General features: G+C 60.1%; 51 protein-coding genes and 3 tRNA genes (1 of these 54 only partly in view). 17 read left to right on the forward strand and 37 right to left on the reverse strand.

Features of this window, described 5'->3' with window-relative positions; genetic code table 11:
* Window positions 1–2: 2 nt before the first annotated feature.
* The 3 genes from AOA60_RS25590 to AOA60_RS25600 form a co-directional block, all read right to left on the reverse strand.
* Window positions 3–75 (reverse strand) — tRNA-Glu (locus AOA60_RS25590).
* Window positions 76–180: 105 nt separating this feature from the next.
* Window positions 181–256: transfer RNA gene (locus AOA60_RS25595), tRNA-Gly, on the reverse strand.
* A 3-nt stretch (window positions 257–259) separates the two neighbouring features.
* Window positions 260–335 (reverse strand) — tRNA-Glu (locus AOA60_RS25600).
* A 358-nt stretch (window positions 336–693) separates the two neighbouring features.
* Here AOA60_RS25600 and AOA60_RS25605 point away from each other — a divergent pair.
* Together AOA60_RS25605 and AOA60_RS25610 are read left to right on the forward strand one after the other, a co-directional pair.
* Entirely contained in the window at window positions 694–1,464 is a 771-nt protein-coding gene (locus tag AOA60_RS25605) for a hypothetical protein (protein WP_099586714.1), read from the forward strand.
* A gap of 99 nt (window positions 1,465–1,563) precedes the next feature.
* Window positions 1,564–2,376: an alpha/beta fold hydrolase gene (locus AOA60_RS25610; protein ID WP_099586715.1), complete on the forward strand. Its 813-nt coding sequence runs from the start codon at window positions 1,564–1,566 to the stop codon at window positions 2,374–2,376.
* A gap of 36 nt (window positions 2,377–2,412) precedes the next feature.
* Here AOA60_RS25610 and AOA60_RS25615 read toward each other — a convergent pair whose 3' ends face one another.
* From AOA60_RS25615 to AOA60_RS25625, 3 genes are all read right to left on the reverse strand, one after another.
* Window positions 2,413–4,380, reverse strand: coding sequence for a methyl-accepting chemotaxis protein (locus AOA60_RS25615; protein WP_099586716.1), 1,968 nt, complete (start codon window positions 4,378–4,380; stop codon window positions 2,413–2,415).
* Window positions 4,381–4,495: 115 nt separating this feature from the next.
* Window positions 4,496–5,908 carry a PLP-dependent aminotransferase family protein gene (locus tag AOA60_RS25620; protein WP_099586717.1) on the reverse strand — a complete coding sequence of 471 codons (1,413 nt, stop codon included), beginning with the start codon at window positions 5,906–5,908 and terminating at the stop codon, window positions 4,496–4,498.
* 201 nt (window positions 5,909–6,109) lie between these two features.
* Window positions 6,110–6,871 (reverse strand): SDR family oxidoreductase, encoded by a 762-nt coding sequence (locus AOA60_RS25625; protein WP_099586718.1) that lies wholly within the window; start codon window positions 6,869–6,871, stop codon window positions 6,110–6,112.
* A 228-nt stretch (window positions 6,872–7,099) separates the two neighbouring features.
* Between AOA60_RS25625 and AOA60_RS25630 the strand changes: the two genes are divergently transcribed.
* A complete protein-coding gene (locus AOA60_RS25630; RefSeq protein ID WP_099586719.1) occupies window positions 7,100–8,107 on the forward strand; it encodes an NADP-dependent oxidoreductase in 1,008 nt (335 codons plus the stop codon).
* Between the two features lie 97 nt (window positions 8,108–8,204).
* On the opposite strand, the gene pyrF is transcribed toward AOA60_RS25630, so the two are convergent.
* Window positions 8,205–8,903 carry an orotidine-5'-phosphate decarboxylase gene (gene pyrF, locus AOA60_RS25635; protein ID WP_099586720.1) on the reverse strand — a complete coding sequence of 233 codons (699 nt, stop codon included), beginning with the start codon at window positions 8,901–8,903 and terminating at the stop codon, window positions 8,205–8,207.
* A 259-nt stretch (window positions 8,904–9,162) separates the two neighbouring features.
* On the opposite strand from pyrF, the gene AOA60_RS25640 reads away from it, so the two are divergent.
* Window positions 9,163–9,927, forward strand: coding sequence for a response regulator (locus AOA60_RS25640; RefSeq protein WP_099586832.1), 765 nt, complete (start codon window positions 9,163–9,165; stop codon window positions 9,925–9,927).
* The gene (locus AOA60_RS25645; protein WP_099586721.1) at window positions 9,927–10,964 is read left to right on the forward strand and encodes a HAMP domain-containing sensor histidine kinase; all 1,038 of its coding nucleotides are present in this window, start codon (window positions 9,927–9,929) and stop codon (window positions 10,962–10,964) included. Before AOA60_RS25640 ends, AOA60_RS25645 begins: the two co-directional genes overlap by 1 nt.
* On the opposite strand, the gene AOA60_RS25650 is transcribed toward AOA60_RS25645, so the two are convergent.
* From AOA60_RS25650 to AOA60_RS25685, 8 genes are all read right to left on the reverse strand, one after another.
* Window positions 10,961–12,022 carry an AI-2E family transporter gene (locus tag AOA60_RS25650; protein WP_099586722.1) on the reverse strand — a complete coding sequence of 354 codons (1,062 nt, stop codon included), beginning with the start codon at window positions 12,020–12,022 and terminating at the stop codon, window positions 10,961–10,963. The two genes, AOA60_RS25645 and AOA60_RS25650, sit on opposite strands and share 4 nt — an antisense overlap.
* Window positions 12,023–12,095: 73 nt before the next feature.
* A complete protein-coding gene (locus tag AOA60_RS25655) occupies window positions 12,096–12,914 on the reverse strand; it encodes a DUF4892 domain-containing protein (protein ID WP_099586723.1) in 819 nt (272 codons plus the stop codon).
* Between the two features lie 102 nt (window positions 12,915–13,016).
* Entirely contained in the window at window positions 13,017–13,871 is an 855-nt protein-coding gene (locus AOA60_RS25660; protein WP_099586724.1) for an alpha/beta hydrolase, read from the reverse strand.
* Entirely contained in the window at window positions 13,868–14,671 is an 804-nt protein-coding gene (locus tag AOA60_RS25665; protein ID WP_099586725.1) for an alpha/beta fold hydrolase, read from the reverse strand. Before AOA60_RS25665 ends, AOA60_RS25660 begins: the two co-directional genes overlap by 4 nt.
* Window positions 14,672–14,767: 96 nt before the next feature.
* Complete coding sequence (locus AOA60_RS25670; RefSeq protein ID WP_099586726.1) at window positions 14,768–15,211, reverse strand: hotdog fold thioesterase; 444 nt, start codon at window positions 15,209–15,211, stop codon at window positions 14,768–14,770.
* 123 nt (window positions 15,212–15,334) lie between these two features.
* Entirely contained in the window at window positions 15,335–15,784 is a 450-nt protein-coding gene (gene sixA, locus AOA60_RS25675) for a phosphohistidine phosphatase SixA (protein ID WP_099586727.1), read from the reverse strand.
* Entirely contained in the window at window positions 15,781–16,128 is a 348-nt protein-coding gene (locus AOA60_RS25680) for a DUF4389 domain-containing protein (RefSeq protein ID WP_099586728.1), read from the reverse strand. The genes sixA and AOA60_RS25680 overlap by 4 nt, the downstream gene beginning before the upstream one ends.
* A 10-nt stretch (window positions 16,129–16,138) precedes the next feature.
* A complete protein-coding gene (locus tag AOA60_RS25685) occupies window positions 16,139–17,164 on the reverse strand; it encodes an NAD(P)H-dependent glycerol-3-phosphate dehydrogenase (RefSeq protein WP_032889192.1) in 1,026 nt (341 codons plus the stop codon).
* A gap of 195 nt (window positions 17,165–17,359) precedes the next feature.
* Between AOA60_RS25685 and AOA60_RS25690 the strand changes: the two genes are divergently transcribed.
* The 5 genes from AOA60_RS25690 (at window position 17,360) to fabB (ending at window position 24,306) form a co-directional block, all read left to right on the forward strand.
* A complete protein-coding gene (locus AOA60_RS25690; RefSeq protein WP_099586729.1) occupies window positions 17,360–19,480 on the forward strand; it encodes a TonB-dependent siderophore receptor in 2,121 nt (706 codons plus the stop codon).
* Between the two features lies 1 nt (window position 19,481).
* Window positions 19,482–20,411, forward strand: coding sequence for an ABC transporter substrate-binding protein (locus AOA60_RS25695; protein ID WP_099586730.1), 930 nt, complete (start codon window positions 19,482–19,484; stop codon window positions 20,409–20,411).
* Window positions 20,408–22,309 (forward strand): ATP-binding protein, encoded by a 1,902-nt coding sequence (locus AOA60_RS25700; protein WP_099586731.1) that lies wholly within the window; start codon window positions 20,408–20,410, stop codon window positions 22,307–22,309. Before AOA60_RS25695 ends, AOA60_RS25700 begins: the two co-directional genes overlap by 4 nt.
* A 249-nt stretch (window positions 22,310–22,558) precedes the next feature.
* The gene (gene fabA, locus AOA60_RS25705) at window positions 22,559–23,074 is read left to right on the forward strand and encodes a 3-hydroxyacyl-[acyl-carrier-protein] dehydratase FabA (RefSeq protein ID WP_010211704.1); all 516 of its coding nucleotides are present in this window, start codon (window positions 22,559–22,561) and stop codon (window positions 23,072–23,074) included.
* A gap of 11 nt (window positions 23,075–23,085) precedes the next feature.
* Window positions 23,086–24,306 (forward strand): beta-ketoacyl-ACP synthase I, encoded by a 1,221-nt coding sequence (gene fabB / locus AOA60_RS25710; RefSeq protein WP_012723103.1) that lies wholly within the window; start codon window positions 23,086–23,088, stop codon window positions 24,304–24,306.
* A 174-nt stretch (window positions 24,307–24,480) separates the two neighbouring features.
* On the opposite strand, the gene AOA60_RS25715 is transcribed toward fabB, so the two are convergent.
* The gene (locus tag AOA60_RS25715) at window positions 24,481–26,106 is read right to left on the reverse strand and encodes a methyl-accepting chemotaxis protein (RefSeq protein WP_099586732.1); all 1,626 of its coding nucleotides are present in this window, start codon (window positions 26,104–26,106) and stop codon (window positions 24,481–24,483) included.
* Window positions 26,107–26,203: 97 nt separating this feature from the next.
* A complete protein-coding gene (locus AOA60_RS25720) occupies window positions 26,204–27,226 on the reverse strand; it encodes an amidohydrolase family protein (RefSeq protein ID WP_099586733.1) in 1,023 nt (340 codons plus the stop codon).
* Window positions 27,227–27,365: 139 nt separating this feature from the next.
* Here AOA60_RS25720 and AOA60_RS25725 point away from each other — a divergent pair, with 139 nt between their 5' ends.
* Both AOA60_RS25725 and AOA60_RS25730 read left to right on the forward strand, forming a co-directional pair.
* Entirely contained in the window at window positions 27,366–27,782 is a 417-nt protein-coding gene (locus AOA60_RS25725) for an OsmC family protein (RefSeq protein ID WP_099586734.1), read from the forward strand.
* A 64-nt stretch (window positions 27,783–27,846) separates the two neighbouring features.
* Complete coding sequence (locus tag AOA60_RS25730) at window positions 27,847–28,713, forward strand: pirin family protein (protein WP_099586735.1); 867 nt, start codon at window positions 27,847–27,849, stop codon at window positions 28,711–28,713.
* A 96-nt stretch (window positions 28,714–28,809) separates the two neighbouring features.
* On the opposite strand, the gene AOA60_RS25735 is transcribed toward AOA60_RS25730, so the two are convergent.
* The 4 genes from AOA60_RS25735 to AOA60_RS25750 form a co-directional block, all read right to left on the reverse strand.
* Window positions 28,810–29,538 carry a dienelactone hydrolase family protein gene (locus AOA60_RS25735; RefSeq protein WP_099586736.1) on the reverse strand — a complete coding sequence of 243 codons (729 nt, stop codon included), beginning with the start codon at window positions 29,536–29,538 and terminating at the stop codon, window positions 28,810–28,812.
* 66 nt (window positions 29,539–29,604) lie between these two features.
* Window positions 29,605–31,509 (reverse strand): molecular chaperone HtpG, encoded by a 1,905-nt coding sequence (gene htpG, locus AOA60_RS25740; protein WP_099586833.1) that lies wholly within the window; start codon window positions 31,507–31,509, stop codon window positions 29,605–29,607.
* Between the two features lie 89 nt (window positions 31,510–31,598).
* The gene (locus tag AOA60_RS25745; RefSeq protein ID WP_099586737.1) at window positions 31,599–32,051 is read right to left on the reverse strand and encodes a PaaI family thioesterase; all 453 of its coding nucleotides are present in this window, start codon (window positions 32,049–32,051) and stop codon (window positions 31,599–31,601) included.
* Window positions 32,048–32,524, reverse strand: coding sequence for a PaaI family thioesterase (locus AOA60_RS25750; RefSeq protein ID WP_099586738.1), 477 nt, complete (start codon window positions 32,522–32,524; stop codon window positions 32,048–32,050). The genes AOA60_RS25745 and AOA60_RS25750 overlap by 4 nt, the downstream gene beginning before the upstream one ends.
* A 158-nt stretch (window positions 32,525–32,682) precedes the next feature.
* On the opposite strand from AOA60_RS25750, the gene AOA60_RS25755 reads away from it, so the two are divergent.
* Window positions 32,683–32,934 carry a hypothetical protein gene (locus AOA60_RS25755; protein ID WP_010211724.1) on the forward strand — a complete coding sequence of 84 codons (252 nt, stop codon included), beginning with the start codon at window positions 32,683–32,685 and terminating at the stop codon, window positions 32,932–32,934.
* A gap of 103 nt (window positions 32,935–33,037) precedes the next feature.
* Here AOA60_RS25755 and AOA60_RS25760 read toward each other — a convergent pair whose 3' ends face one another.
* The 11 genes from AOA60_RS25760 to sdhC form a co-directional block, all read right to left on the reverse strand.
* Window positions 33,038–33,775: a DUF599 domain-containing protein gene (locus AOA60_RS25760; RefSeq protein ID WP_099586739.1), complete on the reverse strand. Its 738-nt coding sequence runs from the start codon at window positions 33,773–33,775 to the stop codon at window positions 33,038–33,040.
* Window positions 33,776–33,946: 171 nt separating this feature from the next.
* Complete coding sequence (gene brnQ / locus AOA60_RS25765) at window positions 33,947–35,260, reverse strand: branched-chain amino acid transport system II carrier protein (RefSeq protein ID WP_099586740.1); 1,314 nt, start codon at window positions 35,258–35,260, stop codon at window positions 33,947–33,949.
* Window positions 35,261–35,677: 417 nt separating this feature from the next.
* A complete protein-coding gene (gene sucD, locus AOA60_RS25770; protein WP_010166265.1) occupies window positions 35,678–36,559 on the reverse strand; it encodes a succinate--CoA ligase subunit alpha in 882 nt (293 codons plus the stop codon).
* A complete protein-coding gene (gene sucC, locus AOA60_RS25775) occupies window positions 36,559–37,725 on the reverse strand; it encodes an ADP-forming succinate--CoA ligase subunit beta (RefSeq protein ID WP_003210567.1) in 1,167 nt (388 codons plus the stop codon). Before sucC ends, sucD begins: the two co-directional genes overlap by 1 nt.
* Before the next feature lie 204 nt (window positions 37,726–37,929).
* Window positions 37,930–39,366 carry a dihydrolipoyl dehydrogenase gene (lpdA, locus tag AOA60_RS25780; protein WP_099586741.1) on the reverse strand — a complete coding sequence of 479 codons (1,437 nt, stop codon included), beginning with the start codon at window positions 39,364–39,366 and terminating at the stop codon, window positions 37,930–37,932.
* A 99-nt stretch (window positions 39,367–39,465) separates the two neighbouring features.
* On the reverse strand, window positions 39,466–40,683 hold the full coding sequence (gene odhB / locus AOA60_RS25785; RefSeq protein ID WP_099586742.1) for a 2-oxoglutarate dehydrogenase complex dihydrolipoyllysine-residue succinyltransferase: 1,218 nt from the start codon (window positions 40,681–40,683) through the stop codon (window positions 39,466–39,468).
* Between the two features lie 44 nt (window positions 40,684–40,727).
* Window positions 40,728–43,559 carry a 2-oxoglutarate dehydrogenase E1 component gene (locus tag AOA60_RS25790; protein WP_099586743.1) on the reverse strand — a complete coding sequence of 944 codons (2,832 nt, stop codon included), beginning with the start codon at window positions 43,557–43,559 and terminating at the stop codon, window positions 40,728–40,730.
* A gap of 261 nt (window positions 43,560–43,820) precedes the next feature.
* Window positions 43,821–44,525, reverse strand: coding sequence for a succinate dehydrogenase iron-sulfur subunit (locus AOA60_RS25795; protein ID WP_003172807.1), 705 nt, complete (start codon window positions 44,523–44,525; stop codon window positions 43,821–43,823).
* 11 nt (window positions 44,526–44,536) lie between these two features.
* The gene (gene sdhA, locus AOA60_RS25800) at window positions 44,537–46,309 is read right to left on the reverse strand and encodes a succinate dehydrogenase flavoprotein subunit (RefSeq protein ID WP_099586744.1); all 1,773 of its coding nucleotides are present in this window, start codon (window positions 46,307–46,309) and stop codon (window positions 44,537–44,539) included.
* 3 nt (window positions 46,310–46,312) lie between these two features.
* Window positions 46,313–46,681 (reverse strand): succinate dehydrogenase, hydrophobic membrane anchor protein, encoded by a 369-nt coding sequence (gene sdhD / locus AOA60_RS25805; protein WP_003233245.1) that lies wholly within the window; start codon window positions 46,679–46,681, stop codon window positions 46,313–46,315.
* Window positions 46,675–47,049 carry a succinate dehydrogenase, cytochrome b556 subunit gene (gene sdhC, locus AOA60_RS25810; protein ID WP_016979564.1) on the reverse strand — a complete coding sequence of 125 codons (375 nt, stop codon included), beginning with the start codon at window positions 47,047–47,049 and terminating at the stop codon, window positions 46,675–46,677. Before sdhC ends, sdhD begins: the two co-directional genes overlap by 7 nt.
* Before the next feature lie 364 nt (window positions 47,050–47,413).
* Between sdhC and gltA the strand changes: the two genes are divergently transcribed.
* Entirely contained in the window at window positions 47,414–48,703 is a 1,290-nt protein-coding gene (gltA, locus tag AOA60_RS25815) for a citrate synthase (protein ID WP_099586745.1), read from the forward strand.
* 240 nt (window positions 48,704–48,943) lie between these two features.
* Here the strand turns inward: gltA and AOA60_RS25820 are convergent, their stop codons facing one another.
* From AOA60_RS25820 to AOA60_RS25830, 3 genes are all read right to left on the reverse strand, one after another.
* Entirely contained in the window at window positions 48,944–50,602 is a 1,659-nt protein-coding gene (locus tag AOA60_RS25820; protein ID WP_099586746.1) for a cation acetate symporter, read from the reverse strand.
* Complete coding sequence (locus AOA60_RS25825; RefSeq protein ID WP_016972153.1) at window positions 50,599–50,910, reverse strand: DUF485 domain-containing protein; 312 nt, start codon at window positions 50,908–50,910, stop codon at window positions 50,599–50,601. The genes AOA60_RS25820 and AOA60_RS25825 overlap by 4 nt, the downstream gene beginning before the upstream one ends.
* A 194-nt stretch (window positions 50,911–51,104) precedes the next feature.
* Window positions 51,105–51,956, reverse strand: coding sequence for a glycine betaine ABC transporter substrate-binding protein (locus AOA60_RS25830; RefSeq protein ID WP_099586747.1), 852 nt, complete (start codon window positions 51,954–51,956; stop codon window positions 51,105–51,107).
* 332 nt (window positions 51,957–52,288) lie between these two features.
* On the opposite strand from AOA60_RS25830, the gene AOA60_RS25840 reads away from it, so the two are divergent.
* Window positions 52,289–53,842 carry a glycosyl hydrolase family 17 protein gene (locus AOA60_RS25840; RefSeq protein ID WP_099586748.1) on the forward strand — a complete coding sequence of 518 codons (1,554 nt, stop codon included), beginning with the start codon at window positions 52,289–52,291 and terminating at the stop codon, window positions 53,840–53,842.
* An 82-nt stretch (window positions 53,843–53,924) separates the two neighbouring features.
* Here AOA60_RS25840 and AOA60_RS25845 read toward each other — a convergent pair whose 3' ends face one another.
* Entirely contained in the window at window positions 53,925–54,293 is a 369-nt protein-coding gene (locus AOA60_RS25845; RefSeq protein WP_099586749.1) for a hypothetical protein, read from the reverse strand.
* A gap of 236 nt (window positions 54,294–54,529) precedes the next feature.
* Here AOA60_RS25845 and AOA60_RS25850 point away from each other — a divergent pair, with 236 nt between their 5' ends.
* Both AOA60_RS25850 and AOA60_RS25855 read left to right on the forward strand, forming a co-directional pair.
* The gene (locus AOA60_RS25850) at window positions 54,530–55,828 is read left to right on the forward strand and encodes a serine/threonine protein kinase (RefSeq protein WP_099586750.1); all 1,299 of its coding nucleotides are present in this window, start codon (window positions 54,530–54,532) and stop codon (window positions 55,826–55,828) included.
* Window positions 55,821–56,609, forward strand: coding sequence for a VacJ family lipoprotein (locus AOA60_RS25855; protein ID WP_099586751.1), 789 nt, complete (start codon window positions 55,821–55,823; stop codon window positions 56,607–56,609). The genes AOA60_RS25850 and AOA60_RS25855 overlap by 8 nt, the downstream gene beginning before the upstream one ends.
* Before the next feature lie 54 nt (window positions 56,610–56,663).
* Here AOA60_RS25855 and AOA60_RS25860 read toward each other — a convergent pair whose 3' ends face one another.
* On the reverse strand, window positions 56,664–57,477 hold the 3' portion of the coding sequence (locus AOA60_RS25860) for a DUF808 domain-containing protein (protein ID WP_099586752.1). 101 nt of this gene lie beyond the right edge of the window; 814 of the gene's 915 nt are visible here — the last part of the coding sequence; the start codon falls outside the window, past its right edge; the stop codon is at window positions 56,664–56,666.

The following is a 57,477-nucleotide window of genomic DNA, read 5'->3' on the forward strand; positions in this document are numbered from 1 at the left end:
GGCGTCCCCTAGGGGACTCGAACCCCTGTTACCGCCGTGAAAGGGCGGTGTCCTAGGCCACTAGACGAAGGGGACACGCTACTGAAACACATGGTGTGTGCTTCAGTGCCCAGATGCCGCATCCGAGGATGTGGTCCTGGTTTCACTCAGTGCCGCCCTAAAGCCACACTGTTTGTAAATTGGAGCGGGAAACGAGACTCGAACTCGCGACCCCGACCTTGGCAAGGTCGTGCTCTACCAACTGAGCTATTCCCGCATATGGCGTCCCCTAGGGGACTCGAACCCCTGTTACCGCCGTGAAAGGGCGGTGTCCTAGGCCACTAGACGAAGGGGACACACGTACAACATTCACTACTCATCGCGTTTCGCTGTGTGCTTTACGCTTTAAGTGGCGCGCATTCTATGGATGGATTGGGAGGTCGTCAACCCCCAAGGATAAATTTATTAAAATCAATGACTTCGCCCGCGTTTACCGGCGCTTGCGGGCATTCTGCCTGTCCGCACCTTGACGCCTATATTCTGGCACCCGACAAGACGCTATAGTTCACCCTGGCAAATGATGGCAATGTGCATTCACGCAGGGAGCGCGTATCTATATAGAAGAAACTACCTGGGCAACTGGTCGATCAGACCTATCCGATAGCCGGCTCAGTCACTACACTCCACTGCAAACCCTATAAAGAGGTCACACCGGTGACACCACTCATGATCACCCTGCTGGTAATAGCCGGGATCGCAATACTGATCGCCATTGGCTACATGAACCACGTGGTGGAAAACAACAAGCTGGAAAAGCAGCGCACCCAGATCGAGCTTAACGATCGCCTGCGCCGTTGCGGTGAGATCACCGAAACATTCCCAGGCCAACTGATGACGCCGGCGCTCAAACTGTTGTTGACCCGCCTGGAGCTCAACGTCAACCAGCGATTGTTGAATCTCAACAAGACCAGTGCACCGATCAAGGCGCGCATCACCGAGCTGAACACCTTGGTGGCCCAGGGCGAATCCATCCCGGTAAACAACCCGCCGGCACCGATCCAGACCGAAGCCAAGGCCAAGGACGTGCGTTTCCTGCTCGAAGCCCTGCACGGCCAGGTAACGCGCGCGGCCCAGGATGGCTTCCTGCCCTCCAACGAAGCCAAGCACTGGATCAAGGAAATCCGCCATATCCTGGTGCTGCTGCACATCGAATTCTTCAACAATCTCGGCCAGCACGCGCTGCAGCAAGGCCAACCAGGCCAGGCACGACTGGCTTTCGAACGTGGCGTGCAGTACCTGCGCAAGCAGCCGGAGCCGGTGCTCTACAGCGCCCAGTTGCAACAACTGGAAGGCCAACTGGCCCGCGCCAACTCCACGGTGCTGGCTAACAGCCAACAGGCGGTAGAAGAAGTCAGCGAATTGACCGAAGGCATGAAAGAAGTCGAAGCCGACGCCGAGTGGAAGAAGAAAGTCATCTACGACTGATGCTCGCGAAACAATAGGTGCCATCACCCTGGCACCTATCCTCCACCCGCCGACTAGCGTAAAAAAGTGCCCCTCACTCCGTGAAGTCAGAGGCCTGCTATGCCTATCGCCGTCATTGATGGACATTCACTGCATTATCTCGACCAGGGCACCGGCCCGGCCGTCCTGCTCGGCTCCAGCTACCTGTGGGACCGCGGCATGTGGGCGCCGCAGATCGAAGCCCTGTCGCAACAGTACCGTGTGATCGTGCCCGAACTCTGGGGCCACGGTGAATCGGGCCAACTACCCACGCAGACTCGCTCCCTCGACGACCTCGCGCACCAGAACCTGGCCCTGCTGGATCACTTGGATATTACGCAGATCAACCTGGTGGGCCTCTCGGTCGGCGGTATGTGGGGTGCGCGCCTGGCGTTGAAGGCGCCCGAGCGCATCAATAGCCTGGTGCTGCTGGACACCTACCTCGGCGCAGAGCCCGAGGCTACGCGCCAGTATTACTTCTCGCTGTTCAAGATGATTGAAGACGCCGGCGCGATTCCCGAGCCGTTGCTGGATGTGATCGCGCCGATCTTCTTCCGCCCGGAGATCGACCGCAAATCAGCGCTCTACCAGGACTTTCGCGCGTCGCTGCAAGCCTTTTCCCGAGACCGCCTGCTGCAGAGCATCGTGCCCTTGGGTCGGTTGATCTTCAGCCGCGACGACGTGCTAAAACAGCTGTCGTGCCTGGACGCTGACACCACCCTGGTGATGTGCGGCGAGCAGGACAAACCCCGCCCACCCGCCGAATCCAAGGAAATGGCCGAACTGATTGGCTGCGCCCTGACGTTGATTCCAGGCGCCGGGCATATCTCCAGCCGCGAAAACCCGGACTTCGTCAACGAAGCGCTGCTGACCTTTCTCGCCAACCACGCCTGATCGCCCTCCCCTTTGATCGCAGCCTCTGCACTGCGGTCAAAGGCGGAAATGCCCCACCATCCCCTTGAGCTCCGCCCCCAACTGCGCCAGCTGGATGCTCGACGCCGCGTTGCCCTGCATGCTCAACGCCGACTGATCAGCACTTGCCCGGATACTGGTGACGCTGCGGTTGATCTCTTCGGCCACCGAGCTTTGCTCCTCGGCCGCAGCGGCGATCTGCTGGTTCATCTGCTGGATCAACGACACCGCGCCCGCGATACTGCCCAGGGCACTTTCGGTTTCCAGGGCATCGCTGACCGCCAGTTTGACCAGCTCGCCGCTTTGCTGGATCTGCTGCACCGAGGATTGCGCCGCGCTGCGCAAAGTGCTGACCAACCGCTCGATTTCTTCGGTTGATTGCTGGGTACGCTTGGCGAGCGCCCGCACCTCATCGGCCACTACCGCAAAGCCACGGCCCTGTTCACCTGCGCGCGCGGCTTCGATCGCCGCGTTCAGGGCCAGCAGGTTGGTCTGTTCCGCCACGCTTTTGATCACGCCCAGCACGGTGCCGATGTTCTGGATTTCGGCACTGAGGCTCTCGATGCTCGCACTGGCACTGGTGCTGGAAGTGGCCAGCAACTCGATGCGCTGCAGACTCTGGCGCACCACTTGCTGCCCACTGTCGACCTTGTCATCCGCCGTCTGCGCGGCTTGCGCGGCCTCTTCGGCGTTGCGCGCCACGTCGTGCACCGTGGCGGTCATCTGGTTCATCGCGGTGGCCACCTGCTCGGTTTCTTCCTTCTGGCTGCTGACCTCGACATTGGTTTGCTCGGTGACGCTGGAGAGCGTCTGCGCCGAGCTGGCCAATTGCTCGATTCCGGCCTGCAGGCCGCTGACCATCTGGCTCAGGCCGTTGCCCATCTGTTGCATGGCCTGCATCAACTGGCCGATCTCATCACGACGACTGACCTCCATGCGCCCGCTCAGATCCCCAGCGGCAATCTGCTGCGCCACCGCAATCACACTGCGCAGCGGCGCGACGATCAAACGGGTAATCACCCATGCGGCAATCAGCCCCACCAGCAAGGCCAGGGCCGACGAGCCGATGATCAACAGTGCGCTTTTTTTCAGTTGTGCCTGCATCGACAGGTCTTCGGCGTCATAGGCCTGATTGACCCGGCTGACCACCAGGGCCGCCCGGTCATGCAGTTGTTTGTAGACCACTTTTTCCTGCGCCAGCAGGCCGGTGTACTCACCCAGTTTCTCGCTGAACGCAGCAATATGGCCGGAGACTTCATTGAGCACTGTCTGATATCCGGAGTCCTTGACCGAGGTTTTCAGTTGTTCGACCTGAGCCAAGGCCTGGTCGGCCTGCTCGATCTTGCCTTGCTCGGCGTCCTCGGCGTCCACTTTGCGGCTCTGGTCCAGGCGCACATGGGCTTCGTTCATGGCTTGCAACATCAAGCGCGATACCTGACTGACCTGTCCGGCCTGCTCGATAAACTCGGCGCCCTCCTTGCCCTGGCTTTGCTTGAGGCCATAAGCCCCATCGTCCGCAAGGCCGGCCTGCAACACATCAAGGTTATTCGCCACGCTGGACACCGACCAGCTGGCCATTTCCAGCGCCAGATCCTTGGTCTGGGTCAGTTCGACAAACTCATCGAACGCTTTGCGGTAAGCGGCCAGTGCCTGCTCGACATCGGTCATCACCGGCACGTTCGCCGCAGACTGGGCCTTGAGGGCGGCGGCCTGGGCTGCCAAGGCGTCGACGCTTTCATGCAGCGCGTCGACCGCCTTGGGGTCGGCGTGCAGCGCGTAGTCCTGCTCGATCAGACGCACCTTGAGCAAGCCGCTATTGAGCGACGACATGGCCTTGAGCCCTTCGAAACGCTGGCCAACGGTCTGCAGGGACCACACGCCAATGGCTGCAACCAACGCGGTCAGCAGCAGCACCAGCATAAAGCCCAAGCCCAGTTTTTTCGCCATACCGAGGTTGGCGAAACGTCGTTGCACGCCTGAAATCATTGCACTTGAATCCTCTTGCAATGGCAGATGCCATCAAGCCCGATTGACATGCAGCGAGATTCGCAACCACAAGGCACTGAACACAAGACGCTGGCGCCACAATAATGGCAAAAAGCTACACGCTCGTCGTTTTCAGAATGGTCGAGGTCGATCTGGCGGGTCCCATGGCACTGAACAACGCCAAGGCCCGCGGATCAGTTGCATAGGCCACATTGATGCGCAGCCACTCGCTGGCCTGCGCCGTCGGGCTGAACAACGCCCCAGGAGACAACAACACCCCTAGCCGCCGGGCACACATCTGTAACAGCGAAGGCTGCACCTCTCCCGGTCGCGTCCACAGGAACATGCCCCCGGCGGGCACCGCGAACACCTCCCATTCTTCGTCTTCCAGCACTTGCAGGGTGGCCTTCATTTCGGTACCCAGTCGCTTGCGCAGGCGCTGTACCCATTTACGATAGGTGCCATTGACCAGCAGCGTGGCCACCACTGCCTCGGCGAACCGCGAGGTGCCGAACCCGGTCAAGGTCTTGAGGCTGGCCAGTTGCGCGATGATCGCCGAACTGGCACTCAGATACCCCACGCGCAACGCACTGCTCAAGGTCTTGGAGAAACTCGCGACGTAGATCACCCGATCATCATGGGGCAACGCCGCGAGCCGCACGCAACTGGCATGTTGCAGGTCACCGTAGACGTCTTCCTCAATGATCAGGAAGTTTTCGCGGTGAGCCAGCTCCAGCAGGCGCTCGGCCACCTCGCGGCACAAACTCGTGCCCGTAGGGTTGTGATGAACGCTGTGGATGAACAGGCACTTGGGCCGATGTTGCTGCAGCAAGGCTTCCAGGACCGAGAGATCGGGACCGCCCTGTATACGCGGCACCTCCAGCAGTTGCACGCCCTGGAACACCAGTTGCTGATAGAGGTTGCCGTACCCCGGTGTTTCCACCACCACGCAATCGCCTGCCTTGAGCAGCGTGCGTATCAGCAAGTCCTGGGCATGGCCCGCGCCTGCGGTCGTGAGGATGCGGTCCACGCTGGAAGCGATATGAATCTGCGTCAGGCGCTTGAGCAGTTGCTCACGCAACGCGGGCAGCCCCAACGGCGTGCTGTAGTTGAACAGGCCTGCAGTGTCGGTACGGGTGACTTCACGAATCGCATAACTGATGTCATCGCTCTCGCGCCAGGCATCGGGTAACCAGCCGCAGCCCAGTTTCAACTCGCCCAGCGGGTTGTCGGCAAAGCTGCCCCATTCGCGCTCCGCCCCCTCATACCAATTGCCTTCGTGGGAATCCCCCGGCTGGGCCACCACAAATCCCGAGCCCTGCCGGGGCGCCAGCACCCCCTGCGCGACCATCCGTTCGAGTGCTTCGATCACGCTGGATTGGCTGAGCAGGTTATCCAGGGCCAACTGGCGGATGGACGGCAAGCGCGTGCCGGGGCTGATCCCGTCCTTGCGAATCCATTGCGCCACTGCACTGACGATTTGCTGCACCACCGGTACAAGGGCTTGTCGATCGATCCCTAAATCCATGAGCCACTCACTTCAACTGTCTGTTATCAACCCAAAGAGTTAAGCACAGAAGCGGTTGATTGCCGGGCGCATAAATTTATTAAAGTATTGATTTTATTGGGTTATTTACCTAATGACACATATTCGGTCGCGGCGTTGTGCCAGCTCTGGAAACGCCCCACAGCGCCCCAGCCTATTTCGAATGGGGGCCGACGCAAGGTCCTAGATCGCCGTCGCGCCACCGTCCACGGCCAAGGCGTGGCCAGTGGTGAACGCCGCTCCGTCGCTGCACAGGTAAAGCACGGCGCTGGCGATTTCCTCGACCTTGCCGATACGTCCGACCGGGTGCATGGCGGCGGCGAATTCGGCCTTGCGGGGGTCGGCTTCATAGGCACGGCGGAACATGTCGGTGTCGATCACTGCGGGGCAGACGGCGTTGACGCGGATTTTCTTCTTGGCGTACTCGATGGCCGCCGATTTGGTCAGGCCGATCACCGCATGCTTGGAGGCCGCGTAGATGCTCATCTTCGGCGCCGCGCCAAGCCCCGCGACCGACGCGGTGTTGACGATAGCGCCGCCACCCTGTGCCAGCAGCAGCGGCAACTGGTACTTCATGCACAGCCATACGCCTTTGACGTTGACGCCCATGATGGCGTCGAACTCATCCAGGCTGCCGTCAGCCAGCTTGCCCTTCTCAATCTCGATGCCGGCATTATTAAAGGCATAGTCCAGGCGGCCATAAGCGCTGACGGTATGCGCCATCAACTGCTGAACATCCGTCTCCTGCGTGACGTTGCAGCGCACAAACAGTGCCTCGCCACCGGCCTGATGGATGAGCGCGACGGTGCCCTCGCCGCCCGCCACATCCAGGTCGGCAACCACAACCTTCAAGCCTTCGGCGGCGAACGCCAGCGCGGTAGCGCGACCAATACCGGCGGCGGCGCCGGTCACCAGGGCGACCTGGCCAGAAAACGTCATGCTCATGGGGGGATGTCCTATGGGAGAAATAGCCGTGGGACGAGTCTAGCCAACAGCACGCCGGACGCGTCAGCACTATCAAAAGCCCGGTTAGGGCAGCATGCGCACCAGTGATAACGACACCGGGCGCACTATCAACGCAGCCTATCGCGCAGCATTCGCACCCAAAGCCAGCCTTGCCCCCAAGCCGTTCAAGGTCTATCACTCATGCTCCACTTTTAAAGAGTCCCTGCCATGACCGCCCAGACCAACCGCCAATTCCTGCTCGCCAAACGCCCGGTCGGCGCGGCGACGCGGGACACCTTCACCTATCAGGAAGTGCCGGTGGGCACGCCCCAGGACGGGCACGTGCTGGTACGCAATGAATACTTGTCCCTCGACCCAGCCATGCGCGGCTGGATGAATGAGGGCAAGTCCTACATTCCGCCCGTCGGCATCGGCGAGGTGATGCGCGCACTCGGCGTGGGCAAGGTGATTGCTTCGAACAACCCGAAATTCGCGGTCGGAGACTACGTAAACGGTGCCTTGGGGGTGCAGGATTATTTCCTCGGCGAGCCCCGCGGCTTCTACACCGTCGACCCTAAGCTTGCCCCGCTGCCCCGCTACCTTTCTGCACTGGGCATGACCGGCATGACGGCCTACTTCGCGCTGCTGGACACCGGCGCGCCCAAGCCGGGTGACACCGTGGTGATCTCAGGCGCAGCCGGCGCCGTAGGCAGTATTGCCGGGCAGATCGCCAAGCTTAAAGGGTGCCGCGTGGTCGGCATCGCCGGTGGCGCCGACAAGTGCAAGTTCCTGGTGGACGAATTGGGTTTTGACGCGGCCATCGATTACAAGAACGAAGACGTACCCGCCGCTCTCAAGCGCGAATGCCCGAAGGGCGTGGATGTGTATTTCGATAACGTCGGCGGCGACATCCTCGACGCAGTACTCAGCCGCCTGGCGTTGAAGGCTCGCGTGGTGATCTGTGGCGCCATCAGCCAGTACAACAATAAGGAAGCGGTGAAAGGCCCGGCGAACTACCTGTCACTGCTGGTCAATCGCGCGCGAATGGAAGGCTTTGTGGTGATGGATCACGCGGCGAATTTTGCCGCCGCCGGGCAGGAAATGGCCGGCTGGATGGCTCAGGGCAAGCTCAAGAGCAAGGAAGATATTGTCGAGGGGCTGGAGACGTTCCCGGAGACGTTGATGAAGCTGTTCAACGGCGAGAACTTTGGGAAGTTGGTTCTGAAGGTCAGCTGATACAGCGCAAAACCAATGTGGGAGCTGGCTTGCCTGCGATGCGCAGGGCCATCGGGGGCAAGCTCCCTCCCACATGGGGTTCTCACAGCGTCAGGGATCAGGCGATCTCGGCAACAACCGCCGCCAACGCCTTGGCCGGATCCGCCGCCTGGCTGATCGGACGGCCGATTACCAGGTAATCGGAACCCGCATCCAGTGCCTGGCGTGGCGTCAGGATACGCCGCTGGTCATCCTGGGCACTGCCCGCCGGGCGGATCCCCGGGGTCACCAATTGCAGCGACGGGTGGGCGGTTTTCAGCGCCTGGGCTTCCAGGGCCGAACACACCAGGCCGTCGAGGCCGGCCTTCTGGGCCAACGCGGCCAGACGCAGCACCTGCTCCTGAGGCTCGATGTCCAGGCCGATACCGGCCAGGTCTTCGCGCTCCATGCTGGTCAGCACGGTCACGCCGATCAGCAGCGGTTTAGGGCCGCTGCGCTGTTCCAGCACTTCGCGGCAGGCCGTCATCATGCGCAGGCCGCCGGAACAGTGCACGTTGACCATCCACACGCCCATTTCGGCGGCGGCCTTGACCGCCATGGCGGTGGTATTCGGAATATCGTGGAATTTCAGGTCGAGGAACACTTCGAAGCCTTTGTCACGCAGGGTGCCGACGATTTCTGCGGCGCAACTGGTGAACAGTTCCTTGCCGACCTTGACCCGGCAAAGCGCGGGGTCCAACTGGTCAGCCAGCTTCAGTGCGGCGTCACGGGTGGGGTAATCCAGGGCGACGATGATAGGAGTCTGGCAGACGGACATTGGAATGGGCTCTCAGGCAAGTCGAAATCGGCGCGGATTGTAGCGCAAGCAGCGGCGTTGCGGGATCCGATGATCGGTAAATACTGACCAACCGCCATTTCACGGGCCTTTCGGGCAAATGTTTCAAAGCTGATACATTCACGACATGCCCCCAACACGCCCCGCCGCTAGCCTCGCCCGCACTACCCTCCGACCAGCACTTCCAGCCATGGGGCTGGGCGCCTATGCTGACCGCAACAACCAGGCAGATGATCGCATTATGCATACCCCTTTTGTCCCAGTGAATGACGAGCAAAAAGGCGCGGTGACCGCCGATGACAAGCGCTGGAACACCCGTGCGCTGATCGTCGACGACGATGTGCCGATTCGCGAACTGCTGATCGACTACCTGGCACGCTTCAATATTCTCGCCACTGGCGTCACCGACGGCGCCGCAATGCGCCAGGCGATGCAAGCCGAAACCTTTGACGTGGTGGTGCTCGACCTGATGCTGCCGGGCGAAGACGGCCTGTCGCTGTGCCGCTGGCTGCGCTCGGATTCGGATATACCGATCCTGATGCTCACCGCCCGCTGCGAGCCCACCGACCGCATCATCGGCCTGGAGCTGGGCGCCGACGACTACATGTCCAAGCCGTTCGAACCACGCGAACTGGTGGCACGTATCCAGACCATCCTGCGCCGCGTACGCGATGACCGCACCGAGCAGCGCGCCAATATCCGCTTCGACAACTGGCGCCTCAACAGCGTGCTGCGCCAACTGGTGGCGGACGATGGCCTCGTAGTGCCGCTGTCCAACGCCGAGTTCCGTCTGTTATGGGTGTTTATCGAGCGCCCGCGCCGGGTGTTGAGCCGCGAGCAGTTGCTGGATGCCGCCCGTGGTCGGTCCATTGAAGCGTTTGATCGCAGCATCGATTTGCTGGTCTCGCGCCTGCGTCAGAAACTGGGGGATGATCCCAAGGCGCCGCAGTTGATCAAGACCGTGCGCGGCGAAGGCTACCTGTTTGACGCGCGGGATATCGGCTGATGCGTACCCCCTTCAATACGCTGTTCGGTCGGCTGTTCGGCGTGTTGCTGGTGGCGATTGTGCTGGCACATGTACTGGCGATTTCTTGGTTCCGTTATTACGGCCCTCCCCCGCCGCCGCCTCAGGAAACGTTTGTCGAGGAACCGGACGGTGCTTTGATGCCGGTGCATAAGGAACATCGTCGCCCGTGGTTTGGCGGCCCGGTAGTCCCACTGACGTTCCAGTTCATCTGCCTGATCATCGCCGCCTGGTATGGCGCCAAGCTGCTGAGCCGACCGATCCAGCGCCTGAGCGAAGCCGCCGAACGCCTGAGCCTGGACCTCGACAGCCCACCGCTGGATGAGTCCGGGCCGCAGGAAGCGCGCAAAGCGGCATCGACGTTCAACCTGATGCAACGCCGTATCCGCGAACAAGTCAGCCAACGTGCACGCATGCTCGGCGCCGTCTCCCACGACCTGCGCACTCCGCTGTCACGCCTCAAGCTCCGCCTGGAGCAGATCGACGACACCAGGCTGCAGGGCCAGATGCGTCAGGACCTGGACGACATGATCGGCATGCTTGATGCCACCCTGAGCTACCTGCACGAGCAGCGCACCAGCGAAACCCGGCATTGGCTGGATGTGCAGGCGCTGGTGGAGTCACTGAGTGAAAACGCCCAGGACCAGGGCTGCGACGTGCAGTTCGCCGGCACTTGCGTGCCGTTACAGGTGCAACCGATGGCCCTGCGCTCGTGCTTGAACAACTTGATCGACAACGCCTTGCGCTATGCCGGCACGGCGCGGGTTGAACTGGAGGATAGCCGTGAAGCCCTGATCATCCGCGTGATCGACCACGGCCCGGGAATCGCGGCCGATCAGCGCGAAGCCGTATTCGAGCCCTTCTTCCGCCTGGAAGGCTCACGCAACCGCAATTCCGGTGGCGTCGGCCTGGGCATGACGATTTCCAAGGACGCCGCTGAGCGCCTCGGCGGTCGCCTGAGCCTGGAGGAAACCCCAGGCGGCGGTTTGACCGCCGTGATGTGGCTGCCCCGGGCTTAGAGAGGTTTGTCTTCGCGTCGCCCTTGAGCCTGGGTTGCGCTCCAATCCATCAACAGGCTGTACGCCACGGCCAACAGGGTCGGGCCGATAAACAGACCGATAAAACCAAACGCGATCAAGCCGCCGAACACCCCGAGCAACACAATCACCAGCGGCAGATTGCCGCCACGGCTGATCAGGTACGGCTTGAGCACGTTGTCCACGCCACTGATGATGAACGTCCCCCACACACCCAGAAACACCGCGTAGGTGTAATCGCCCTTCCAGGCCAGCCACGCCGTGGCCGGGATCCACACCAACGGCGGCCCCATGGGAATCAGGCTGAGCAGGAAGGTCACGATGCCGAGCACCAGCGCGCCAGGCACTCCGGCAATCCAGAAGCCGATCAGCGCCAGCACGGCCTGGGCAGCGGCGGTGCCGATCACGCCGTTGACGACCCGTTGCACGGTCCCCGCGACCAATTCGATGTAATAACCGGCACGCTCACCGATCAAGCGTTCGAGCAGCCGATGGACGAACATCGCCAACCGTGGCCCGTCGCGATAGAAAAAGAACACGAACACCAGGCTCAGGGTCAGCTCAAGGATACCGCCGCCGATCTGCGCGCTGCGCGCCAACAGCCAGTTGCCCACCTGGCCCAGGTACGGCTTGATGCTGACCATCAGTGCGGCGCCCTGCTCGTCGATGCTGTTCCACATCCCGACCAGGCGCTCCCCCAAAAAGGGGATTGAGCCCAACCAGGTTGGCGCCTCGGGCAGCCCGTCGACCTGGATATCCTTGATCAACGCCACCGCATCGCGCACATGGTCCGCCAGGTTGAACCCCAGCCACACCAGCGGCACCGCCACCAACAGCATCCAGCCCAGGGTCAGGATGCCAGCGGCCAGGGATTCACGGCCACCCAGCCAGCGCGTCAGCAGCACCATCAACGGCCAACTGGCAAACGCCAGCACCGCGCCCCAGAACAGCGCCGACCAGAACGGCGCCATCACCCAGAAACTGGCACCAAACAGCACCAGCAGCAGGATTTGCACCAGCAGGCGATCGTTATTGAGCATGGGGTATCTCGGAAAAAAGGCTGTAGGAAGTAAGCTTAGGCGAACGGCTCGGGTCCGTTCGCCTTATAGGCGGTCAGCGTATCAGATGCAGGTGCAAGCCTTTGGTTTCACCGGTACCGGTTTCCAGGCGCGCAGCGCGCACGCCTTTGTCGACCAGGGCCTGGCGCCAGGCTTCGGCAGTGGGCCCGGACAGGCTGACACGCAAGGTAGTGTCGAGGTTCAAGCCACGGGAGATCAGCGTCAGCCAGGTGTCACTGGGCTCGGCGCCCAGCGCTGGAAGGTCCAGTTCGCCGGTGCTCTTCAACTCGCGCAACAGGGTGGCCGAGGTGGGCAACAGGTCGCCCAGCGGCGCGCTGGCGTCCAGTTGTTCTACGTGCAGATAGCCACGGCGGTTGCCTCGGGTGATGCCGTACAGCGCCACCAGGGAATTGTCCTGCGGGGCCGCCAGACGCAGCAGCAGGTATTCCTGCTGGCCATCGGCGCCGACCAGCTTGGCGTTGCCGAAGATCTCGTTGGCCCACAGGCTGCTTTCACCACAGTCGCGGGCCTTGCACCAGAACAACAGTTGCGCGCCCTTGGCCTGCAAGGCTTCGCGGGTAGAGGTAAATGCAGCGTCGGAGCTGTGTTCGGCGGGCAGTTCGTAGGTAATCGCCGTGGCTTGGCCTCGGGCGATGGCCTGGCCTTCATAGCGCAGTTGGCCGCTGATCTTGCGGATCGCGCCCATGGGGTAGATGCGTTCTTTTTCTTCAGCGGGGCGGTAATCGACGATTTGTGCGTCGACCTGCCGGGCCACGGCGGGCAGGTCCTGGCTTCCCGGTACGTCGGCGGCGAACACCAGTGGGCTGAGCAGGCTCAGCCCGAGGATACGGATACAGCCGTTACGCACGCTCATAAGCTCAACGAGCCCTGGCCATTGGAGGTCACAGCGGTGTTGAAAACATTCATGGTTGACTCCCTTTCAATCCGCCCAGCCTCGGCAGTTGACCGCCCCAAGTCAAGGCGCGGAGAAGAACCGATTGAAACAGTCTGCAACAAGGACCGCACCCGGCTCATCATTCAAGTGCAAATGATGGCCGCCTGGCAGTGTGGTTACCGTAAAGGGTAGCTGGGAAAGCAATTCAGGATGTTTCGCCAACATGCCGTCAGCGGCGACCACCAACTGCGTAGGGCATCCCACACGCCGCACGAAGGCCATCGCCTGCTCATCGGTCAGACGAATCGGTGAAGCCAGTGTCAGGCGACTGTCCGAACGCCAGGTGTAACCACCCGGCACCGGCATCAAACCGCGCTGGGCCAGCAGCTCGGCGGCTTCACGGCTGACGGCCACCAAGCCTTTCATGCGCGCTTCGACCGCTCGGTCCAAGGTGCTGTAGACCGGCTTACGCTTGTCCTGCAGGTTCAATTGCGCCTGCAAGGCCATGCCCAGGCGCTCGGCAGCGTTCTCGCCACTGGCGGTGGGTGGGATCACGCCGTCGATCAATCCCAGGTGAGTCACCCGCTCCGGCATGGCGCCGGCCAGCACCAGAGAAACGATGGCACCGAGGGAGTGGCCAAGTAATGCAAAACGTTTCCAGCCCAGTTGCTCAGCGACTTGCAGTACATCGTGGACGTAATCCCACAACGCATAACCGGCACCCGTAGGACGGTGCGCCGAATGCCCATGGCCGGCCATGTCCAGCGCCACGATACGCAAGCCCGTGAGCTTGGGCGCCAGGCGCGCAAAACTGTTGGCGTTGTCCAGCCAGCCATGCAGGGCAATCACCGGCAAACCGTCTTCGGGACCAAACAGGTGGGCCGCCAATTCGATATGGGGCAGGCTCAGGCGCACTTCTTCGACCGGCGCGCTCATGCGCAACTGCGCTCACGGGCTTCCCAGCGGGCAAACAGGGTCTTGATCAAGGTCGCAGTGTCCTGGGGGCGTTCGAGGGGGAACATGTGGCCGCCGGGCATGGTGAGCATTTCGCCCATGGGCAGACGGTCGACCCCGCTGGCATGGTGACGCATCACCACCCGGCTCTGGCGACCGCGCACCACCGCCAGCGGCACCTTCAACTGGCGCACCTGACCGGGGCTGGTGTGGGGCACGCCACGGTAGATGCTGATTTCGGTGGCCGGGTCGAAGCGCAGGCGCAGTCGGTCGCCCGCTTGATACAGACCATGTTGCAGGTAAGCGTCGAAGCACTCCGGGTCGAAGCCACGGAACAGGGTCTTACCGGCAAAATAGCTGCGCGCTGCGTCGAGGTCAGTGAACTCTTCACGACGGCCCAGGGTGCGACCGGCCGGGGTCAGGCGGTCGATAAAACCGAAGCGCTTGGCGGCGCGGATCACCCAGCGGTCCGCACGCGTCAATACCGGAGAATCGAGCATCACCACACCGCGATACAGCTGCGGGCAGCGCATGGCCGCGTGCAAATGCAACACGCCGCCCAGGGAGTGGCCCACACCCCACACCGGTTCCGGCTGCTGTTCCAGGTGGTGGATCAACTCGTCGACCAGGTTCTGCCAATTATCATCCACCGGAAACCTGGGATCGTGACCGTGCTGTGGCAGGTGAGCCACTGTGTATTCCGGGGCCAGGGCGGCAAACAGCTTGCCGTAGGTGGCCGAAGGAAAGCCATTGGCGTGGGCAAAAAACACGTGCTGCGACATACCGGCCCCTCTATAAAAACAGAGATTGATTGTCACCATGCCCGGGCAGCACAGCAATGACTGTAACTGCCAGGAATGGTGACACTCACGCCACGCCTATCGCGGCGGCGGGTTCTCGCCCAGCGGCACCACGGCCATGGTCAAGCGGGAAACGCAGTTGGCCTTACCATCTTCGGTGGTCAGACGGATGTCCCACACCTGCGTGGTGCGCCCGATATGGATCGCCTTGGCCACCGCCGTCACTCGTCCGCTGCGCACACCGCGCAGGTGATTGGCGTTGATCTCCAGGCCTACGCAATAGAACTTGCTCCCGTCGATGCACAGGTAAGCCGCCATGGAGCCGACGCTTTCTGCCAGCACCACCGAAGCGCCGCCGTGCAGCAGCCCGTAAGGCTGATGGGTACGGTGATCAACCGCCATGCTGGCGGTCAGGGATTCGTCGTCGAAGCTTTCAAAGCGGATATCCAGCAGTTCACCGATGGTGTTTTTCTGGCTGGCGTTGAGTTGTTCTATATTCGGTGGGTTGCGCCACAGGCTCATGCGATTGTCCTTGTTGGTTTTATTACGACCCTAATCCTGCCACACAATCGCATCGGAACGCTCGTTTCAAAATCGACGCGGCACAGCCGTTTACACCCCGCAGGGATAAAGCAGCGATATAGCCTACGGGTTCTTCACACTCACCAGGCTCATCAGCCCCGCCAGCGGGAAGTCGCCCTCCAGTTCCGCCAGGCTGGCGGTGTGCATCGGTTCTGGCTGGCGTGGGTGGCCGTGCTGCAAGAAGCTGATCAAGCTGCCGACCAAGGGTTGATGACTGACCAGCAGCACGTTGTCATCCGTGTCGAGCTTTTCCAGCACCTGCAGTGGATTGCCCTCCGGCGTCAGCCACGGCACCGTGCGGATTTCTGGTTCAAACCCCAACGCCTCGCGTACCAGTTGCGCGGTTTGCTGCGCCCGCACGTAGGGGCTGGCGATAATGGCGCTGAGCGGCTGGCCAATCAGATGCGCAGCACTGCGCAACACTTCGCCACGGCCATGTTCAGTGAGGTTGCGTTCGGCATCCGTACGCGCATGCCCTTGGGCCTCGCCGTGGCGCAAAATCCACAGCTTCACAGTTTTGGCTCTTCATCGCGCGCTGGGTGCGGCGCCGGGGGCACGCTGTGGGCGGCTTCGCCCTCGGGCGCGCGCGGGGTTGGCCAGTCGGCGAAGGGCCAAGGCTTCTGCTCGCTATGGAAGCTGCCGAAGCGGCCGATCTGGGCGAGGAACTGGCTGAGACTGTCGCCAAAATTCATCAGGCCCAGGTTCGGTGCGCCGTAGATCAAGCGATAGATCAATTGCACCACGACCAGCGCGCCGAGAATGAACTGCGCGACTTGCCACACCAGGGCAAACACCAGCATCCACAGGATGCGCAGGACAATGGATTCGTACTTGGGAGCTGCTTTCGGATCGTTCATGACGCGTTCCTCAGTTGAAACCACTGGTGGAAATAAAGTCGACATCGGTTTTCGGCTCGGCGCGCATCAGCAACTCGATGACCTGGTTCAAGGTGCGCCCTTCGAACAGGATCGCGTGCAGCCCCGCGACCAGCGGCATGTATACGCCCACCTCCTGGGCCTTCGCCTTGAGCACCTTGAGGGTGTTGACGCCTTCGGCCACTTCGCCCAGGCGCGTCACCGCGTCTTCCAGGCTCAAGCCTTGGCCCAGGGCGAAACCTACTTGGTAGTTACGGCTTTTCGGCGACGAGCACGTGACGATCAGGTCGCCCACGCCTGCGAGGCCGAGGAAGGTCATCGGGTTGGCACCCTGATTCACCGCAAAGCGCGTCATCTCGGCCAAGGCGCGGGTGATCAGCATGCTCTTGGTGTTTTCGCCCATGCCCAGGGCCACCGCCATGCCGGCGATGATCGCGTAGACGTTCTTGAGCGCACCGCCCAACTCGACGCCGAAACGATCGCTACTGGCGTACACGCGAAAAGTACGACCATGCAGCACCGCCTGGACGCGCTCGCACAGGGCTTCGTCTTCGCTGGCGACCACGGTGGCGGTCAGCGCGTGCTCGGCGACTTCCCGCGCCAGGTTCGGCCCGGACAACACGCCGATGCGTGCCTGAGGGGCAATTTCTTCAAGGATTTCACTCATCAACTTGAAGGTCTGCGCCTCGATGCCCTTGGTCAGGCTGACCAGCATCTTGCCCGCCAGACGTTCGGCATGGGGCGCCAACACAGAGCGCAAGGCGCTGGAGGGCAGCGCGACAAAACACAGGTCGCAGTCCGTCAGGGTGGCCAGCAGATCGGTGACCGGCTCGACCGCCGGATGAATCTTGATGCCTTTGAGGTAACGAGGGTTCTCCCGATGCACGCGAATGGCCTCGGCCTGCTCGGGATCGCGCATCCACTGGCGCACCGCGTGACCGTTCTCGGCCAGCAGGTTTGCCACGGCGGTACCAAAACTTCCGCCTCCCAGGACCGCAATAGGGCGCTGTTCAGTCATATGCAATCCGTTAATCCATACCAGTGGCGATGGCGGCATTATACGGGGCGACCTGCTTGCGACCAGCCCCCGAATCAAATCGTGCGCCTGTCGGAAAATGCCATGGACGAGTGACGTAATTGCAAGTGTGGCGAATGGCAAATGGCCCCGCCTCAGTTAACATGGTCGGCTATCCGTCATTATCAAGGCCGTGTCGTGTCTTTGGGCCCTCCTTCCCACTCATCTCTATTGCTGCTGCTGTTGTGCAGTACCTCGGTACTGGCTGACGATCTGTTCCTTGACAGCCAGCCGCTGCCGCAGGTCTTGACCGCCACGCGCCTCAAGCAATCGGCCGCCGCCGTGCCCGGCAGCATGACCGTGATCGACAGCGAACTGATCAAAGCCAGCGGCGCACGGGATATCAGCGAACTGCTGCGCCTGGTGCCGGGAATGATGGTCGGCTACACCACCGGCAACCAGGCGGCGGTGAACTACCACGGCACCAGCGCCAACGATGCGCGACGCATGCAGGTCTTGATCGACGGGCGCTCGGTGTACCGCGCCGGCCTGGCCACGGTGGACTGGAGTGACATTCCGGTGGCCATGGAGGATATCGAGCGCATCGAAGTGTTCCGCGGCCCCAATACCGTCAGCTACGGCGCCAATGCGCTGATGGCGGTGGTGAATATTCTTACGCGCTCAGCGGCCAACAGCCACGGATCAAGGGTCAAGGTGATTCGCGGCGAACGCGGGATCAACGATTTCTATGCCAGCCAGGGCGTAGGCTGGGAAACCGGTGATTTGCGCCTGTCGCTGTCCGGACAACAGGACGATGGCTTCGACAGCGATGCTGCCGGTGCCGACCGCCGTGACAGCCGCCGACTCAATCGCTTCAGCCTGGCAGTGAGTCAGACGCTGAACGCCCAGCAAAGCATCGACTGGCAACTGGACGCCAAGGAAGGCACCAATCAGCGTCCGTATACCTACACACCAGTATTCGCCGGGATTACCGAAGGCGGTAATAACTCCGACGTCACGGCCAAGGACTACGCCGGCTCCCTTCGCTGGAACATCGACTTCAACCCCGAACACAGCCTGTACGTCCAAGGTTCGGCGCAGCAGTGGGACCGCCAGCAAATCTGGAAGGCTTGCGACGCCAAGGTTTCGTTCAGTCCCGAGCTGACCCAGTTGTGGCAACTCAACCCCAACTACGCCGAATTGCTGGCCCGACACATGGAAACCTACAGCCAAGGTTCCGCGCCGCCAGGCAGTGCCGCCGAGCAAGCCTTGGCCAATCAGGTGTTGGATCAATGGCGCAACGGCGCCAACCAGAGCGTGTGCGGTGACATCAACCAAAGCACACGCGAAAGCCGTTACGACCTGGAAATCCAAGACACCCTCAGCCTGTCCGACAGCCTGCGCCTGGTCAGCGGCATGAACTACCGCTACGACCGCGCCGACTCCGACACCTACTTCAACGGCACCCTGGACGACACCACTTGGCGCCTGTTCGGCCAGTTGGAATGGCGCGCCAGCGAGCATTGGTTGCTGCAAGGCGGCGCCATGTTCGAAGACACGCGCCTGAGCGGCCACTCACTGACGCCAAGGGTGGCGGTCAACTATTTGATCAACCCGCGCCACGGCCTGCGCGCGGTGTATTCCGAAGCGATCCGTTCGCCGGACATGTTCGAGAACAACGTCAACTGGAGCTACCGCGTCACCAACCTCAGCTCCCCGGCCTACGGGCAAAGCACCGGGCAGTACTTCGTGAAGACCCGTGGCCCGGGCAATCTCGACAAAGAACTGATGCGCTCGCGAGAACTGGGTTACAACGGGTTCTTTGCCGACATCGGGCTGACCATGGACGTGAAACTGTTCTATGACGAAATCACCGACATGATCAGCTCGCCCCTGCGTAACAACCAGTACATCGCCAGCAACGCCAACAGCTCGCGGTTTACCGGCGCCGAGTCGCAGTTCGACTGGCGGGTAAGCAACGCTGACCGTTTGCGGCTGACCTATGCTTACGTCGACGCCACCGCCAGTAACCCACGGGACAAAGCCCAGACGGCGCGCAACAGTGGCTCCGCCGGCTGGTTGCGCGAATGGGGCCGGGGCTGGTCGAGCGCGCTGTTCTACTATGGCGACGACGCACTCAATCAATATCGCTTCGAACGGGTCGACCTGCGGGTGGCCAAGCGCATTGCCCTGGGCAAAGCCAACGTGGAGCTGGCCGGCATGCTGCAACAACGTCTCGACAACCAGCCCACCACCTGGGCCGACAACACTTACGATCATCGCCACGTCCTCTACTTCAGCGCGGAGTTAGAGTTCTGACATGGGCGACTCGTCACGGATGACCTGCCTCTTTATCTATAAGGGCTGCCGACGCGCCGTGCTGCTGGCCTGCCTGTGGCTCGCCGCACCGGCGTGGAGCGCCGAGATCCTGCTGACCGCCGACGAAGACGGCGCAGGGGTACAAACCTTTACCCAGGCCCTGGCCCAGCAACGCCCCGAAGACCACGTCACCTTCACGCCCCTCAAGGATTTGCCCTCGCCCAGCCACTTGCCTGCCAGCACGCGCTTGATCCTGCTGGACCTGCCTGGCCTGGACTGGCGCCTGCAGGATCCCCAGGGCCCGCCGACCCTGGTGCTGCGCATCAGCCGGCTACAAGCCCATCAGCGTCCGCAGGCATCCCGGCACGCGCGGATCAGCCTGTTGTGGAGCGATCCGCCGCTGGAGCGCCAACTGCACCTGATCACCAGCATCCTGCCTCAGGCGCAGCGCATCGGCGTGCTCTACAGCACCGAGAGTGAGTTCCTGCTGCCCGAGCTGCGCCGCTATGCAGAGGCCCTGGAGCTGAAGATCAAGCCCCAGCTCTGGGACAACATCAACGACAGCCGCCCGCTGCAGGCCCTGCTCAGGGACAGTGACGTGCTGCTCGGCCTCGACGATCCGCTGCTGTACAACCCAAAGACCGCCAAGAACCTGCTGCTGAGCAGCTATGCCCAGCAATTGCCGCTGGTGGGCCCGAACGCCGGTTTTGTACGTGCCGGTAGCCTGGCCAGCACCTACAGCGACCAGGCCGACTGGCTGGCAGTACTCGACCGCCTGCTGGACCAGCCACCCACCAGCTGGCCGCACGCGCTCTACCCCGAACACTTCAAAGTCGTGGGCAACCCGCAAGTCGGACGTTCACTGGGCATTGAACAGGTAGACGAAGCCAGCGTCGCTGCCCGATTGGCCGAAGGAGAAAAACGCCCATGACCTTGCGCCGTCGTTGGGACATCAACACCCGCACCCAGCTCATCACCCTCGGTCCGGCGCTGTTGCTGACGTTGCTGCTGATCAGCTTTTTCACCTTCGTGCGTATCCAGGACCTGCGCCAGGAACTGGACCACACGGGCCAGTTGATCGCCAACCAATTGGCCCCGGCCACCGAATACGGCGTGATCTCGGGCAACAACGATGTACTTGAGAGCCTGCTGCGCGCGACGCTGGCCACGCCCCATGTACGCTTCCTGGAAATTCAGGACAGCGGCGAAAACATTCTGGTGTATGTCGAGCAGGCATCGGAAAAACACGACCGCTCGCTGTCGGTGAAAGTGTTCCAGGCACCGATTCGCCTGCAACACATCCAGCTGGGCAACGACTTTTTCCAGGACAACCTCAGCGAATCCAAGGCGCCGCGCGCGGATTACCTGGGACGGGTAATTGTCGGCATGTCCAATGACGCCTTCAGCCAGCGCCAACAGGAGATTCTGTTCAAGGCCGGGATCCTGGCGCTGTTCGCCTTGCTGTTTACCTTCCTGCTCGCCCGACGCCTGGCCGCCAGCCTGTCGCAACCGATCAGTGCCATGGGCCATGCGGTCAAGGCGATCCAGCAAGGCGACTACAAGACGCCGCTGCCGATTGTCGACGATTCGGAGCTGGGCGACCTTTCGCGACACATCAACAACTTGGCCGAAGGCCTCAACCAGGCCAGTCGTGAACAACAACAGGCCATGGCCCAGTTGATCCAGACCCGGGAAGAAGCCGAGCGCGCCAACAATGCGAAGTCGGACTTCCTGGCCATGATGAGCCACGAACTGCGCACGCCGATGAACGGCGTACTGGGCATGCTGCAACTGCTGGAAACCACCGAGATGACCGAGGAGCAGACCGAATACGCGGCGCTGGCCTCCGAGTCCACCGAGCACTTGCTCAAGGTGATCAACGATATCCTCGACTTCTCGCGCATTGAACGCGAGGCGCTGGAGCTGGAACATATTTCGTTCAACCTGGCCGACCTGATCAACAGTTGCGCCCAGGCGTTTCAGCACAATGCTCAGCAGCGTGGGTTGGTACTCAGGCTGGCGCTCCCGCCAGGCATGGATGAACTCAGGGTGCAAGGCGATCCGACGCGGATCCGCCAGATTCTGGTGAACCTGATCGGCAATGCCTTGAAGTTCACCGAGCACGGCAGCATCAGCGTTGAGCCCCACTGGCAAACGCTCGACCATGAACTGGTGTGGTTCACCTGCACAGTGCGTGACAGCGGCATCGGAATTTCCACCGAGCGCCTGGAATTGATGTTCGATGCGTTCCAGCAGGCCGACAGTTCCATTTCAAGACGTTACGGCGGCACCGGCCTGGGGCTGCCCATCGCCCGCACCCTCGCCGAACGCATGGGCGGCACCCTGCGCGCCCAGAGCGAAGAAGGCCGTGGTTCGGTGTTTACCCTGGAAATTCCACTGGCACTCGACCAACACAGCCTGCCCGCGGTGGCTGTGGATGCCGGTGGCAAACACAGCGCCGGCGATGGCCGTCATGTGCTGCTGGTGGAAGACAACCCCGTCAACCGCACCGTGGTGGAAGCCATGCTGCGCAGCCTGGGGTTTGAAGTGAGCCTCGCCACTGATGGTGCCGAAGCGATCCGCAGTGCCGAAAGCCTGATTTTCACGGCGATCCTGATGGATTGCCGACTGCCGCTGATCGATGGCTACGAAGCCACCAGGCAGATTCGCCACTTGCCGGGCTGTGCCGACTTGCCGATCATCGCCCTCACTGCCAATGCGTTGCAGGGCGACCGCGAAGCCTGCCTGGCGGCGGGCATGAACGATTACCTGGCGAAGCCGTTCAAACGCACGGATTTGCAGCAAATCCTGCAGCGTTGGGTGCAGTAGCGCTGCGCCATCAACCAAGTCCGACTGGCGTGAAAGACGAAAGTGCGGCAGTCTTAGGCACCCGAACGGGCACCTTAAACGGGCCCGGTTTAAAATTTCAGTGAACAAGTGTACATTCAGTGCCTAACGCTGTGACTTTCACTACAACGCAATAGTCTATGTGTAGGCTGCCGACATGAGGCATGAACGCTTCATTCGGTTCGGGAAGATTTGCCCTACCCTGCCGCATGGGATTATTGAGGAGCTCGCATGACCAAACAAAACGCCTTTACTCGGGAAGACCTGCTGCGCTGCAGTCGCGGTGAGCTGTTCGGCCCAGGTAACGCGCAACTGCCCGCCCCGAACATGCTGATGGTGGATCGCATCACCCATATCAGCGAAGAGGGTGGCAAGTACGGCAAAGGTGAATTGGTCGCCGAGCTGGATATCACCCCGGACCTGTGGTTCTTCGCCTGCCATTTCGAAGGTGACCCTGTAATGCCAGGTTGCCTGGGCCTTGATGCCATGTGGCAACTGGTCGGTTTCTTCCTCGGCTGGCAAGGCTTGCCGGGCCGCGGCCGTGCCCTGGGTTCGGGCGAAGTGAAATTCTTTGGCCAGGTCCTGCCGACCGCCAAGAAAGTCACCTACAACATTCAGATCAAGCGCGTCCTCAAGGGCAAGCTGAACCTGGCCATCGCCGATGGTTCGGTGAGCGTCGACGGTCGCGAGATCTATACTGCCGAAGGCCTTCGGGTCGGCGTATTCACTTCCACTGACAACTTTTAAGGGTTATCCGCATGCGCCGCGTCGTTATCACTGGTCTGGGCATCGTTTCTTGCCTGGGCAATGACAAAGAGACCGTCACCGCTAACCTGCGTGCAAGTCGCCCTGGCATCCGCTTCAATCCGGAATATGCCGAAATGGGTCTGCGTAGCCAGGTTTCCGGCTCCATCGACCTGCCCCTCGAAGAGCTGATCGATCGCAAGATCTATCGCTTCGTCGGCCACGCTGCCGCCTACGCCTACCTGGCCATGAAAGACGCCATTGCCGACTCCGGCCTGAGCGAAGACCAGGTATCGAACGTACGCACCGGCCTGATCGCCGGTTCGGGCGGCGCATCCACCCTGAACCAGATGGAAGCGCTGGACATCCTGCGCGAAAAAGGCGTGAAGCGCGTTGGCCCGTACCGTGTAACGCGGACCATGGGCAGCACCGTTTCGGCCTGCCTCGCCACGCCGTTCGCCATCAAGGGCGTCAATTACTCGATCTCCTCGGCCTGCGCCACCAGTGCTCACTGCATTGGTACTGCGGTAGAGCAGATCCAGCTGGGCAAGCAGGACATCGTGTTCGCCGGCGGCGGTGAAGAAGAACATTGGAGCCAGTCGTTCCTGTTCGACGCCATGGGCGCACTGTCCACCCAGTACAACGAAACCCCGGAAAAAGCCTCCCGCGCCTACGACGCCAAGCGTGACGGTTTCGTCATCGCCGGCGGCGGCGGCATGGTGGTGGTCGAGGAGCTGGAACACGCTCTGGCCCGTGGCGCCAAGATCTACGCGGAAATCGTCGGCTACGGCGCTACTTCCGACGGCTACGACATGGTTGCGCCGAGCGGCGAAGGTGCCATCCGTTGCATGCAGATGGCCATGTCCACCGTTGATACCCCAATCGACTACCTGAACACCCATGGCACCTCGACTCCGGTCGGCGACGCCAAGGAAATGGAAGGCGTGCGCGCGGTATTCGGCGACAAGGCCCCGGCCATCAGCTCCACCAAGAGCCTGTCGGGTCACTCCCTGGGCGCCGCCGGCGTTCACGAAGCGATCTACTGCCTGCTGATGATGGAAGGCAACTTCATGGCCGGCTCGGCCAACATCGACGAGATCGACCCGGTCGTCGCCGATATGCCGATCCTGACCAAGACCGTTGAAAACGCCAAGATCGACACCGTGATGAGCAACAGCTTCGGCTTCGGTGGCACTAACGCCACCCTGGTGCTGAAACGCTGGCAGGGCAAGTAAGACCTGTAGCTTGATCCACTGAAAAAGCCCCGACTGGTTCGGGGCTTTTTTATGGGCAACTGAATGAGACCGAGTCGCCTGCATCGGGGGCAAGCCCCCTCCCACACTCGTGCGCATTCGTTGGGCAATATTGGAGAGGGCTTGCTCCCCGTAGGGCCTCCTCCGCCCCCAGCCCTACACCGAAAACCGCGCCACCATCGAATTCAAATCCACCGCCAACCGCGACAACTCCTGGCTCGCCGCACTCGTCTGGTTAGCCCCGGCAGACGTCTGATGCGCCAGATCACGGATATTCATCAAGTTACGATCCACTTCACGCGCCACCGCCGCCTGCTGTTCCGACGCACTGGCGATCACCAGGTTGCGCTCATTGATCAGCGTGAACGCCGAGGCAATCGCCTCCAACGCTGTCCCCGCCGACTTGGCGATGTCCAGGGTGGAACGCGCCCGGGTATTGCTCTGCTGCATTGAGCTGACGGCCTGCTCCGTGCCCTGCTGAATCCCACTGATCATCTGCTCGATTTCCTGGGTCGACTGCTGAGTACGATGAGCCAGCGCCCGCACCTCATCGGCGACTACGGCAAAACCGCGCCCCGCATCACCTGCCCGCGCGGCCTCAATGGCGGCATTCAGCGCCAGTAGATTGGTCTGCTCGGCAATCGAGCGAATCACGTCCAGCACCTTGCTGATGCCATACACCTTCTGCGCCAAGTCTTCGACCTGGGTCACGTTGTCGGTCACATCGATAGCCAGCGCCTCGATTGACACGACGGTTTGCTGCACCTGCTCACGCCCTTGCTGGGCGATACGGTCCGACTCGCGGGACGCCTGGGACGTAGCCACCGCATTGCTTGCCACCTCCTCCACCGCCGCCGTCATCTGGTTGACCGCCGTGGCGGCCTGTTCGATTTCCTGGCTTTGCTGGTGCAAACCACGGGTGGCGTCCTCGGTGACGCAACTGAGCTCCTCGGAAGCCGATGCAAGCTGGTTCGATGACTCGGAGATACGCCGAATGGTGTCACGCAACGTGTCTTGCATGCCCTTGAGCGCCCGCTGTAAGCGCGCGGGCTCGTCCTTGCCACTCACTACGATCTCCCCAGTCAGATCGCCGCTGGCGACGTTCTGGGCAACCTGGAGCGACTGCGCCAGCGGCAGCACGATACTGCGGGTCAGCCAGACCGCCAGGCCAATGGTAACCAGCGTGGCCAGGGCAACCATGGCGATGACCCAGGTTCGCGACTGGCTGAACACGTTCTGCGCCTGCTTCGCAGCCTCGTTGGCACTGGCCTTGTTCAGACTGCCCAGGGCGCGCAGGGTCAGCGCCATTTGATCGGCAAACTGGTTCATCTCGCCGTTGACCACCTGAATCGCGTCTTCCAGCCGATTGGCCTTGGACAGCATCACGACCTGTTCCTGGCGCTGTAGGTAGCGCTGTTGCTCGCCCTTGAAGCGGTCAAACAACACACGCTCCTCAGGCAGCACGATCAACGCTTCATACAGCTGTTCGGCGCTATTCAGGGCGGCTTTGGTCTCGGTGATTTTCTGCTCGTTCTGTGCCACGGCCTGGGGATCGCGACTGACCAGCAAGCGCAAGGTCAGCGCACGAATGCGCAGCACGTCCTGGCTTATCTCCCCCACCGCCATCACGCTCGGCAACCAGTTGTTCTCCACCTGATCCGACTGCTGGCGCATATTACCCATCTGCAGCAGCGCAAAGCCGCCCAGCGCAAATACCATCAATGCCAGCACGCCAAACCCTAAACCGGCGCGGGGGGCGATATTCAAACTTCTGATACTCATGCCTTGGTTCCTTCCAAATGCGCTGCATCCATTTGCAGCTGGCTGCTTTGAAAGGTATCGGCGCCTCAGAGCGTTTGCGTAAGACCAAAACGCGATATCAACGGGCAGCGCCATCGCGAGTGGTTTTGGGCAGGATCGCCAGGAAATTATCCTTCGCCACCTTGTGGGCTACATCCTCAGGAAGCGCGTCGAGGAAGGGATCAAAGCGGCGCATTTCCTTACCCAACTTGTTGAAACGCCCTACCACGTCCGAGCCCAGCATGAAGCGCTCCGGGAAGCGCTCCACCAGCTTTACCCACTCGGGCCTGGGCTTGCCCGCGTCGTCCAGCAAGTACGGCGTGAGCATGCTCCACGACAGGTCGATGTACAGGTTGGGGTAGGCCTCCAGCATGCGGCTCAATGTGGGCAGCAAGAAGTCCATCTGGACCTGATGCCGGTGAATCTCCTTGCTGGTGCCGGCATGGGCCCAGATAAAGCGGGTGTGCGGATGATTACGCAGCGGCTCTTCAACCTCAGCCAGGTACAACGGGTTGCGCTCGCGCTTGGAGGTGATGTTCGAGTGCAGCATCACCGGCAGGTCATTTTCGGCGGCCAGATGGTAGATGCGCGTCATCGCTTCGTTATTGGCGCGCGGAGTGTCGCCCGAGGTCAGCGCGGTGAGGTCATCGTGACGGGTGAACACCTCACCAATGCCCTGCCACAGCCCTGGATCAAGATCGAGCATGCGTTGGATATGGGCAGCCGAGTTCTTGTCGTTGGGGTTGAAACCGCTCAGAAACGGATGAAAATGCGGGCGCTGTTCAGGGGTAAGCTTGTTTACAGCCGCCGCGACGATCACGTCAGTGGCGCTGTACCAATAGGCATCGGCGTCGTCACCGGCGTAGTAGCGCGGACGCTTGGGCTCGTCTTCGTGCCATTTCTTCGCCACGGGGATGCCGGAAATCATCACATGTTCGATGCGATTCTCGGCCATCGTCTTGAGCAATTTATCCATGCCCGCCGTTTCCTGGAAAAAATCCACGTAATGCAGGTGTGCATCGCTGTAGGCATAGTCGCGCGCCTGCACGGCAAGGCTAGTGGCGGTGAACAACAGGGCGAGACTCAGGCGGTTCCAGGGCACGGTAAAACCTCGATAAGGGCCAATACGGGTAGACCTTGCGCCCTGTGCCGGGGTTCATCGCGCAAAAACGCGGAACGCTGAAGTGCCAGCATGCTCTATAACTGCATGACCTTCATCCTGCCACCCTGTGAGGTTTGCCATGCCTGTTACCGTGAACACACTGAACGCTGAAAACTTCCGCCACAGCGTCAACATCAACAACCACGAGTTGTTTACCGACCTGCCCAAGAGCCTGGGTGGCGACGACTCGGCGCCCTCCCCCCACGACTACTTCGATGCGGCGCTCGCATCGTGCAAGGCCTTGACGGTCAGGCTCTACGCCCAGAAAAAAGACATCCCGCTGACCGGCGTGACCGTGGAAGTCACCCACGACGCTGCCGAAGAGCAAAAGGGCAAATACAAACTCAACGTCAAGTTGACCCTCAAAGGTGTACTCACCGACGCGCAGCGCGATGAGCTGCATCGCGTGGCAGACAAATGCCCGGTGCACAAGCTGATGACCACTGCTGAAATCAGCATCGAGACCCAGTTGTCCGAAGGCGCCTTCAGCCAATAGCGGCAACCTCGCGTCGGGCGGGTTATGCTCAGCAGCATCTAACCCGCTCAGACTGGGACGCACCATGACCACCCTCACCGTGATCCGCCCTCGCCCAGAGGATGTCGAAGGCCAGCCAATCCTGCGTCCATTGCCCTCGCGAGAATGCCGCAGCGTCGGCCCATTTGTGTTCTTCGACCACATGTTGCACACCCGCTACGCAGCAGGCAGCGGCATGAATATCCGCCAACATCCGCATATCGGCCTGTCCACGCTCACCTACCTGTTCGAGGGCGCGCTGCAGCATAAAGACAGCCTGGGTTCCGATCAGGTGGTAGAAGCCGGCGATGTCAGCTGGATGACCGCCGGTAGCGCGATTGCCCACGTGGAGCGCACACCTCAGGCGCTCAAAGCCAGTGGTTTCAGCCTGCATGGACTGCAAGTGTGGCTGGCGTCGCCCAAGGATCATGAGACCGGGCCCGGCCATTACAGCCACCATGCAGCGGCGAGCTTGCCGGTGAGTGACAATCTGGGCGTGCAGATTCGCCTGATCGCCGGCACTGGGTTTTGCCTGAAATCACCGGTGCCGGTGCTGTCGCCCACGTTGTATGCCGAGGTGCAGATGCAGACGGCCACTACCCTGCTGATCCCGGACGAGCATGAGGAGCGGGCGGTGTATGTGCTGGATGGCGAGGCACAATTGGACGGTGAGGCGCTGGACGTGCATAGCTTGGTGGTATTGCCGATCGGGCAGGAGATGACGCTCTTTGCCGAGTCCGATTGCCACCTGATGGTATTCGGCGGTGCACCGTTGGATGGGCCACGGCGGATCAATTGGAATTTTGTGGCGAGTGATCCTTTGAGGATTGAACAGGCGCGGCAGCGTTGGGCGGCTGGGGATTGGCCGACGGTACCGGGTGAAACTGAAAGAATCGAGTTGCCGGTGAGATAGCTATCAGGGGCAAGCCCCTCCCACCTTGAATGTGTTCACAGTTCAAAATGTGGGAGGGGGCTTGCCCCCGATGAGGCCGGAACAGGCCCTACAGCCTTAGCCCTTGAACACTTCATCCAACAAGTTGTGCATCGACTGGAACGCCCGCTTGGCGGTCTTCGCGTCGTACATCATCTTGCCCGGCACATTGGCGTGCGGGTCGGTGAAGGAATGCACCGCGCCGCCATAGCTCAGCAATTGCCAATCCACGCCAGCGGCATTCATTTCATCTTCAAACGCTGGCAACTGCTCTTTTGGCACCAACGGGTCGGATGCGCCGTGCAGCACCAGCACCGAGCCCTTGATGTTCTTCGCATCCGCAGGGTTTGGCGTGTCGAGGGTACCGTGAAACGACACAGCAGCCTTCAACGGCGCGCCGGTACGGGCCAGCTCCAGGGAACAGCAACCGCCAAAGCAGAAACCAAAGGTTGCCAGCTTCGAGGTATCCACCGCCGCTTCCGCCTGGCCTTGCAGTTGCGCAAAGGCCGCCTGCATACGCTTGTTCAGCAACGGACGATCATTCTTCAACGGCATCATCGCCGCGCCGGCTTCGTCACCATTCGACGGGCGCACACTTTGCCCGTACAGATCAGCGATCAGCACCACGTAGCCTTTACCGGCAACGGCCTTGGCGATCTCTTCGGCATCCGCACTCACACCCATCCAGTTCGGCGCCATCAACAAGCCCGGCAACGGGCCCTTGTGGCTGGCATCGAATGCCAGGCGGCTCTCATAAGACTGGCCATCAATCTGATAGACCACGGAACGCACAGTGACTTGGCTCATCATTTACTCCAGTTGAGGTGCAGTAGAACGAAAAAACCCGCCGAAGCGGGTTTTTCTACATCGGGGTCAAACCGACAGTTCAACCAACAGCTTGTTCAGGCGGCGCACATACGCGGCCGGATCCTTGAGGCTGTCGCCAGCGGCGAGGGCCGCCTGGTCAAAGAGGATGTGCGACAGGTCGCCAAACCGCTCTTCGCTCTGCTCGCCGTCGAGTTTCTCGATCAGCGGGTGAGCCGGGTTGAATTCGAAGATCGGCTTGGAATCCGGAACCTTCTGGCCGCTGGCTTCAAGGATCTGGCGCATCTGCATGCCCAAGTCCTGCTCGCCGATGGCCAAAATCGCCGGGGAGTCGGTCAGGCGGTGAGAAACCCGCACTTCGCTGACCGCATCGCCCAGGGCCGTCTTGATCCGCTCAACCAGGCCTTCTTTGGCCTTGGCGACTTCTTCGGCTTCCTTCTTCTCTTCTTCGGAGTCCAGGTTACCCAGGTCCAGGTCACCACGGGCCACGTCGACGAAGGTCTTGCCGTCGAATTCGTTGAGGTAGCTCATCAGCCACTCATCGATACGGTCGGTCAGCAGCAGCACTTCGATGCCTTTCTTGCGGAAGACTTCCAGGTGCGGGCTGTTCTTGACCTGGGCGTAGGTTTCGCCGGTCAGGTAGTAGATCTTGTCCTGCCCTTCCTTGGCACGTGCCAGGTATTCAGCCAGGGACACTACCTGCTCGCCGTCTTCGCCTTGAGTCGAGGCAAAACGCAGCAGGCCGGCGATTTTTTCCTTGTTGGCAAAATCTTCCGCCGGGCCTTCTTTCATGACCTGGCCGAAGTTTTTCCAGAAGCCTTTGTATTGCTCAGGCTCGTTCTTCGCCAGCTTTTCCAGCATGTCGAGGACGCGCTTGGTCAATGCCGACTTCATCGAGTCGATGATCGGGTCTTTCTGCAGGATTTCCCGCGACACGTTCAGCGACAGGTCATTGGAGTCGACCACGCCCTTGATGAAGCGCAGGTACAGCGGCAGGAACGATTCCGCCTGATCCATCACGAAAACGCGCTGCACGTAGAGTTTCAGGCCTTTCGGCGCTTCACGCTGGTACAGGTCGAACGGAGCACGGGCCGGCACGTAGAGCAGCGAGCTGTATTCCAGCTTGCCTTCGACCTTGTTGTGGCTCCAGCTCAGTGGGTTTTCGTAGTCGTGGGCGATGTGCTTGTAGAACTCCTGGTATTCCTCGTCCTTCACTTCAGTGCGAGGACGGGTCCACAGGGCGCTGGCACGGTTGACCACTTCCCATTCCTGGGCAGGCGCCTCTTCGCCTTCGGCCGCTGCTTGTTCCTTCGGCAACTCGATCGGCAAAGCGATGTGGTCGGAGTACTTCTTGATGATGTTGCGCAGGCGGTAGCCGTCGGCGAACTCATCTTCAGCGGATTTGAGGTGCAGCACGATGCGGGTGCCACGGTCGGCCTTATCGATGGTGGCGATTTCGAATTCGCCCTCACCCTTGGAGGACCAGTGCACGCCTTGGCTGGCGTCGAGGCCGGCACGGCGGCTGAACACTTCAACCTTGTCGGCAACAATGAAGGCCGAGTAGAAGCCCACGCCGAATTGGCCGATCAGGTGCGAATCTTTCTTCTGGTCGCCCGACAGATTCTTCATGAAATCAGCGGTGCCGGATTTGGCGATGGTCCCCAGATGGGTGATCGCATCGTCACGGCTCATGCCGATACCGTTGTCTTCGAGGGTGACGGTCTTGGCGTCTTTGTCGAAGCTCACACGGATCTTCAGTTCCGCGCCACCTTCCAGCAACTCAGGCTTGGACAGGGCTTCGAAACGTAATTTGTCGACAGCGTCAGAGGCGTTCGAGATCAATTCGCGAAGGAAAATTTCCTTGTTGGAATACAGCGAATGGATCATGAGGTGCAGCAGTTGCTTCACCTCGGTCTGGAAGCCCAGGGTTTCCTTTTGAGTTTCCACACTCATGGTCATCAAACTCCAATTGGATGGCAGTGGCCGCGCCCTTGAGGGTTGGCGGCGGGTTGTCATCAAAGTTGGGGGCTAAGGCCAGGATTTCAAGGGCGACTGGTTTCCTCAATTTTGAAATGCGCGCGGGCGGTGGCGATGGGTTCTGCCGGGGTGCTCTGCCACGCGGTGATAGCCACATTCGCCACCCGTCGGCCCTGGCGCCAAACCTGGCAGGTGGCGTAAGTGTCGCGGAACTGGCCGGCCCGCAGGTAATCCAGGGAAAAATCGATGATTTTCGGCAAGCCCGGCGCACCGGTAAACACCAGCAAGTGCAACGCCGCCGCCAGCTCCATAAAGCCTGCAATCACCCCGCCGTGCAGCGCCGGCAATATGGGGTTACCAATGTTGTCTTTGTTGGCGGGCAGGCGAAACAGCAACTCATCACCCAGGCGCGTGCATTCAATGCCGATCAGCCTGGCGTAGGGGATCAGCTCCAGCAGCGCTTCATAATTGCCAAGCTCATGGGCCTGTTCCAGGCGTGTCTTGAATCGATGCGTCATGCCTGCTCTCCCTTGATTGCACTGCTCAGGCCTTGGGCACCCTTGAGGCGCTTGCCCATGCGCATGAAGGTGCCTACCACATGGGCGATGGGCTGCTGCGGGTCATCCTGGTAGGCGACGCCACGGGTGAAAATCACATCGGTGGTCACCCGGTAGCATTGGGCGAAGCCATAGACCGGTTTGCGAGGCTCGGCGGTGTGCATGTAATCGATGCGCAGGTCGAGGGTCGGACACACCTCAAACTCAGGTAATACGCACAAGGTCGCCATGCCACAGGCGGTATCCATCAGGGAGGTCAGCGCACCGCCATGGATCACGCCGGTACGAGGGTCGCCGACGATAGAGGGGCCATAGGGCAAGAGCAATGTCATACCCTCCGGGTTGGCGGCGTGCACGGTAATCCCCAGCACCTGACAATGGCGCAGGGCCGAGACAAAGCGCGTCGCACGCTCTAACAATGGGTTTTCGGTCATTCGGTCTAGACTCTTATTAGCGTTGATCCGCGGAGTAGGCAGTGCGGGTGAAAGTTCCTTGGGGAGCGCTGTTTATATATCTGCGCAATTAAAGGAACTAATGCTGAACCCTCAGGCTCGAAAGGCCAGTAGATATCTTCAATAAGGAGAAACACCCCATGCGCAAGACTTTAGCTATTTCCATGATGCTCGCCGCTGCCCTCGGTCTCGCTGCCTGCGACAAAAAATCCGAAGACAAAGCCCAAGACGCCGCTGCACATTCTGAGCAAGCTCAGAAAGACATGGCGAAGGCTCAGGATAAAGTGAACGACGCTGCGAAAGAAAACGCCGATGCTGCCAAAGCTCAGGCTGAATCGAACGAAGCCGCCGCAAAAGAAGCAGCACCTGCTACTCCAGCCACCGGTTCTTAAGACCGCGGTTTGAAATAGCTTCGCTGTAAAAAGAAGCCCGCTTAAATAGCGGGCTTTTCTTTGCCTGCTGTTTTTATTGGCAGCGTTAATACGCTGAAGTTGACTAAGCCTGCTCTTTGACCGCCTCTGGCACTGGCGTATCAGTCTGCGTATACACCATCACTTGCAGCACGTCGGAATGAAACTCCCGGCGGTACAGCACGACCACTACCCCTGCACTCATCAACATGAATAACCATGGGCTGACAAACCACGCCAGCATGGTCATGCCGAAGTAGTAAGCACGCAGGCCAAAGTTGAACTGGTTGGCGGCCATGGAAATCACCCGCGCCGCCCTCGAAGCAAATGCTTTGCGCTCCTGCTCGGACACCTGGCGCTCACCGATCATTGGCGCCGACCCCACCAGCACTGCCGCGAAGTTGTACTGGCGCATGCACCAACTGAAGGTGAAGAAGGCGTAGACGAACACCAGCGCCAGGCACAACAGCTTGATCTCCGACATCCCCTGGGATGCCTGCTGCACCATGGGAATGTCCGCCAACAACGAAACCGCCCGCTCGGACGCGCCGAGCACGGTGAGAATACCGGCAAGGATAATCAACGTGCTGGAGGCAAAGAACGAGGCGTTGCGCTCCAGGTTGCCAATTACGCTGGCGTCGGCGATGCGGTTGTCGCGCAGCAGCATGCGGCGCATCCAGTCTTCGCGATACAGGTGCAGCACACTGGCCAGGCACGCTGTGTCCCGTGCCTTCCAGGTCGCATAACGGGTATAGCCGCCCCAACACAGGATGAACCAGAGGGCGGCAAGCAGGTGGACTTGATTGGTTTCGACGAACGACATGCGGGTCCTATTACACGAGGTGGTGTGACGAACGCGGTCAACATGTGGGAGCGGGCTTGCTCGCTCCCACACCTACCGTGTTTCACACTTTAGAAGCTTGTCGTCTACTAAGCATAAAAAATGCCCCATATCGATTGATACGGAGCATTTCTGCGCAGCCTTGAAAATGTGTTACGCGATCGCTTCGCTACGCTTGCCGAGCATACGGTCAATGACTACCGCAACCACCAGCACCATCACCGACGGCACCAGCCACGCCAGGCCTTGTTCGCTCAATGGCAGGTTGGCCAACGACGACGGCATCCAGCCAGCCAGGCCAGCGCCCTTGAGGGCGTCAATGCAGCCGAAGATAAACGACACCAGCATCACCGGGCCAACGATGCGGCCCTGCTCCTGCCAGAAGTCTTTGCAGAAGCTCAACGCCACCAGCACGATGCACGGCGGGTAGATCGCGGTGAGCACCGGGATCGAGAAGGCAATCAGCTTGGTAAGGCCCAGGTTGGACACAAACAGCGAGAACAGCGCCAGGATCACTACCAGTGTCTTGTAGGACAACGGCAGGATTTTGCTGAAGTACTCTGCACACGCGCAGGTCAGGCCAACAGCCGTAACCAGGCATGCCAGGGAGATCAACACCGCCAGGAAACCACTGCCCAGGGAGCCGAAAGTGTGTTGCACGTAGGCGTGCAGTACGGCAGCACCATTCGCCGCACCAGCGGCCACTTCGTGACTGCTCGCACCCAGGCGGAACAGGCTGACGTACACCAGCGCCAGGCCCACACCGGCAATCAGGCCCGCGATGATCGCGTAGCGGGTGATCAGCTTTGGCGACTCCACACCACGGGAGCGGATGGCGTTGACGATCACGATGCCAAATACCAGCGCGCCCAGGGTGTCCATGGTCAGGTAACCATTGATAAAACCTTGGGAGAACGGTGCAGCGACATATTCCGGGGTAGCGACGCCCACTTCACCGGCCGGCAGGGCAAACGCGGCAATGCCGAGGATGGCGAGCGCGATGATCTTCAGCGGTGCGAGGAAGCGACCCACGGTGTCCAGCAGGCGCCCTGGGTACAGGGACACAAAGAACACCACCAGGAAATACACCGAGCTATAGAGGAACAGCGCCAGCGGGCTTTCGCCGGTCAGCGGCGCCAGGCCTACTTCGAAGGACACGGTCGCGGTACGCGGGGTAGCGAACAGCGGCCCTACCGCCAGATACGCCGCCGCCGCAAGCAGGCCACCGGCGATCTTGCCGATCGGGCTGCTCAACGCATCCATACCGCCGCCGACCTTGGCCAGGGCGATAACGGTGACCACCGGCAAACCCACTGCGGTGACCAGGAAGCCCAATGCTGCCATCCAGACATGAGGCCCGGACTGCAAACCAACGATAGGCGGGAAGATGATGTTACCGGCGCCCACGAACAGGGCAAAGGTCATGAAGCCCAACGCCAGGATATCCTGGCTTTTCAACACTTTCATTTCGGGAAATACCACACTACTGAATCGGAATTTAGAGAGGGATTCCCTGTGGATGAGGGAAATACTGTCAGCCCTGATGGGGGCCGACCGGTCTGGCGCGGGGCTTCCTTTTGGGAGGCACACGCATAAAGAGGCGGCTAGGTTACAGAATTAGCGTGAAGAACGCACTGTTGCGGGGCGGTCTGTCCGATAAGCGACATCTCTATGTCGCGTTTTTATACTTAATCTGGCAATGCAGATAAATGTGGGAGGGGGCTTGCCCCCGATGGCGAATTGTCAGTCACTGTATTTGTTAACTGACCCACTGCAATCGGGGGCAAGCCCCCTCCCACATTTTGATCTTTATTAAACCTCAGAAAGCACAAAGGCCACCCGAAGGTGGCCTTTGCCTGGTAAAGCGTCAGCTAAGCGCGAGGCTTACTTGACAGCCCAACCGGTCAGCTCGGACAAAGCCTTGCCGATGTCTGCCAGCGAACGCACGGTTTTAACGCCTGCGTCTTCCAGGGCAGCAAACTTCTCGTCTGCAGTGCCTTTGCCGCCAGAGATGATTGCGCCAGCATGGCCCATGCGCTTGCCTGCAGGGGCAGTCACACCAGCGATGTAGGAAACAACCGGCTTGGTCACGTGTGCCTTGATGTAGGCAGCCGCTTCTTCTTCAGCCGAACCGCCGATCTCACCGATCATCACGATCGCTTCGGTCTTCGGGTCTTCCTGGAACAGCTTCAGGATGTCGATGAAGTTCGAACCTGGGATCGGGTCACCACCGATGCCGACGCAAGTCGACTGGCCGAAACCGGCGTCAGTCGTCTGCTTCACAGCTTCGTAGGTCAGGGTGCCGGAACGGGAAACGATACCGACTTTGCCTGGCAAGTGAATGTGACCAGGCATGATGCCGATCTTGCATTCGCCTGGGGTGATCACGCCTGGGCAGTTAGGGCCGATCAGGGTAACACCCAGCTCGTCGCACTTAACTTTAGCGTCCAGCATGTCCAGGGTAGGAATGCCTTCGGTGATGCAGACGATCAGCTTGATGCCGCCGAATGCTGCTTCCAGGATCGAGTCCTTGCAGAAAGGAGCTGGAACGTAGATCACGCTGGCGGTGGCGCCAGTGGCAGCTACAGCGTCTTTCACGGTGTTGAACACTGGCAGACCCAGGTGCTCGGTGCCGCCTTTGCCCGGAGTTACGCCACCAACCATCTTGGTGCCGTATTCGATGGCTTGCTGGGTGTGGAAACTACCTTGCGAACCGGTAATACCCTGGCAGATAACTTTGGTGTCTTTATTGATCAGGACGCTCATTATTTGCCCTCCGCAGCTTTGACAACTTGTTGAGCAGCGTCGGTCAGGCTGGTAGCCGCGATGATGTTCAAACCGCTTTCTGCCAGTACTTTAGCGCCCAGTTCAGCGTTGTTACCTTCAAGGCGAACAACAACCGGGATTTTCACGCCGACTTCTTTCACTGCACCGATGATGCCTTCGGCAATCATGTCGCAACGAACGATGCCGCCGAAGATGTTGACCAGTACTGCAGCGACGTTGGAGTCGGACAGGATGATCTTGAACGCTTCGGTAACGCGTTCTTTGGTAGCACCGCCGCCTACGTCGAGGAAGTTGGCTGGTTTGCCGCCATGCAGGTTGACGATGTCCATGGTACCCATGGCCAGGCCAGCACCGTTGACCATGCAACCGATGTTACCTTCCAGGGCTACGTAGTTCAGTTCGAACTTGGCAGCGTGCGCTTCGCGCGGATCGTCTTGCGACGGATCGTGGAAAGTCTTCAGCTTAGGCTGACGGTACATGGCGTTGGCGTCGATGTTGATCTTGGCGTCGAGGCAGTGCAGATCGCCATCAGCCTTGATCACCAGCGGGTTCACTTCCAGCAGGGCCAGATCGTGATCCTGGAACAGTTTGGCCAGACCTACGAAGATCTTGGCGAACTGGGCAACTTGCTTGCCTTCCAGACCCAGCTGGAAAGCCAGCTCACGACCCTGGAATGGCTGAGCGCCAACCAGTGGATCGATAGTGGCTTTCAGAATTTTTTCTGGGGTTTCTTCGGCGATCTTCTCAATGTCCACGCCACCTTCGGTGGAAGCCATGAACACGATGCGACGGCTCGAACGGTCAACGACAGCGCCCAGGTACAGCTCTTTAGCGATATCAGTGCACGATTCAACCAGGATCTTGGTGACTGGCTGGCCATTGGCATCAGTCTGGTAAGTCACCAGACGCTTGCCCAGCCACTGCTGTGCGAAGGCCTTGGCGTCTTCTTTGCTGCGAACCAGCTTAACGCCGCCCGCTTTACCGCGACCACCTGCGTGGACCTGGGCTTTGACAACCCACTCGGTACCACCGATTTTGTCGCAGGCTTCTGCTGCTGCTTCCGGGGTGTCTACTGCGTAGCCCTTGGAAACTGGCAGGCCGTATTCAGCGAACAGCTGCTTACCCTGATACTCGTGAAGATTCATGCTTTTTACCGTCTTCGTTAGGTACTGCGCATTCGGCGCTGCGCTCATTATGAGTGCCGCGCCACCTGTGACTGCTGCTTGCGCAACTTGCTGGGCTTATGGCCCGTAAAGCTGCGCAAGGCTGCGTCCAGCGGATATTCCGCGGTGAGTCTTGCGCGCAAGGCTCACGACGGGCAACTCCGCCGTGGTTTCTTATTATCTCGCTTAGCGCTTCTTGCGGTTGGCGATGTGGATGGCGCCGCCATTCACCGCCAACGCTGCTTCGTGCAACGCTTCGGACAGGGTCGGATGGGAGAAGACCATCATGCCCAGGTCCTCGGCACTGGTGCCGAATTCCATACCGATCGCGCCTTGCTGAACCAGTTCTGCAGCGCTCGGGCCAATCACGTGGACGCCCAATACGCGGTCAGTCTTGGCATCAGCGATGACTTTGACAAAACCACCGGTGTCGTTGGCTGCCATGGCACGGCCAGACGCAGCAAACGGGAAGGTGCCGACGTTAACTTCAACGCCTTCAGCTTTCAACTGCTGTTCGTTCTTGCCGACCCATGCAATTTCCGGGTGGGTGTAGATAACCGATGGGATCAGGTCGTAGTTCATCTGGGTTTTGTGGCCCTTGATGCGCTCGACAACCATGATGCCTTCTTCGGACGCCTTGTGCGCCAGCATCATGCCGCGAACCACGTCGCCGATGGCGTAGACGCCAGGAACGGTAGTCGCGCAGTGATCGTCAACGTGGATGAAACCGCGCTCGTCCATGTTCACGCCGCTGTCGGAAGCCAGCAGGTCGGTGGTCACCGGACGGCGACCCACGGCTACGATCAGCTTGTCGAACGTGATGGTCTGCTCGCCGTCTTTGTCGGTGTAGGTCACAACGACTTCTTCGCCGTTGACCTTGGAACCGGTAACGCGGGCGCCCAGCTTGATGTCCAGACCTTGTTTGGTCAGGGTTTTCAGCGCTTCCTTGGAAACTGCGGTGTCGGCAGCCAGCAGGAACGTGTCCAGGGCTTCCAGCACAGTCACTTCGGAACCCAGGCGGGACCAGACCGAACCCAGTTCCAGGCCGATTACGCCAGCGCCGATCACGCCCAGACGCTTAGGAACCGCTTGGAATTCCAGGGCGCCGGTCGAATCAACGATCACGTTCTGGTCAACTGGAGCCGGTGGAATGTCGATTGGGCGCGAACCTGGAGCCAGGATCACGTTCTCGGCTTCGATGACTTCTACGGAACCGTCAGGCTTGGTGATTTCAACTTTCTTGCCGGCCAGCAGTTTGCCGTGGCCTTGCAGGGAAGTGACGCCGTTGGCCTTGAACAAGGTCGCAACGCCGGAAGTCAGGCCTTTAACGATGTTGGCTTTACGGCCGACCATTGCTGGCACGTCCATGGTCACGCCAGCATGGTTGATACCGTGGATCGCGAAGCCGTCTTGGGCTTCGTGGAATTTCCAGGAGCTGTCCAACAGCGCCTTGGAAGGAATGCAACCAACGTTCAGGCAGGTACCGCCCAGTGCCAGTTTGCCTTCCTTGTCGGTGTATTTTTCGATGCAAGCAGTCGAGAGGCCCAGTTGTGCGGCCTTGATGGCGGCAACATAGCCGCCAGGACCTGCACCAATCACTACAACGTCAAATTTCTGCGACATGAAAATAGTTCCTCTATTTAGCAGCAAGCTTTCAAGCCACACGCCCCAGGTCAAGCCGCCCTATTCTGGCGGCCAGCCCGGAGCCTGCAGCTGCTTCTATCAGATATCCAGCAGCAGACGAGCCGGGTCTTCCAGCAGGTTCTTGATGGTCACCAGGAAAGTCACGGCTTCTTTACCATCGATCAGGCGGTGATCGTAAGACAGTGCCAGGTACATCATTGGGCGGATCACGACTTGGCCGTTGATGGCCATCGGACGCTGGATGATGTTGTGCATGCCCAGGATCGCGGCTTGCGGCGGGTTGACGATCGGGGTCGACATCATCGAACCGAAGGTACCACCGTTGGTGATGGTGAAGGTACCACCGGTCATCTCGTCGATGGTCAGCTTGCCGTCACGGGCTTTCTTGCCGAAGCCGGCGATGCCGCCTTCGATTTCAGCCAGGCTCATCAGCTCGGCGTTACGCAGAACCGGTACCACCAGGCCACGGTCGCTGGACACGGCAACGCCGACGTCTGCATAGCCATGGTAAACGATGTCGCCGCCGTCGATGGAAGCGTTGACTGCCGGGAAGCGCTTCAGCGCTTCAGTGGCCGCTTTCACGAAGAACGACATGAAGCCCAGGCGCACGCCGTTATGAGACTTCTCGAACAGATCCTTGTACTTCGAACGCAGGGCCATGACTTCGGTCATGTCGACTTCGTTGAAAGTGGTCAGCATCGCCATGTTCGACTGTGCTTCAACCAGGCGCTTGGCCACGGTTGCACGTACGCGGGTCATCGGCACGCGCTTCTCGGTGCGGTCGCCAGCAGCGAAGACAGGAGCGGCGGCAGCTGGAGCAGCAGCCTTGGCAGGCGCGGCAGCCGGAGCGTTTTTCTTGGCTTCAACAGCAGCAACTACGTCTTCCTTGGTCACGCGGCCGTCTTTGCCGGTGCCTTTGATGGAAGCCAGGTTGATGCCATTTTCTTCAGCCAGCTGACGTGCAGCCGGTGCAGCGATTGGATCTTCGCCACCCGCAGCCGGAGCAGCCGCTGGAGCCGAAGCAGCAGCCGGTGCAGCGGCGGCAGGAGCAGCAGCGCTGCCCGCTTCGATCGAGCCCAGTACCTGGTTGGACAGGACGGTGGCGCCCTCTTCGGCAACGATTGCGCCCAGTACGCCGTCAGCCTCGGCCAACACTTCCAGAACGACTTTGTCGGTCTCGATGTCGACGATCAGGTCATCACGCTTTACAGCGTCGCCTGGTTTCTTGTGCCAAGTGGCAACGGTGCCATCGGCAACCGATTCCGGGAATGACGGGGCTTTGATTTCGATAGCCATTATCTGTGGGTCCTTAAAATTCGGTTTCAGTCAGCGCGAAGGCGTTAAACAGTGAAAGCATCTTGCAGCAGTTTTTCCTGCTGCTCGGCGTGCATCGACGCATAACCACAAGCAGGTGCAGCAGACGCATCACGACCGGCGTACTCCAGGCCCAGGGCCTTGTTGTGGTTGCCGATGCTGCGACGCAGGTGATGCTGGCTGCTGTACCACGCGCCCTGGTTCATCGGTTCTTCCTGACACCACACCACATTGGTGAGGTTGGTGTAAGGCGCGATGATCTCCATGAGGTCATCTTCCGGGAACGGGTAAAGCTGCTCGATACGCACGATGGCGATGTCTTCGCGGCCTTCGGCACGACGTTTTTCCAGCAGGTCGTAGTAGACCTTGCCGCTGCACAGGATCAGGCGAGTGACCTTGGCCGCATCCAGCGTGTCGATTTCTGGAATCACGGTCTGGAACGAACCTTCGGCCAGATCTTCCAGGGTCGAGATGGCCAATTTGTGACGCAGCAGCGATTTCGGAGTCAGCACTACCAGCGGCTTGCGCAGCGGGCGGATCACCTGACGACGCAGCAAGTGGTAGATCTGGGCCGGGGTAGTCGGCACGCACACCTGGATGTTGTGCTCGGCGCACAGCTGCAGGTAACGCTCCAGACGGGCCGAGGAGTGCTCCGGACCCTGACCTTCATAACCGTGTGGCAACAGCATGGTCAGACCGCACAGACGGCCCCACTTGTGCTCGCCGCTGGTGATGAACTGGTCGATAACCACTTGGGCACCGTTGGCGAAGTCGCCGAACTGGGCTTCCCAGATCACCAGCGCCTGCGGCGTGGTGGTCGAGTAACCGTATTCGAACGCCAGTACGGCTTCTTCGGACAGGAACGAATCGTACAGGTCGAAACGCGGCTGGCCTTCGTACAGGTTCTGCAACGGGATGTAGGTGCCCGCGTCTTTCTGGTTGTGCAGCACAGCATGACGGTGCGAGAACGTACCGCGGCCGATGTCCTGGCCGGTCATGCGGATCGGGTGACCTTCGAACGCCAGGGTCGCGTACGCCATGGTTTCGGCGTAACCCCAGTTGATCGGCAGGCCGCCGGCTTGCATCTTCTGACGGTCTTCGTAGATCTTCGCAACCTGGCGCTGCACCACGAAGCCATCCGGGATTTCCAGCAGCTTGGCGGACAGTTCCTGCAGGGTCTTCAGATCGAACGAGGTGTCGTGACGCGCCGTCCAGGTGTGACCCAGGTACGGACGCCAGTCAACGAACAGCTCTTTGTTCGGTTCCTTGACCAGGCTTTTTACTACATGCAGACCATTGTCCAGCGCGTTGCGGTATTCATCGATCTTCGCCTGAACACGCGCATCGTCAACAATACCGGCCTTGGTCAGGCTTTCGGCATACAGCTCACGGGTGGTGCGCTGCTTGGTGATCTGCTGGTACATCAACGGCTGGGTGCCGCTTGGTTCGTCAGCTTCGTTGTGACCACGGCGGCGGTAGCACACCAGGTCGATCACCACGTCACGCTTGAACTGCATGCGGTAGTCGACAGCCAGTTGGGTCACGAACAGCACGGCTTCCGGATCATCACCATTCACATGGAGGATCGGCGCCTGGATCATCTTGGCAACGTCGGTAGCGTACTCGGTGGAGCGCGCATCCAGTGGGTTGCTGATGGTGAAGCCAACCTGGTTGTTGATGACGATGTGAACCGTACCGCCGGTCTTGAAGCCGCGAGTCTGCGACATCTGGAACGTTTCCAGGACCACGCCTTGACCGGCGAATGCCGCGTCACCGTGGATGGAAATCGGCAGGACCTTTTCACCAGTGGTGTCGTTACGACGATCCTGGCGCGCACGGACCGAACCCTCGACCACTGGAGAAACGATTTCCAGGTGGGATGGGTTGAAGGCCATGGCCAGGTGAACTTCACCGCCGGTGGTCATGACGTTGGAGGAGAAGCCCTGGTGATATTTAACGTCACCGGAACCCAGCTCGACCTTCTTCTTGCCTTCGAACTCGTCGAACAGCTCACGCGGGTTCTTGCCGAAGGTGTTGACCAACACGTTCAAGCGACCACGGTGGGCCATGCCGATCACGATTTCCTTGGTGCCGTAGGAACCGGAACGCTGGATCAGCTCGTCGAGCATCGGGATCAGGCTTTCGCCGCCTTCCAGGCCGAAACGCTTGGTACCCGGGTATTTGGTACCCAGGTATTTTTCCAGGCCTTCCGCTGCGGTCACGCGCTCAAGCAGGTGGCTGCGTACGTCGGCGGACAGCACCGGACGGCCACGCACGCCTTCCAGGCGATGCTGGAACCAGTGGCGTTGCTCGGAATCGGTGATGTGCGTGAACTCAGCGCCAATGGTGCGGCAATATGTCTGCTGCAACGCTTCGTGAATTTCGCGTAGGCTCGCTTCCTCTTTGCCGATGAACAGGTCACCGGCACGGAAGGTCGTATCAAGATCGGCATTGGTCAAGCCGTAATGATTGATCGACAGGTCAGCAGGTGCAGGACGCTGCCAGAGCCCCAGCGGGTCAAGCTGGGCCGCCTGGTGGCCACGCATCCGGTAGGCCTGGATCAGTCGCAGTACTTCAACTTGCTTCTTCTCGTGCTCACTGCTCACGCTGCCGGCGGAAACCGGTTGGGCGCGGCGCTGGTTCTTTGCCAGCAGCACAAATTGATCGCGAATCGTTGCGTGCGATACATCGGTGGCAGCGTTGCCGTCTGAAGACAACGTCTGAAATTTGGTGCGCCATTCTTCTGGCACAGCGTTAGGGTCGTGCAGGTAGAGCTCATAAAGCTCTTCCACATAGGCAGCGTTACCACCTGAAAGATAGCCGCTGTTCCACATGCGCTGCATCACGCTTTCTTGCATGCTTGGTCACCCTCGATTTGGGGACACCACCGGCGAAAACACCGAGTTTGCTTGCAAAAGGCCAAGTGCAGCGACCAAAACAAGCCACTTAGGATCACGCTGATAGTTCGGGTACCAACCCGAATGCCCCTGCTTGTCTCATTTCTTCAAAATAAGAGCCGCGGCTTTGTAAGTCGCTGCTCAAGTTAAAACTACGGCGCCGGTTGAAGCCTGCGCCGCAGCATTTACGGGCACAACGGTCCTGCTTTGTTACAACGTCGGTTACACGCCGCTTTGCAGCAGCATGTTACGGATGTGACCAATGGCCTTAGTCGGGTTCAGGCCTTTGGGACATACGTTGACGCAGTTCATGATCCCGCGGCAGCGGAATACGCTGAACGGGTCATCCAGCGAAGCCAGACGCTCGGACGTCTTGGTATCACGGCTGTCTGCCAGGAAGCGGTACGCTTGCAGCAGGGCAGCTGGACCCAGGAACTTGTCCGGGTTCCACCAGAAGGACGGGCACGAGGTCGAGCAGCAGGCGCACAGGATGCACTCGTACAGACCGTCGAGCTTTTCACGCTCTTCAGGGGACTGCAGACGCTCGATGGCCGGAGCCGGCGTGTCGTTCTGCAGGAACGGCTTAACTTTTTCGTATTGCTTGTAGAAGATGCTCATATCGACGACCAGGTCACGGATAACCGGCAAACCTGGCAGAGGACGAACGATCAGCTTGTTGCCTTTCACCACGGCGGACAGCGGCGTGATGCACGCCAGGCCGTTTTTGCCGTTGATGTTCATGCCGTCGGAGCCGCAAACGCCCTCACGGCAAGAGCGACGGTAGGAGAAACCTTCGTCCTGCTCTTTGATCAGTGCCAATACATCCAGCACCATCAGGTCTTTACCACCGGTATCGACCTGGAACTCCTGCATGAACGGCGCAGCGTCCTGATCAGGGTTGTAGCGATAAACACTGACTTTCAACATGGCAGCCACCCTTAGTAAGTCCGAATCTTCGGTTCAAACGTCGGAACCGTCTTCGGCGAGAAGTTCACGGCACGCTTGGTTACGCGCTTGTCACCCGGGAAGTACAGGGTGTGGCACAACCAGTTTTCGTCATCGCGGTCTTCAAAGTCTTCACGAGCGTGGGCGCCACGGGATTCTTTACGAACCTCGGCGGCGATCGCCGTCGCTTCAGCCACTTCCAGCAGGTTTTGCAGCTCAAGGGCTTCGATACGAGCGGTGTTGAACGCCTGGCTCTTATCGTTGATCTTGACGTTGGCGATGCGCGTACGCAGGTCAGCCAGCTGGGCAATACCCTTCTGCATGTATTCGCCGGTACGGAACACACCGAAGTAGTTCTGCATGCAGCTTTGCAGCTCGCGACGCAGGGTTGCCACGTCTTCGCCATCAGTGCGCTCGTTCAGGGCGTTCAGGCGGGCCAGGGCAGTTTCGATGTTGGCGTCGGTGGCATCATCGTATTCGATGCCGTCAGTCAGCGCTTTTTCCAGGTGCAGGCCGGCCGCACGGCCGAATACCACCAGGTCGAGCAGCGAGTTGCCGCCCAGACGGTTGGCACCGTGTACCGATACGCAGGCGACTTCGCCTACTGCGAACAGGCCATGGATGATCTCATCCACACCTTCAGCGTTCTGGGTGATCGCCTGACCATGAATGTTGGTCGGCACGCCGCCCATCATATAGTGGCAAGTTGGAACAACCGGAACCGGAGCCAGTACCGGGTCAACGTGAGCAAAGGTCTTGGACAGCTCACAGATACCTGGCAGGCGGCTGTGCAGCACTTCCTCGCCCAGGTGATCGAGCTTGAGCATCACGTGGTCGCCGTTCGGGCCACAGCCGTTACCGGCGATGATCTCTTTAACCATGGAACGGGCTACAACGTCACGACCTGCAAGGTCCTTGGCGTTCGGAGCATAACGCTCCATGAAACGCTCGCCGTGCTTGTTGATCAGGTAACCACCTTCACCACGGCAACCTTCAGTCACCAGTACACCAGCGCCGGCGATGCCGGTCGGGTGGAACTGCCACATTTCGATGTCTTGCACCGGCACGCCAGCACGCAGTGCCATGCCGACGCCGTCACCGGTGTTGATCAGGGCATTGGTGGTCGACGCGTAGATACGGCCTGCACCGCCAGTCGCCAGAACAGTCGCCTTGGCGCGGATGTAGGTGGTTTCACCGGTTTCGATGCAGATGGCGATCACGCCGACGAACTCGCCCTTGCCGTTCTTCACCAGATCGACGGCGTAGTACTCGTTCAGGAACGTGGTACCGGCTTTCAGGTTGCCCTGATAAAGGGTGTGCAGCAGCGCGTGACCGGTACGGTCGGAAGCCGCGCAAGTACGGGCAGCCTGGCCGCCTTTACCGTAATCCTTCGACTGGCCGCCGAATGGACGCTGGTAGATACGACCTTGCTCGGTACGGGAGAACGGCAGACCCATGTGGTCCAGCTCGAACACCGCCGCAGGGCCTTCCTGACACATGTATTCGATAGCGTCCTGGTCACCGATGTAGTCGGAACCCTTGACGGTATCGTACATGTGCCAGCGCCAGTCATCGTTCGGGTCCGCAGACGCGATAGCGCAGGTGATGCCACCCTGGGCCGATACGGTGTGGGAACGGGTCGGGAACACCTTGGTGATCACGGCAGTCTTGTGACCACCCTGGGCCAGCTGCAGCGCTGCGCGCATGCCAGCACCGCCGCCGCCAATAATGATGGCGTCGAAGGAAATAGTTGGAATGTTAGCCATGAATCAGATACCCCAAAGAATCTGCACACCCCAGACGAAGTAAGCGAACATCGCAATGCCGCAGACTGCCTGGAAGAGAAAACGGACTGCAGTCGCGGACTTGCCCAGCGCCATCGGCGTCAGGTAGTCAGTCGCGATGGTCCACATGCCGACCCAGGCGTGAGCGCCCAGGGCTACAAGGGCCAGCAGACTGAAGATTCGCATCGCATTGTGGGCAAACAGGCCGTGCCATTGCTCATAGCCGATGCCCGGGTTTGCGACGAGGTATCCGATCAGGAAAATGAAATAAGCCGCGAGAACGACCGCAGACACACGTTGTGCCATCCAGTCATAGAGGCCCGAACGCGAAAGGTTCGTAACGCTGGTTACCATATCCAAACTCCTGCCAGAACGATCAGCACCACGGAAATGGCGATGATGATTTTCGAGCCCAGGCGGCCGCCTTCCAGCGTCTCACCGATACCCGCATCCATGATCAAGTGGCGCACACCGGCTACCAGGTGATACAGCAGAGCGGACAGGAGGCCCCATGCTACGAACTTGGCCAGCGGGCTGGTCAAGCATGCCTTCACCTCGGCGTAACCTTCCTCGGAACCCAGGGATTTGCTCAATGCATAAAGCATGATGCCCAAGCCCAGGAACAGGATGATGCCGGAAACACGGTGCAGGAACGACGTAACGCCGGTGATGGGGAGTTTGATGGTCCTTAGGTCTAGGTTTACAGGTCGTTGGCTATTCACGGCTTTTTTTCACACTGAAGAGCCCCTAACAATCAGGGCAAAGTTGTTGGGGAGTGCACTGGTCAGGTAAGCACCACCCAGGGAGTGCGACCCCCAATGAAAGCAAGCCCAAAAGCCCTTGGCGGTCGGTGGCCGAGTATAGACAGTTAGGTTACTAATGACAACGCGCGCACCTCACCCTAATAGCGGATTGCGCTGGCGGGATAAAAGGCGTAAATGGCAGCCAATTTCGAGGAAAAAGTACGGTTAAAGCCTTCTGGGGCAAGACTTTAGGCAAATTGACATCTGAATTTATCTCACTATAGTGGTGCGGGCCCTGCGTGGGGGGTCTGTCTGATGATTTGAAGCATAAATAGGAGGCCACATGGCTGACAAAAAAGCGCAGTTGATCATCGAGGGCGCAGCCCCCGTCGAGCTGCCCATTTTAACCGGCACCGTTGGTCCCGATGTTATCGACGTACGGGGCCTGACGGCCACGGGCCGTTTCACTTTCGACCCAGGCTTCATGTCGACCGCCTCTTGCGAGTCGAAGATCACCTATATCGACGGCGATAATGGCATCCTGCTGCATCGGGGCTACCCGATCGAGCAACTGGCTGAAAAGTCGGACTACCTGGAAACCTGCTACCTGCTGCTAAATGGCGAACTGCCAACAGCCGAGCAAAAAGCCCAGTTCGTCAGCACCGTGAAGAACCACACCATGGTTCACGAGCAGTTGAAGACCTTCTTCAACGGCTTCCGTCGCGACGCCCACCCGATGGCCGTCATGTGCGGTGTGGTTGGCGCCCTGTCGGCCTTCTATCACGACTCCCTCGACATCAATAACCCGCAGCATCGCGAAATCTCCGCGATCCGCCTGGTTGCGAAGATGCCGACGCTGGCCGCAATGGTTTACAAGTACTCCATGGGTCAACCCATGATGTACCCGCGCAACGACCTGACGTACGCGGAAAACTTCCTGCACATGATGTTCAACACGCCGTGCGAGATCAAACCGATCAGCCCGGTGCTGGCCGCTGCGATGGACAAGATCTTCATCCTCCACGCCGACCACGAACAGAACGCCTCGACGTCCACCGTACGCCTGGCAGGCTCTTCGGGTGCCAACCCGTTCGCCTGTATCGCCGCCGGTATCGCCGCACTGTGGGGCCCTGCCCACGGCGGTGCGAACGAAGCCGTATTGACCATGCTCGATGAAATCGGCGATGTCTCGAACATCGACAAATTCATCGCCAAGGCCAAGGACAAGAACGATCCGTTCAAGCTGATGGGCTTCGGTCACCGGGTCTACAAGAACCGCGACCCGCGCGCCACCGTGATGAAGAAGACCTGCGACGAAGTGTTGAAGGAACTGGGCATCAAAAACGATCCGCAACTCGAACTGGCCATGCGCCTGGAAGAGATCGCCCTGACCGACCCGTACTTCATCGAACGCTCGCTGTACCCGAACGTCGACTTCTACTCGGGGATCATCCTCAAGGCGATCGGCATTCCTACCAGCATGTTCACCGTGATCTTCGCCCTGGCGCGGACCGTGGGCTGGATCTCCCACTGGAAAGAAATGCTCTCCAGCCCGTACAAGATTGGCCGCCCGCGCCAGCTGTACACCGGCTACGAGTCGCGTGATATCTCCAAGTTGGAAGATCGCAAGTAAGCAATCCGCTTAGTTGTACTGAAAACGGCCTCCCTTAGTGGAGGCCGTTTTTGTTTGTGTTGCCTGGTCTACCGCTATCGGGGGCAAGCCCCCTCCCACATTGGGCTGCATTCCAAAAGATGGGCTCGGTTAACTGTGGGAGGGGGCTTGCCCCCGATGGCATTGGCACAAACACCACAAAACCCAAGGCAAAAAAATACCCCGGCCTTTCGACCGGGGTATTTCTTATTCAGCTACATCTTAGTGATTAACCGCCCCGCTCGCCCCCAGGCCAGTCTGCGAACGCACAAACTGCGGGAAGTACAGCGCACGCTCTTTCTCTGCCGCCGCCGACTTGTCGGTGATGGAGAAGAACCAGATACCCACGAACGCGATGATCATTGAGAACAGCGCCGGGTATTCGTACGGGAAGATGGCTTTTTCATGGTGCAGGATCGAGACCCAAATGGTCGGGCCAAGGATCATCAGGCCAACGGCGCTGATCAAGCCCAGCCAGCCGCCGATCATGGCGCCACGGGTGGTGAGGTTTTTCCAGTACATGGAAAGCAGCAGTACGGGGAAGTTACAGCTCGCGGCAATGGAGAACGCCAGGCCAACCATGAACGCGATGTTCTGGCTTTCGAACAGGATACCCAGGCCGATTGCCAATACACCCAAGGCCACGGTGGTGATCTTCGACACGCGAATCTCATCCTTGTCGTTGGTTTTGCCTTTCTTGATCACGCTGGCGTACAGGTCGTGGGACACCGCCGAAGCGCCGGCCAGGGTCAAACCTGCAACCACGGCCAGGATGGTGGCGAAGGCCACGGCCGAGATGAAGCCCAGGAAGATACTGCCACCCACCGCGTTGGCCAGATGCACCGCTGCCATGTTGTTACCGCCCAGCAAGGCGCCAGCTGCATCCTTGAACGCCGGATTGGTGCTGACCAGCAGGATCGCGCCAAAGCCGATGATAAAGGTCAGGATATAGAAGTAGCCGATAAAGCCAGTGGCATACAGCACGCTCTTACGCGCTTCCTTGGCGTCGCTTACGGTGAAGAAGCGCATCAGGATGTGCGGCAGGCCGGCGGTACCAAACATCAAGGCCAGGCCCAGGGAGAATGCGGAGATCGGATCTTTCACCAGACCGCCGGGACTCATGATCGCCTCACCTTTAGGGTGAACCTTGATCGCCTCGGAGAACAGCATGTTGAAGTCGAAGTTGACGTGCTTCATCACCATCAGCGCCATGAACGAAGCACCCGACAGCAACAGCACCGCCTTGATGATCTGCACCCAGGTGGTCGCCAGCATGCCGCCGAAGAGCACATACATGCACATCAGGATGCCCACCAGGATCACTGCAACGTGGTAATCCAGGCCGAACAGCAGTTGGATCAATTTGCCCGCGCCCACCATCTGCGCGATCAAGTAGAACGCCACTACCACCAGCGACCCACACGCCGACAGGGTGCGGATCTGGGTTTGCCCCAAACGGTACGACGCCACGTCGGCAAACGTGTATTTGCCCAGGTTACGCAGGCGCTCGGCGATCAGGAACAGAATGATCGGCCAGCCCACCAGAAAGCCGATCGAGTAGATCAGGCCATCGTAGCCAGAGGTGTACACCAGCGCGGAAATACCCAGGAACGACGCCGCCGACATATAGTCGCCAGCAATCGCCAGGCCGTTCTGGAAACCCGTGATCTTGCCGCCAGCCGCATAGTAGTCGGCTGCGGACTTGTTACGCTTGGAAGCCCAGTAAGTGATGCACAAGGTGGCACCGACGAACGCGACGAACATCACGATGGCCGAGACGTTCAACGGTTGCTTTTGCACTGCACCGGTCAATGCGTCCGCCGCCCAAACGGCCGGAGCAAACAGTGAAGCGCCGAATATTGCCAATAGACGCCGAATCATTGCGCAGCCTCCTTGAGAATCGCATTGTTCAGGTCGTCAAACTCGCCGTTGGCCCGGCGCACATAGATGCCGGTCAGGATGAAGGCGGACACAATCAGCCCGACGCCCAGGGGAATGCCCCAGGTAATCGACGAACCGGGGCTGAGCTTGGCCCCCAGCACTTGTGGCCCGTAGGCGATCAACAGGATGAAAGCGGAGTAAAGCCCTAGCATGATTGCCGAGAGAATCCAGGCGAATCGTTCCCTTTTTCTCACCAGCTCCTTGAAACGCGGGCTGTTTTGAATCGAGAGGTAAATGCTGTCGTTCATTGTTTTTATCCTCGCAGCACAGCTTTTTTATTATTGGAACATAGCTACTGTATGCGGCTGCGGAACAGGTTCCAGACGACCTTAGTAGTAGATCGAGTGTAGCGAGGGTTTGTGAGAACACAGGAAGATTTGCGGGGGACAAATATTAATGTGGGAGGGGGCGTGCCCCCTCCCACAAAGGTGCATCGGGGAATTTACTTAGCGAGCCATTCGGCTACACGCTCAGGGTGCTTGGCGACCCAATCCTTGGCCGCTGCGTCAGGCTTGGCGCCTTCCTGGATAGCGAGCATGACTTCGCCGATTTCATCCTTGGAGGCCCACTGGAATTTTTTCAGGAAGGCCGCGACTTCCGGCGCTTTCTTCTCCAGGCCCTTGCTGCCGATGCTGTTGACGGTTTCAGCAGCACCGTAGATCCCTTTTGGATCGTCCAGGAAGCGCAGTTTCCACTTGGCGAACATCCAGTGTGGCACCCAACCGGTAACCGCAATGGATTCCTGCTTGTCTTCGGCACGGGTCAGTTCGGCGATCATGGCTGCGCCCGAACTGGCCTGCAGCTTGTAGTCCAGGCCGTAGGCTTTGATCGCTTCGTCGGTCTTGAGCATCACGCCTGAACCGGCGTCGATACCGACGATTTTGTTCTTGAAGGTGGTGTCGGTCTTGAGGTCCTCGATGGACTTTGCCTTGACGTACTCCGGCACGATCAGACCGATCTTCGCATCCTTGAAGTTGGGGCCGTAGTCGACCACCTTGTCCTTGTTCTTGGTCCAGTATTCACCGTGGGTCACGGGCAGCCAGGCGGACAGCATGGCGTCGAGTTTGCCGGTGGCCACGCCTTGCCACATGATCCCAGTGGCGACCGCTTGCAGTTTCACGTCATAACCGAGCTTTTGCTTGATCACTTCTGCCGCCACATGAGTGGTGGCAACGCTGTCCGACCAACCATCCACGTAGCCGATGCTCAGGGTTTTGCTGTCGGCGCTGGCCAGTGTGGAGCTCATCGCAACTACCAGAGTGGCAGCTGCGCCCAAGAGTCGTCGCATCTTCATCGTACTTCCCCGAAAGTGCTGCGCCCGACGGATGCCGAGCGACGTCAACCTGTTGTTATGTGGTGCACCGCGCCGCCTTCACGCGCATCGATCCGGTGGCTGCGACATCAGTGGAATGCTGACACCCTGATCATCAACCTGCCGACGCCGTCGACCTGCTCTGTCAGCGACCTTATGCAAGCAAGAAACGACATCACATCGCCAGCAGGACGTTTCCTGGAACATGGCGTCAATATTCCGCCCGAACTTTGCATGTCAAAATCATGCAGCCCCACTGGGAAGGGACAAATCCGGGTAAGATGCGCGCCTTTGCTCCCCCAGATAAGCCGACCATGCCCGCGACTGCCCGCTTCCCTGCCCTGCCCTATTGCTTCGCCCTGATCCTCGGCCTGCTGGCCCTGGTCGGCTATTGGTATGGCCTCGGCCGTCCAGTGGTGCTGCCGGATGTCGCCAGTGCCAGCCATAAACTGCAATGCGCGTCCTACACGCCGTTCGATAAAGACCAATCCCCCTTCGACCAGCCGTTCAAGCTGCGCCCCGAGCGCATGGACGCCGACCTGGCCCTGCTGGCCACCCGCTTCGAATGCATCCGCACCTACTCGATGACCGGCCTGGAAGCCCTGCCCGACATGGCGCGCAAACATGGCTTGAAGGTGATGGCCGGCGCGTGGGTCAGCAGTGATCCGGTGGCCACCGAAAAAGAGATCGATGAGCTGATCGCGGCGGCCAACGCCAACCCGGACGTCGTGACCTCGGTGATCGTCGGCAACGAAGCCCTGCTGCGCAAGGAAGTCACCGCCGCGCAACTGGTGAAGCTGATCCAGACCGTCAAAAGCCAGATCAAACAACCCGTCACCTACGCCGACGTCTGGGAGTTCTGGCTGCAACACCCGGAAATCGCCCCGGCGGTGGACTTCCTGACCATTCACCTGCTGCCCTACTGGGAAGACGATCCGTCGAGCATCGACCAGGCCCTCAAGCACGTGGGCGATGTGCGCCAGACCTTCGGCAACAAGTTCGCGCCCAAGGACGTGCTGATCGGCGAAACCGGCTGGCCCAGCGAAGGCCGCCAGCGTGAAACGGCCGTGCCGAGCCGGGTCAATGAAGCCAAGTTCATGCGCGGCTTTGTGGCCATGGCTGAAGCCAATGGCTGGCGCTATAACCTGATCGAAGCGTTCGACCAGCCGTGGAAGCGCGCCAGCGAAGGTGCGGTAGGCGGCTACTGGGGCCTGTTCGATGCTGATCGCCAGGAAAAGGGCATTCTCGCCGGGCCTGTGACCAATGTGCCGTACTGGCCGCTGTGGTTGGGGGTGGGTGGCCTCATCCTGCTGGGGACGCTGGCGCTCGGCGGCCGGGTTCGCAGGACACGTGCCGCGATCCTGCTGCCGTTGCTCGGCGCAGTGGCAGCCTGTTCCATCGGCTCCTGGGCCGAGCTGACCTGTGTGACTGCACGCTTTACTGATGAGTGGGTGTGGGCCGGTTTACTCGTGGCGCTGAACCTGCTGGTGCTGGCTCACGCGGCCCTGGCCTTGAGTGCCCGTGAAGGCTGGCGCGAACGGGCGTTCATCTGGTTGGAACAACGTGCAGGCTGGCTGGTGGCAATCGCTGGGTTCGCGGGTGCGGTGATGATGTTGGCGCTGGTGTTTGACCCGCGCTATCGCAGCTTCCCGAGTGCGGCACTGCTGCTGCCGGCCCTGGTGTACATGGTTCGCCCGGTGACCGGGCCGCGTCGGGAAATCGCGCTGCTGACCTTCATTATCGGCGCCGGTATTGCGCCGCAGCTGTACCGAGAAGGCCTGTTGAACCAGCAGGCATGGGGTTGGGCGCTGGTCAGCGGGTTGATGGTGGTGGCTTTGTGGCGGTGCTTGCGGGTGCGCAGGGCCTAAGACCGCTATCGGGGGGGCAAGCCCCCTCCCACATGAGAACGCATTCCAAAGGTGGGAGGGAGTTTGCCCCCGATTGGCCCTATCAGGCGCCCCGCGGCTGCCTGACCAACCGCAACCCCGCAATCACCACCGCAAACACCGCAAATGTGGTGTTGTACAACGCCAGCGCCGGCAACCCGAACACCAGCCCCAACACCGCCAACCCCCAGCCTGCACGGCCCGGCACGAAAAACGCCAGCACCGAGGTGATCAGCGCCGTCCAGCCCAGCACCTTGAAGTGAATCATCAACCCCAGGTTCCCACGCAGCTGGCATTCCCAGCGGCTGGCCTCGTCAGCGCAAATCCCCACCCAGCGGCCATCTTCCATAAAACCGTAGCGCGCACCATAACTGGCGGCCAGCCATAATGGCAGGGCAATAAGCAGCAAAATCAGCGGCAAACGACGGGACATGGGGCACTCCGATAGGCAAAAACGGCGCCCAGCTTAATCCCCCCGCAGCCGTTATCAAGGGACATACACACAATTAGTGTTCACCAATGCGTGGCAAAGTGTATCGTCTGGCTACTATTACCCCGATTCCGACGTTTATTTCCGACTTTTCGTGCCGAAGGCTGGCACTTCGGAGATAGCACGGTGGTCATAGCCTGCGAACTTCATTCAGCACGTTTCCTCTTAGGGATTTAGTCATGCTCCGTTCCTTGCGCTGTGCCGCCCTGTTGGGCAGCCTTTTTTTGAGTGCGTCAGCACTGGCGGTCGACATTGACCAAGCCAGCTATGGCTACCCTTTGACCAACCCGTTCGAAGCGACCATCGCCACCACCCCGCCTGACCTTCGGCCGACATTGCCCAGCGATGACGAGATCAATCAGTCCGACTACACCCTGAACATGCGCCCCGAGCGCGAGTTCAGCCTGCCGGACAACTTCTGGGCGGTGAAGAAACTCACCTACCGCATCGCCAAGCAGGACCGCGCCGCGCCGCTGATCTTCCTGATCGCGGGCACCGGTGCGCGGTTCGATAGCAGCATCAACGAATACCTGAAAAAACTGTATTACCAGGCCGGCTACCACGTGGTGCAACTGTCGTCGCCCACCAGCTTTGACTTCATCAGTGCCGCCTCCCGCTTCGCCACCCCGGGGATCACCCAGGAAGACGCCGAAGACATGTACCGCGTGATGCAGGCCGTACGTGCACAGAACGCTTCGCTGCCGGTGACTGATTTCTACCTCTCCGGCTACAGCCTTGGTGCCCTGGATGCGGCATTTGTGGCCAAGCTGGACGAGACCCGCCGCAGCTTCAACTTCAAGAAAGTGCTGCTGCTCAACCCGCCGGTCAACCTCTACACCTCGATTACCAACCTCGACAAGCTGGTACAGACCGAGGTCAAGGGCATCAACAACACCACCACCTTCTATGAACTGGTGCTGAACAAGCTGACCCGCTACTTCCAGCAAAAGGGCTATATCGACCTCAACGACGCCCTGCTCTACGACTTCCAGCAATCCAAGCAGCACCTGACCAACGAACAGATGGCCATGCTGATCGGCACCTCGTTCCGCTTTTCGGCGGCCGACATTGCCTTTACCTCGGACCTGATCAACCGTCGCGGCCTGATCATCCCGCCGAAGTACCCGATCACCGAAGGCACCAGCCTTACGCCGTTCCTCAAGCGTGCGCTGCAATGCGATTTCGACTGCTACCTCACCGAACAAGTGATCCCGATGTGGCGCGCCCGTTCCGACGGCGGCAGCCTGTTGCAACTGGTTGACCAGGTCAGCCTGTACGCCCTCAAGGATTACCTGCACGCCAGCCCGAAAATCGCCGTCATGCACAACGCCGACGACGTGATCCTCGGCCCCGGCGACCTGGGTTTCCTGCGTAAAACCTTCGGCGATCGCTTGACCGTCTACCCACTGGGCGGCCACTGCGGCAACCTCAATTACCGCGTCAACGCCGACGCCATGCTGGAGTTCTTCCGTGGCTAAATACTTTCTGCTGCTCGCCGCCCTGATGTGTGCGGGCGTAGCCAATGCCGACAACAGCAAGGCTAACGCGCCGATCGTGGTGGATTCCGACGGTTTCAAAGAGCCGTTGAGCAAACTCAAATTCAACCCGGGGCTGGACCAGCGCGAATTCGAACGCTCATCTGTCAACGCGCTCAACGTGTATGACCCGCTCGAATCGTGGAACCGGCGCGTGTACCACTTCAACTATCGCTTCGACCAATGGGTGTTCCTGCCCGTGGTCGACGGCTACAAGTACGTGACCCCGAGTTTCCTGCGCACCGGCGTGAGCAACTTCTTCAACAACCTGGGCGACGTGCCCAACCTGTTGAACAGCCTGCTGCAGCTCAAAGGCCACCGCTCCCTGGAAACCACCGGGCGCCTGCTGCTCAACACCACCGTCGGCATCGCGGGCCTGTGGGACCCAGCTACCGCCATGGGCCTGCCGCGCCAGAGCGAAGACTTCGGTCAGACCCTGGGCTTCTACGGTGTTCCTGGCGGGGCCTATCTGGTGCTGCCGGTCTTCGGCCCATCGAACCTGCGCGATACCGGCGGCTTGCTGGTGGACTACACCGCAGAATCCCAGATCAACTTCCTCAACGTTTCCGAAGTCAGCTCCAACCACCCGGAAGTCTGGGCCCTGCGCGCGGTGGACAAGCGCTACCAGACCAGCTTCCGTTATGGTCAGATGAACTCGCCGTTTGAGTATGAGAAGGTGCGCTATATCTACACGGAATCGCGCAAGTTGCAGATTGCCGAGTAAATAGCACCGACAAAAAAGGCCATTCGAATGAATGGCCTTTTTTATGTCTGCGATTTAAGCCCTGATTGCTTTCCAGGCCTTGCCGACCACACTGACCAGCGCCAACACCACCGCCCCCGCAATAATCCCCGCCACCGCATTGAGCAACGTCGGCATCAACCACGCCACGGCACCCGCGCCCTGGCTCGCCGATTCTATCCAGTGATGCACCACCGGCACGCCGTGGGTGAGGATGCCGCCACCGACCATGAACATCGCCGCCGTGCCGATCACCGACAGGCTTTTCATCATGTACGGCGCTGCACTCAGGATCGCGCCGCCGATGCTGCGCGCCACCTGCCCGGGCTTCTGGGTGAGCCACAGGCCCAGGTCGTCCAGCTTGACGATACCGGCCACCAGCCCGTAAACGCCCACGGTCATGACAATGGCGATGCCCGACAGCACGATGACCTGCTGGGTCAACTGCGCGTCGGCGACGATGCCCAGGGTGATGGCGATGATTTCCGCGGAGAGGATGAAGTCGGTGCGGATCGCGCCTTTGATCTTGTCCTTCTCGAACGCCACCAGATCGGTCGCCGGGTCCGCGACGGCGTCGGCCAATTGCGCGTGTTGGGCCTGGTCTTCGGCTTTGCTGTGGAGGAATTTGTGGGCGAGTTTCTCGAAGCCTTCGAAACACAGGTAGGCGCCGCCGAGCATCAACAGTGGCGTCACCGCCCACGGCGCGAAGGCGCTGATCAGGAGTGCGGTGGGCACCAGAATCAGCTTATTGACGAACGAGCCCTTGGCCACCGCCCACACCACGGGAATTTCCCGCTCGGCACGCACGCCGGAGACCTGTTGGGCGTTGAGCGCCAGGTCGTCGCCCAGC

Source organism: Pseudomonas sp. 2822-17, from assembly GCF_002742485.1.
GTDB lineage: Bacteria > Pseudomonadota > Gammaproteobacteria > Pseudomonadales > Pseudomonadaceae > Aquipseudomonas > Aquipseudomonas cyclaminis.

Excerpts from the sequence above, each read along its gene's own strand:
- sucC (WP_003210567.1), bottom strand. The coding sequence starts at position 37,725 with ATGAATCTTCACGAGTATCAGGGTAAGCAGCTGTTCGCTGAATACGGC.
- AOA60_RS25680 (WP_099586728.1), bottom strand. The coding sequence starts at position 16,128 with ATGAACGATCCGAAAGCAGCTCCCAAGTACGAATCCATTGTCCTGCGC.
- htpG (WP_099586833.1), bottom strand. The coding sequence starts at position 31,509 with ATGAGTGTGGAAACTCAAAAGGAAACCCTGGGCTTCCAGACCGAGGTG.
- AOA60_RS25615 (WP_099586716.1), bottom strand. The coding sequence starts at position 4,380 with ATGATTTCAGGCGTGCAACGACGTTTCGCCAACCTCGGTATGGCGAAA.
- AOA60_RS25750 (WP_099586738.1), bottom strand. The coding sequence starts at position 32,524 with ATGACCGAAAACCCATTGTTAGAGCGTGCGACGCGCTTTGTCTCGGCC.
- gltA (WP_099586745.1), top strand. The coding sequence starts at position 47,414 with ATGGCTGACAAAAAAGCGCAGTTGATCATCGAGGGCGCAGCCCCCGTC.
- AOA60_RS25840 (WP_099586748.1), top strand. The coding sequence starts at position 52,289 with ATGCCCGCGACTGCCCGCTTCCCTGCCCTGCCCTATTGCTTCGCCCTG.
- AOA60_RS25650 (WP_099586722.1), bottom strand. The coding sequence starts at position 12,022 with ATGCTCAATAACGATCGCCTGCTGGTGCAAATCCTGCTGCTGGTGCTG.
- AOA60_RS25645 (WP_099586721.1), top strand. The coding sequence starts at position 9,927 with ATGCGTACCCCCTTCAATACGCTGTTCGGTCGGCTGTTCGGCGTGTTG.
- odhB (WP_099586742.1), bottom strand. The coding sequence starts at position 40,683 with ATGGCTATCGAAATCAAAGCCCCGTCATTCCCGGAATCGGTTGCCGAT.
- fabA (WP_010211704.1), top strand. The coding sequence starts at position 22,559 with ATGACCAAACAAAACGCCTTTACTCGGGAAGACCTGCTGCGCTGCAGT.
- AOA60_RS25610 (WP_099586715.1), top strand. The coding sequence starts at position 1,564 with ATGCCTATCGCCGTCATTGATGGACATTCACTGCATTATCTCGACCAG.
- AOA60_RS25850 (WP_099586750.1), top strand. The coding sequence starts at position 54,530 with ATGCTCCGTTCCTTGCGCTGTGCCGCCCTGTTGGGCAGCCTTTTTTTG.
- AOA60_RS25790 (WP_099586743.1), bottom strand. The coding sequence starts at position 43,559 with ATGCAAGAAAGCGTGATGCAGCGCATGTGGAACAGCGGCTATCTTTCA.
- AOA60_RS25830 (WP_099586747.1), bottom strand. The coding sequence starts at position 51,956 with ATGAAGATGCGACGACTCTTGGGCGCAGCTGCCACTCTGGTAGTTGCG.
- AOA60_RS25725 (WP_099586734.1), top strand. The coding sequence starts at position 27,366 with ATGCCTGTTACCGTGAACACACTGAACGCTGAAAACTTCCGCCACAGC.
- AOA60_RS25825 (WP_016972153.1), bottom strand. The coding sequence starts at position 50,910 with ATGAACGACAGCATTTACCTCTCGATTCAAAACAGCCCGCGTTTCAAG.
- AOA60_RS25820 (WP_099586746.1), bottom strand. The coding sequence starts at position 50,602 with ATGATTCGGCGTCTATTGGCAATATTCGGCGCTTCACTGTTTGCTCCG.
- AOA60_RS25640 (WP_099586832.1), top strand. The coding sequence starts at position 9,163 with ATGCATACCCCTTTTGTCCCAGTGAATGACGAGCAAAAAGGCGCGGTG.
- AOA60_RS25660 (WP_099586724.1), bottom strand. The coding sequence starts at position 13,871 with ATGAGCGCGCCGGTCGAAGAAGTGCGCCTGAGCCTGCCCCATATCGAA.
- AOA60_RS25760 (WP_099586739.1), bottom strand. The coding sequence starts at position 33,775 with ATGTCGTTCGTCGAAACCAATCAAGTCCACCTGCTTGCCGCCCTCTGG.
- AOA60_RS25630 (WP_099586719.1), top strand. The coding sequence starts at position 7,100 with ATGACCGCCCAGACCAACCGCCAATTCCTGCTCGCCAAACGCCCGGTC.
- brnQ (WP_099586740.1), bottom strand. The coding sequence starts at position 35,260 with ATGAAAGTGTTGAAAAGCCAGGATATCCTGGCGTTGGGCTTCATGACC.
- AOA60_RS25755 (WP_010211724.1), top strand. The coding sequence starts at position 32,683 with ATGCGCAAGACTTTAGCTATTTCCATGATGCTCGCCGCTGCCCTCGGT.
- AOA60_RS25735 (WP_099586736.1), bottom strand. The coding sequence starts at position 29,538 with ATGAGCCAAGTCACTGTGCGTTCCGTGGTCTATCAGATTGATGGCCAG.
- AOA60_RS25625 (WP_099586718.1), bottom strand. The coding sequence starts at position 6,871 with ATGAGCATGACGTTTTCTGGCCAGGTCGCCCTGGTGACCGGCGCCGCC.
- AOA60_RS25845 (WP_099586749.1), bottom strand. The coding sequence starts at position 54,293 with ATGTCCCGTCGTTTGCCGCTGATTTTGCTGCTTATTGCCCTGCCATTA.
- AOA60_RS25685 (WP_032889192.1), bottom strand. The coding sequence starts at position 17,164 with ATGACTGAACAGCGCCCTATTGCGGTCCTGGGAGGCGGAAGTTTTGGT.
- AOA60_RS25670 (WP_099586726.1), bottom strand. The coding sequence starts at position 15,211 with ATGAGCCTGTGGCGCAACCCACCGAATATAGAACAACTCAACGCCAGC.
- AOA60_RS25795 (WP_003172807.1), bottom strand. The coding sequence starts at position 44,525 with ATGTTGAAAGTCAGTGTTTATCGCTACAACCCTGATCAGGACGCTGCG.
- AOA60_RS25730 (WP_099586735.1), top strand. The coding sequence starts at position 27,847 with ATGACCACCCTCACCGTGATCCGCCCTCGCCCAGAGGATGTCGAAGGC.
- pyrF (WP_099586720.1), bottom strand. The coding sequence starts at position 8,903 with ATGTCCGTCTGCCAGACTCCTATCATCGTCGCCCTGGATTACCCCACC.
- AOA60_RS25620 (WP_099586717.1), bottom strand. The coding sequence starts at position 5,908 with ATGGATTTAGGGATCGATCGACAAGCCCTTGTACCGGTGGTGCAGCAA.
- sdhD (WP_003233245.1), bottom strand. The coding sequence starts at position 46,681 with ATGGTAACCAGCGTTACGAACCTTTCGCGTTCGGGCCTCTATGACTGG.
- AOA60_RS25655 (WP_099586723.1), bottom strand. The coding sequence starts at position 12,914 with ATGAGCGTGCGTAACGGCTGTATCCGTATCCTCGGGCTGAGCCTGCTC.
- AOA60_RS25745 (WP_099586737.1), bottom strand. The coding sequence starts at position 32,051 with ATGACGCATCGATTCAAGACACGCCTGGAACAGGCCCATGAGCTTGGC.
- sucD (WP_010166265.1), bottom strand. The coding sequence starts at position 36,559 with ATGAGCGTCCTGATCAATAAAGACACCAAAGTTATCTGCCAGGGTATT.
- AOA60_RS25700 (WP_099586731.1), top strand. The coding sequence starts at position 20,408 with ATGACCTTGCGCCGTCGTTGGGACATCAACACCCGCACCCAGCTCATC.
- fabB (WP_012723103.1), top strand. The coding sequence starts at position 23,086 with ATGCGCCGCGTCGTTATCACTGGTCTGGGCATCGTTTCTTGCCTGGGC.
- sdhA (WP_099586744.1), bottom strand. The coding sequence starts at position 46,309 with ATGGCTAACATTCCAACTATTTCCTTCGACGCCATCATTATTGGCGGC.
- AOA60_RS25695 (WP_099586730.1), top strand. The coding sequence starts at position 19,482 with ATGGGCGACTCGTCACGGATGACCTGCCTCTTTATCTATAAGGGCTGC.
- AOA60_RS25665 (WP_099586725.1), bottom strand. The coding sequence starts at position 14,671 with ATGTCGCAGCACGTGTTTTTTGCCCACGCCAATGGCTTTCCTTCGGCC.
- AOA60_RS25715 (WP_099586732.1), bottom strand. The coding sequence starts at position 26,106 with ATGAGTATCAGAAGTTTGAATATCGCCCCCCGCGCCGGTTTAGGGTTT.
- lpdA (WP_099586741.1), bottom strand. The coding sequence starts at position 39,366 with ATGTCGCAGAAATTTGACGTTGTAGTGATTGGTGCAGGTCCTGGCGGC.